Consider the following 56046-nt stretch of genomic DNA (forward strand, 5'->3'; position numbering starts at 1 on the left):
TACAATTGAGTTCATTTACGAACCAAAAGAAAAAAGCTTTTACTTTATGGAAATGAATACGCGTATTCAAGTCGAACATCCTGTAACCGAACTTGTTACAGGTATTGACCTTGTGAAGCAACAATTTTTAGTAGCATCTGGTAAAGAATTAACTATTAAACAGCAAGATGTGAAATTAAATGGTTGGGCGATGGAATGCCGAATTAATGCTGAAAATCCTGAACGCAACTTCATGCCAGCACCAGGCGAAATTAAGTTTTACTTACCACCAGGTGGGAACGGTGTTCGAATCGATTCGGCAGCTTACCCCAACTACAAAATTCCGCCGTTTTACGATTCTATGATTGCAAAATTAATTTGCTATGCTGATACACGCGAAGAAGTTATCGAAAAAATGAAACGCGCACTTTCCGAATTTGCGATTGATGGAATTCCTTCCACCATCCCATTCCACATTAAAGTGCTTGAGACAGAGGCGTTTCGTTCAGGAGATTTCAATACGAAATTTTTAGAAAAAAATGATGTAATGAAAAACACTGAGGAGGAGTAATTTATGGCCTATACAAAAGATTTACGTAAAGGGCAAGATGAGCCGCTTGGAAAAATTGAAATTGCACCTGAAGTTATCGGTGTCATTGCTGGACTTGCTGCGAATGAAGTTGAGCAAGTAGCAGCCATGCAGGGCGGTTTCGCAAACGAAATGCGTGAACGCTTTGGTGGGGCAGTGAACTATCGTAAAGGTGTCAAAGTGGATTTGCTGGAAGAAGGCATTACAGTTGAAATCTACTGCACCGTCTTGTTTGGTGCAAGCATTCCGCTGGTCGCTGAAAGCATCCAAAATACAGTTCGCGATACAATTTTCAGCATGACAGGACTTCATGTTTTAGAAGTCAATGTCCATATTGTAGGCGTTCAATTTGAAAAAACCGAATCGCTTTCTTTTGATGACCTAACATTTTAAGAGACGTTTTTAAAGGAGTATTAAAATGAAAAGAAGAGAAGCACGCGAAAGAGCGCTTCAAGCTTTATTCCAACTGGAATTAAATGAAATGCCAGTCGAGCAGGCGATTCAAAATGTGATGGATGAGGAGCAAGACGACTATGTTGAAACACTTGTAAACGGTGTGACAGAACATAAAAGTGAACTTGATCAAAAAATCGAAATACATCTCGACAATTGGCAACTAAGTCGCTTAAACAAAGTTGACCTTTCCATTTTGCGCGTTAGCACATTTGAAATGCTCTTTTTAGAAGATGTGCCAGATCGTGTAAGTTTAAATGAATCAATTGAAATCGCGAAAATTTATAGTGATGAAAAAGCAAGCAAATTTATCAATGGTGTACTCGCAAATATTGCACAAAACGATTAGTGGTTTTACTGTAGATTTGGTGGAAAAATATTTTTTCATCAAGTCTATTTAATCATAAGTTTTCAAGGGGGCAATGAAGATGGCACAAGTTATTGATGGTAAAAAATTAGCAAAAGAGATTCAGGAAAATGTAACGAAAGAAGTGAGCGCACTAAAAAGCGAAGGGAAGCAACCTGGACTGGCAGTTGTACTTGTTGGGAATAACCAAGCGTCACGTACATATGTAAGAAATAAACAAAAGCGCACAGAAGAAAGCGGCATGAAGTCCGTACTTATCGAACTTCCAGAAGATGTTTCAGAAGATAAACTGCTCCAAACCGTCAAAGATTTAAACGAAGATGACACCATTCACGGGATTTTAGTACAACTACCACTTCCAAAGCATATTTCGGAGGAAAAGGTCATTGATACGATTTCCGTACTGAAGGATGTGGACGGGTTCCATCCTCTTAACGTCGGCAACTTATTTGTTGGTAAAGATTCATTAGTTCCTTGCACACCAGCTGGAATTATTGAGCTAATTAAATCAACAGGTGAAACTATTGAAGGCAAACGTGCAGTTGTAATTGGTCGAAGTAATATCGTCGGAAAACCAGTTGCACAGCTCTTATTACAAGAAAATGCAACGGTCACAATTGCGCATAGCCGAACCAAAAATTTAGCAAAAGTCGCAAGTGAAGCAGATATTTTAGTTGTTGCAACTGGTCTAGCTAAATTTGTGAAAAAAGACTACGTCAAAAAAGGTGCGGTTGTCATAGATGTTGGCATGGACCGCGATGAAAATAACAAATTGTGCGGCGATGTGGATTATGATGATGTCTTTGAAAAAGCTGGCTTTATTACGCCTGTTCCAGGTGGTGTTGGTCCCATGACAATTACCATGCTACTAACCAACACACTAAAAGCAGCAAAGCAAATCTATAATAAGCAATAAAAATTGGACGTGATGATTTTGCAAGAAAAATATTTAACGGTTGAAGCACTTACAAAATATATTGAACGTAAATTTGAGGCAGACCCTTATTTAAAACAAGTTTTTGTTAAAGGGGAAATTTCGAATTTAAAAACACCTGCGAGCGGCCATATTTATTTTACGTTAAAAGATGAGGCGGCCATGCTTCGTTCTGTCATGTTTGCAAAATCCGTTGCCAAATTACCATTTCAACCAGAAGATGGTATGAACGTGTTTGTGACCGGCCGAGTGTCCGTTTTCAACAAGGCGGGACGCTATCAATTTTATGTGGATAACATGGAACCAGACGGTATCGGCGCATTGTACGTTCAATTTGAACAATTAAAAGCTAAATTAGACAAGGAAGGACTTTTTGATGCAACGCATAAAAAAGTGCTTCCTTCTTTCCCTTCTAAAATTGCTGTCGTGACAAGTGCGACAGGGGCGGCAATACGTGATATTTTAACGACGATTCGTCGTCGAATGCCCAGCACAGAAGTACTTGTTTATCCAACACTTGTGCAAGGAGAAACTGCTGCGCGCAAAATTGCTGAAAATATAGCTCGAATTAATGCGCGAAATGATATTGATTTGATAATTATTGGTCGGGGTGGTGGCTCACTTGAGGAACTTTGGGCATTTAATGAGGAAGTGGTCGTGCGCTCAGTTTTTGATTCCGATGTGCCAGTTATTTCGGCTGTCGGGCATGAAACGGATTTTTCGCTTGCGGATTTTGCGGCGGATGTTCGGGCTGCGACTCCTACTGCAGCTGCTGAGCTTGCCGTGCCGCATTACCAAGATTTAAACGAACGTCTTCTTGAACGGAAGTATCGGTTGACGAGTTTAATGCGGCAAAATTTAGAGCGTTCTGAAGTCAATTTGCGAGCGAAGCGGGAGCGGCTCATGCTTCGCGGGCCAAAGAAATTGCTTGATGAGCAAACTGAACGTTTGGATTATTTTTCAGGGCGGCTTGAAAACGCTTATGCGCGGGGAATTTGGCAGCAAAAAACTTATTTCACGCAATTTTCCAATCGACTGCAACTGGTCTCACCAGAACGACTAGTGGCGGATGCAAAACGCGACACAAAAGAACTTTCAAGGCGGTTACAGCTGGCTACGAATGAAACTGTCAAATTGAAGCGACATGAGTTTGAGAAGCATATTTCGGCGTTGGAACTTTTAAGTCCGCTTTCCCTCCTAAAAAGGGGTTACGGGGTGACATATAAAGCTGGAAAAGTTGTAAAGGAAGTCCGTGAACTCGCAAGTGGAGATGAAGTGAAAGTTGTTTTAAGTGATGGCGCCTTTCTGGCAAATGTGACAAGCAAAGAGGAGGAGAAATAGATGGCAACAAAAAAACAACAAAGTTTTGAAGAAGCGATGAAAGAGTTAGAAGCAATTGTAGAAGCTTTAGAAAGTGGTGACGCTTCTCTAGAGGAGTCGCTTGATATGTATCAAAAAGGAATCGAACTAACCAAACTTTGCCAAACGAAGCTACAGGCTGCTGAAGAGAAGATGGCGAAAGTTGTAACGGAAACGGACGAGGTGAAACCGTTTGAAGTGGAGGGCGAATAATAGTGTCAGGAATCGATGCTTTTATAGATACGTACAAAGCAAAACTTGAAGAGCGTCTCTTTTCTGCTGTTGAAAACGAAGCAATTGAGCCGCTTTTAAAAGAAGCGATGCATTATTCACTTCAAGCTGGTGGAAAGCGAGTTCGTCCGCTTTTACTTTTTGCGACAATCGAGGCTTTACTAGGTGATGGAAACTTGGGTATCCACGCAGCGAGTGCCATTGAAATGATTCATACATATAGTTTAATTCATGATGATTTACCAGCAATGGACGACGATGACTTTCGTCGCGGAAAATTAACTAGTCATAAAAAATTTAATGAAGGAACTGCTATTCTGGCTGGAGATGCTCTCCTCACGATGGCTTTTTCCGAAGTTGCGAACGATGAAACAATTGATAATGCTAAACGGGTAAAAATTATACAATGTTACGCTAAAAATGCTGGCGCTCTCGGAATGGTAGGCGGACAACAAGCAGATTTAACGGGCGAGGGCAAACAGTTAACACTTGCTGCGCTTAAATCCATTCATATGCGGAAAACTGGAGCACTGCTCCGTGCAGCTGTCTATGCAGGAAGTGTGCTTGGAAACGCAACGACTAGTCAACAGGAGCGTTTGAACGCTTACGCGGAAAATATTGGAATCGCTTTTCAAATTTGCGATGATATTTTAGATGTGACAGGGGATAAAGTGAAATTAGGCAAGGAAACTGGTTCTGATGAGCGAAATCAAAAGAGCACCTATCCAAAATTATTAACACTAGATGGGGCGAAACAAGCACTAGACGAGCATTATCATTTAGCGATTTCAGCAATTTGTGATAGTGATTTAAAAACGGATTTTCTAATAGGTCTAGCTGATTTAATTGTAAAACGGGATAATTGAATAGTTGTAAAAATTGTTTCGCTATTTAAAGACAAACATTTGCATTTTTGAGTTTTACATGATATGCTTAAATAGCATTATTTTTGTGGGTAAGGATACGATTGTGAACAGCATTCCATCTCGTGCCATAAGCAAGAATAGTACAATATAATGTGCTCGGGAGCACGAGGAGGAATATTTAAAATGGAACAAGGTACAGTAAAATGGTTTAACGCAGAAAAAGGTTTTGGATTTATCGAACGTGAAGGTGGAGACGATGTATTCGTACATTTCAGCGCTATCCAATCTGATGGTTTTAAAAGCTTAGACGAAGGTCAAGCAGTTACTTTTGACGTAGAAGAAGGCGCTCGTGGACCACAAGCGGCTAACGTTAACAAAGCGTAATTGACATTTTAAAATCAAAAGCAAATCTCAATTTTGAGATTTGCTTTTTTTATTGTCTAAATGTATTTTCATTTGAATTCACTTGGTGAAACAGAGCGAAAATGATATAATGATTTCAAGTAAGCTCAAATAAAATGGGTTTTTTATTAAACTATGAAGAAAGAGAGCTGTTTCTATTGGATCTTTTTAAAATTAAGGATCCTGCCTTTTTAAAAGACATGGCAATACCTGAAATGGAAGACTTAGCTGCAGAGATTAGAAAGTTTTTGATTGAATCTACTTCGGTGACAGGTGGCCACATTGGACCTAATTTAGGCGTAGTTGAACTAACAATTGCACTTCACTATACTTTCCAAAGCCCGAATGATAAATTTATTTGGGATGTTGGTCATCAGTCATATGTGCATAAAATTTTAACGGGTAGGGCAAATAAATTTGATACACTTAGGCAACAGGGCGGATTGGATGGTTTTCCAAAGCGAAAAGAGTCCCCTCATGATGTATTTGAAACTGGACATAGTTCTACCTCGCTTTCCGCAGCAGCAGGGATGGCAATTGCTCGTGATATAAAAAACGAACATTTTCATGTTGTTCCAATTATTGGTGACGGTGCTTTAACAGGTGGAATGGCGCTTGAAGCACTTAATCATATTGGGGATATGGGAAAAGAAGTAATTGTAATTTTAAATGATAACAATATGTCGATTGCACCAAATGTTGGGGCAATGCACAATATGCTCGGAAAATTACGAACTTCGGGCAGGTTTAAACGTGCCAAAAAAGATTTAGAAGCAGCGATGAAAAAAATCCCTAATGCGGGAGATAAGATCGCAGGTTTTGCTGAAAGAGTAAAAGATAGTGTAAAATATTTGCTTGTTCAAGGCACTTTCTTTGAAGAAATGGGTTTTACTTACTTAGGACCTGTCAATGGTCACGATTATCAAGACTTAATTACTAATCTGGAATTTGCTAAAAAAGTAAAGGGACCAACGCTCATTCATGTTGTAACAACGAAAGGGAAAGGGTATGCACCGGCTGAAACTGACAAACGTGGCACGTGGCATGGTACGGGGCCTTATAAAGTAGAGACGGGTACTTTTATTAAACCTGTAACAGAGGCGCCAGCATGGAGCGAAGTGATTAGTGAAGGCATTTTGGAACTTGCTAGAGAGGACGAGCGGATTGTTGCGATTACGCCAGCCATGCCAGTTGGATCGAAGCTAGAAAAATTTGCGCTCGAGTTTCCAGAACGCTTTTTTGATGTTGGTATTGCAGAACAGCATGCTGTCACACTAGCGGCTGGAATTGCTGCAGAAGGCTTAAAACCATTTTTAGCGATTTATTCCACTTTCTTACAACGTGGCTATGACCAAGTTGTCCATGATGTTTGCAGGCAAAACTTAAATGTAATAATAGGAATTGACCGCGCTGGTCTTGTTGGTGGTGACGGTGAAACCCATCAAGGTATTTTTGATATTAGTTTTTTACGAGGTATCCCGAACATCGTGATTGCTATGCCAAAAGATGAATTTGAAGCGCGTCAGTTGATTCAAACCGCTTATGAGTTTGAAGGACCATTCGCACTTCGTTACCCGCGTGGCAATGGATTAGGGGTCGATTTAAACGGAGCGATAGAAGCACTACCAATTGGTAAGTTTGAAACTTTGATTGAGCCAGTAGATGTTGCAATTTTAACATTCGGTACAACCATTTCCATCGCCTGTGAAGCGGCTCTTCGTTTACGCAAGCAAGGAATACGCGTCGGTGTTATTAATGCACGCTTTATTAAACCGCTTGATGAAGATCTTTTACACCAACTCTTTTTGAAAAAAATGCCGATTTTAACGGTTGAGGAAGCCCTTTTAGCGGGTGGGTTCGGCAGTGCGGTCTTGGAGTTTGCTGAAGAGCACGGATATAGTGACAGTGTTATTAGTCGGTTAGGCTTACCAGATGAATTTATAAGTCATGGTTCTGTAGAAGCGATTTTAGAAGAATATGGCTTATCAATTTCTGGAATTGAAATGAAAATAAAAGAAATGCTTACGCGTTTCGGGAAGCAAAAGGCGAATTTATTATGAGTGTAAAAAAAGAACGCGCGGATGTTTTGCTCGTAGAACAGGGCCTTTTTGAAACGAGAGAAAAAGCAAAACGTGCGATTATGGCGGGAATAGTTTTTCGAACGGATACGCGAATTGATAAACCTGGCGAAAAAATTCCTGCGGATAGTGTACTGCGCGTAAAAGGGAAAACTTTACCATATGTAAGTCGCGGCGGATTAAAGCTTGAAAAAGCGCTACAAGTTTTTGAATTTGACGTGAAGGATAAATTGATGCTTGATATTGGTTCATCAACTGGAGGCTTTACAGATTGCGCACTTCAAAACGGGGCGAAGCATTCGTATGCGCTTGATGTTGGCTATAACCAATTAGCTTGGAAATTACGCAACGACCCGCGAGTTACTGTTATGGAGCGTACGAATTTCCGCCATGTAACACCGGTAGATTTCACGCAAGGCTTAGCAGAATTTGCGACCATCGATGTCTCATTTATATCTTTAAAGCTCATATTGCCAGTTTTACGGACGGTACTCGTTTTGGGCGGTGACGTGATGACACTTATTAAACCGCAATTTGAAGCAGGGAAAGAAAATGTTGGTAAAAAAGGAATTGTGCGTGATCCTAAAATTCATTTAGCAGTTTTAGAAGACATTTTGACGGAAGCTAGAAAACTTGGTTTTGATGTGTTAGGTATTGATTTTTCTCCAATAACAGGCGGTGAAGGAAATATTGAATTTATTGCGCACCTCAAATGGACAGGAAATGAATCAGGCGAGATTTTATTAGAAAATGAGGCACTAGAAAAAATAGTAGAACAAGCACATATACAATTAGATTCAAAAAATGCACAAAATTAGATGAAAGTTAAGCTAAAACCAGTTTTTAAAGGCTGGTTTCAGCTTGTAGGAAAAACTCAAAATATATGCAAGACAAAACGTCCCACGCAAAATCAGACTGCTGACAAATGGTGAGATTCTAGGCAAAGCCAAGTACCGAAGTGGAGCGTACTCGAGTACGTGAACCTCGGAACGGAGGGTTTAACGACGAAGATTGCCGTTTGTCTGCAGTCTGAAACCAGTTTTTAAAGACTGGTTTTTTATTTTATACGTATTTTACAAAAAATATAAATCATCATGAATAAATAAAAATGGAGGGAGTTAAAAAATATTTGCGTTAAATCCGTGACTTTATGCGATTTTTTCGTTAATATGGAGATATAAAAAATAACGCGAGGTGAAAAATAGTGAATAAAGGTCATCGACACATTATTATCCGTGAACTTGTAACTTCAAATGAGATTGATACGCAAGAAGAATTAGTGGAACTTTTGCAAAAGCGTGACGTGAAAGTGACACAGGCAACCATTTCTCGTGACATTAAAGAACTTCATTTAGTAAAAGTCCCAACGCAAAACGGGACATATAAGTATAGCTTGCCTGCCGATAATAAATTTAACCCCCAACAAAAATTAAAACGAGCACTTGTTGATTGCTTTATCAGCATTGATACAGTTCAGTTTATTTTGCTTTTAAAAGTAATGCCGGGAAATGGAAACGCAATTGGCGCTTTACTTGATAATTTAAATTGGCCTGAAAAAGCCGGAACACTTTGTGGCGATGATACTTGTCTTATTATTTGTCGCTCGGCAGAAGAAGCCCAAAAAGTTTCAGAACGTTTAGTGGAGATGCTATAAAAAGGAGGATTCAAACAGGTGTTACAAGAATTAACGATTAAAAACTTGGCTATCATTGAATCTCTTTCTCTTTCTTTTGAAGAAGGAATGACCGTTTTAACTGGTGAAACAGGTGCCGGTAAATCGATTATTATCGATGCTCTTGGTTTACTTGTAGGTGGTCGGGGCTCTAGTCACTTTATTCGCCACGGCGAGGATAAACTTTCATTAGAAGGTTTATTTATCCTTGCCGAGGATAATCTCACAGCACAAAAAACGCTTGCAGAAAATGGTATTGATGCAACTGATAATATGGTTGTGTTAGAACGAACCGTGTTTAGAAGCGGGAAAAATGTTTGTCGCATAAACGGGAAGCTTGTGACAACAGTGCTTCTTAGAGATATAGGTTCCAAATTAATTGATATTCATAGTCAGCATGAGCACCAAGAACTTATGCATGACGAGTTTCACCTTACACTTCTCGACCGGTTTAGCGGCGAAACAAAACCCTTTGAAGAATATGAAGAGACATTTTCTTTATATAAAAAAGCGCAAAAAGAATTTCGTGATTTCACAAAAAACGAACAGGAACTCGCCCAGCGTCTAGATATGCTTCAATTTCAAAATCAGGAAATTGAAGCCGCCCACTTGCAAGAAGGTGAAGAAGAAACACTCCTTCAGGAAAAAAATATTCTGGCCAATTTCGAGAAATTAAACGAAAATTTAAATGGTGCGTATAGTGCGCTTCAAAATGATTCTGGCGGGCTTTCTGCGGTTAGTGAGGCGATGCACCAGCTTGAAACAGCGAAAGATGTATCATCTGATTTTGATGGAATATACGAAACGGTTGCATCAAGCTACTATCAATTGGAAGACGCGGCAACACAAATTAGGCAGGCGCTCGATCAAATGGAATTTCAGCCAGAGCAATTACATGAAATTGAAAACCGCCTCGCGGAAATGAACCAATTGAAACGGAAGTACGGGAAAAAAGTGGAAGATATTATTGCCTATCACCTTGAAATCCAAGATGAAATTCAAAAATTAGCGAATAGCGAGGTACATGTTGGCGAACTTTCAGAAAATGTCGAACGACTAGCAAAACAGGTTGCCGAAAAGGCTACGCATTTGACGACCCTAAGGAAAAAAGCAGCCACCCAATTGGAAGCACAAATTAAGCAAGAACTCAGCCAGCTGTATATGGAGAAAGCCATATTTGAAGTCCATTTTTCAGCTAAAGAAGCATGTTCAGAAACGGGTTTGGATGAGGTGGTCTTTTACATGTCCACTAATCCAGGTGAACCAGCGAAACCGATGACAAAAATCGCTTCTGGTGGTGAATTATCTCGTATGATGTTGGCGCTTAAAACCATTTTTTCGAAGCACCAAGGGATTACGTCTATAATATTTGATGAAGTTGATACGGGAGTAAGCGGACGTGTGGCACAAGCAATTGCTGAAAAAATTTACGCAGTTTCTGTAGGGTCACAAGTCCTATGTATTACGCATCTACCGCAAGTGGCGGCAATGGCCGATCATCATTACTATATTACGAAGAGTGTTGAAAATGAGCGAACATCTACGAATGTGGAAATTCTTAGTGGGGCTGAAAAAAGTTTGGAAATTAGTCGAATGATTGCCGGAACGGAAGTCACTGAGCTGGCGAAACAACATGCGGAAGAAATGCTTTCTCAAGCGAGGAAGGCGAAAGCCGCACGATAAAAAACAAAATTGCTTGCATGAAAAAAGGTTTTTGTTTAAAATATAAGAGTAAGTTTTATTACCTGCTTATAAAAACAACTACTAATTTTTCATGCAGCTTTTATTTTTTATGGAAAGTTTTAAATGACGCAATCATTTAGTTTGGAAGTGATCAAATGAGTGCAAGTCTTCCCTTATATTTGCACTGATTGCGAGATGTGAAAATGCACCTAATTTAGTAGAAAAATAGATGATGCCAAGCAATATACAAAATGATTTGAATTGGAATGAAGGTAGACTAAGAAGACGTCTGCACGATGTTTCTTAAGTGAAGGATTTGAAATTAAATGTAATATTGCCCTTTTTATTAACTGGCAGAATGGTCTGAATATCTTATAAAAATCGGAATAAAGCGTTTTCTTCATTTTTGATGCAAAGGGTTTTTGGATTGTGAAGCGCGCATGTTACAATAGTACTGAAATAACTGATAACGTAGAACAAATTTCACAAATTTAATTCAGTTGGCGAATGGCGCTAGAAGGGGGCAAAAATGAGCTTTATAGTACTTGCGATAAATCCAGGTTCGACTTCAACAAAACTCGCTATTTTTGATGGTGAAGCTTTGCGTTTTGAAGAAGAAATAAGACATGTGCATGAAGAATTAAAGCCGTTTCAAACAGTTCTTGATCAACTTCAATTTCGTAAGGAAATTATTGTCCGGACATTGCATAGTAAGGCATTTGAGCTTGATGAGCTTGATGCTATTGTGGGTCGCGGGGGACTTTTAAGACCGTTAAAAGGCGGTACGTATAAGGTAACGGAGAAAATGATTCATGATTTAAAAATTGGTGTTTCAGGGCAACATGCATCTAATTTAGGTGGTTTAATTGCGGCTGAACTAGGAGCGGACCTTCAAATTCCAATTTATATTGTAGATCCAGTCGTTGTCGATGAATTAGAACCTGCATCGCGAATTTCTGGGCATAAGGATTATGAGAAAGTTAGTATTTTTCATGCATTAAATCATAAGGCTACGGCGCGCAAAGTGGCTAGCCAGCTGGGGCAGACGTATGAGGCAAGTCGTTTCATTATTGCACACATGGGCGGTGGTATTTCGGTTGCAGCACACAAAAATGGTCTTGCCATTGATGTGAATAATGCGCTTGGCGGGGAGGGCCCGTTTAGTCCTGAACGCGCTGGAACTTTACCGCTTAACACCTTTTTAGACGCGTGTTTTAATCCAAAACATTCAAAAGAAGAACTTAAAAGGCAACTTATGGGTGAGGGCGGTATTTATTCATATTTAGGGACTACGGATATGCGTGAAGTTGAAAAGATGATAGCAGATGGAAACGACTATGCGACACTCATTTTTGATGCGATGGCGCTTCAAGTGAGTAAGGAAATTGCGGGTCTAGCTGTACATTTTGCTGGACAAGTCGACGCGATTATCTTAACTGGCGGCCTTGCGAGAAGTGAGGCTTTTACGAAAAAAATAACAGAGCAAACATCTTGGCTTGCGAAAGTGATCATCTCACCAGGTGAAGACGAAATGAAGGCTTTAAATGAAGGAGCGCAACGGATATTATTAGGGCAAGAGCTCGCGTTAGAATACTAGGAGGAGGATTTTTAGATGGCGAAAGAGTATGATGTAGTCGTTTTAGGCGGCGGAACTGGTGGTTATGTTGCGGCAATTGGTGCGGCAAAAAACGGCTTATCTGTAGCAGTTGTTGAAAAAGACAAATTGGGCGGAACATGTTTACATCGAGGTTGTATTCCAAGTAAAGCATTATTACGTTCTGCAGAAGTTTTCCAAACAGTTAAGAAGGCAGAAGAATTTGGGGTGACTGTTGAAGGCGGTGCATCACTTAACTTCTTAAAAGCGCAAGAACGCAAAGCAAAAATTGTTGAACAATTGACAAATGGTATCCATCAACTGTTTAAACAAGGGAAAATTGATTTATATGAAGGAAAAGGAACCATTTTAGGTCCTTCCATTTTTTCACCAACTGCGGGAACAATTTCTGTTGAGTTTAATGATGGCTCCGAAAATGAAATGCTTATTTCGAAAAATCTTATTATCGCAACGGGCTCAAGACCACGCTCCTTAAAAGGACTTGAACTTGATGAAAAAGATGTATTTTCCTCTGACGGGGCACTTCAAATGGAGGCTTTGCCGAAGTCGATTTTAATTGTCGGTGGCGGTGTAATTGGTATGGAGTGGGCTTCGATGTTGCATGATTTTGGCGTTGATGTAACGGTTCTTGAATATGCAGACCGAATTATCCCAACGGAAGATAAGGAAATTTCGAAAGAACTAATGAGGCTCTTTAAAAAGAAAAAGATTAAAATGATTACAAGTGCAGAAGTTCAGGCGGATTCTTTAATCAAAAAAGATGGTTCTGTTACAATTGATGCGCTTGTTAAGGGCGAAAAACAAACTTTTACAGCTGAAAAAATGCTAGTGTCTGTTGGTCGCGCGGCTAATGTTGAAAATATCGGTTTAGAAAATACAGATGTTATCGTTGAAAAAGGATTTATCCAAGTGAATGACGTCTATCAAACGAAGGAAAGTCATATGTTTGCGATTGGTGACTGTATTCCAACGCTTCAACTGGCGCACGTTGCGATGCACGAGGGGACGATAGCAGCCAACTTTATTGCTGGTAAAGAGGTAGAAAAACTAAATTATGACCTTGTTCCTCGGTGTATTTACACATCGCCAGAAATTGCAAGTGTTGGAATTAGTGAGGACGTGGCAAAAGAGCGTGGACACGTGATAAAAAAAGGAAAATTCTTTTTCCGTGGCATTGGAAAAGCGCTTGTTTTTGGAGAATCGGACGGTTTTGTTAAAGTGTGTTCGGATAAAGAAACGGATGATCTTCTTGGTGTGTCTATGATTGGGCCACATGTGACGGACATGATTAGTGAAGCAGCACTTTCTCAAGTACTTGATGCAACTGCTTTTGAGATTGGGGCAACGATTCATCCGCATCCAACTTTATCAGAAGCATTTGCGGAAGCGGCTCTTGCTGTTGATGGCAATCAAATTCACGGGTAATAAATACCTTGGTTTATAATTAGGAGGAAAGATAATGGCTTTAAAAGATACTGGATTATCTGATGAAAAATTACTGGAGATGTTCCGCACGACTTTACTAGCTCGCCGTTTAGACGAACGTATGTGGCTATTAAATCGTTCTGGGAAAATTCCATTTACAATTTCAGGACAAGGACAAGAAATCGCACAAATTGGTGCAGCTTATGCCTTTGATTTAGATGCAGATTACTGCTTACCTTATTACCGAGATTTAGCGGTAGTGCTCGCATTTGGAATGACTGCAAAAGAAATTATGCTCTCTGCTTTTGCAAAAGCAGAAGATCCAAATTCAGGTGGACGACAAATGCCTGCCCATTTTGGACATAAAGCACAGCGTATTGTGACGCAAAGTTCGCCTGTTACAACGCAGTTTCCTCATGCTGCGGGCATCACATTAGCTGCCCGTATGGCAGGTGAAAATATTGTTGCATATGCCTCAACGGGTGAAGGCTCTTCCAACCAAGGTGATTTCCATGAAGGTATCAACTTTGCAAGTGTGCATAAATTGCCAGTTGTCTATGTTATTCATAATAATAAATATGCAATCAGTGTTCCAGCAGAAAAACAATACGCGGCAAAACAACTTTCGGATCGTGCAATTGGTTATGGCATGCCTGGTGAACGAGTAGATGGGAATAATATTACAGAAGTATATACGGCATTTAAACGTGCTGTGGACCGTGCTCGTGCAGGTGAAGGTCCGTCGCTTATTGAAACGGTTTCGTACCGATTTACGCCACACTCTTCAGATGACGATGACCGTGCGTATCGCTCAAAAGAAGAAGTAGATAATGCGAAAGCTAAAGATCCGCTACTCATCTTCCAAAACGAGCTTTTAGAAGCAGGAGTTTTGACAGAAGAAAACTTGCAACTTCTTGAAAAAGAAATTGCAAAAGAAGTGAACGAGGCGACAGAATATGCGGAAAACGCACCATACGCAGAGCCAGAATCAGCACTTCTACATGTATACGAAGAGAATGCGGAGGAGGAGTAAAAATGCCAGTCATTTCATATATTGATGCCATTACAATGGCACTTCGCGAAGAAATGGAACGCGATGATAAAGTATTTATTTTAGGTGAGGATGTTGGTAAAAAAGGTGGCGTGTTTAAAGCAACAGCTGGTCTTTATGATAAATTTGGAGAAGAGCGTGTTATTGATACACCGCTTGCAGAATCGGCAATCGCAGGTGTTGGCATTGGAGCAGCTATGTACGGGTATCGTCCAGTTGCTGAAATGCAGTTTGCGGACTTCATTATGCCGGCAGTGAATCAGATTATTTCCGAAGCATCAAGAATTCGCTACCGTTCGAACAACGACTGGACTGTGCCGATGGTCATTCGTGCGCCTTTTGGTGGTGGCGTACACGGAGCACTTTACCACTCGCAGTCCGTCGAAAAAGTATTCTTCGGTCAGCCGGGGCTGAAAATCGTTGCACCATCAAACCCTTATGACGCAAAAGGATTGCTAAAAGCAGCGATTCGCGACAATGATCCTGTGCTTTTTTTCGAACATAAAAGAGCTTACCGCTTGCTTAAAGGGGAAGTTCCGGAAACGGACTACACGGTTCCAATTGGAAAAGCCAATGTTGTACGCACTGGGGATGATATTACAATCATTACCTACGGACTTGCCGTTGAATTCGCGCAGCAGGCGGCAGAACGACTTGCTAGTGACGGATATGAAGCGCATATTTTAGATTTAAGAACGCTTTACCCGCTTGATGAGGAAGCCATTATTGAAGCGGCTAGGAAGACGGGGAAAGTCCTTTTAGTTACCGAAGACAACAAACAAGGTAGCATCATCGGGGAAGTGGCGGCGATTATTTCGGAACATTGTTTATTCGACTTAGATGCGCCAATTGCGCGCTTAGCTGGTCCAGATACGCCCGCAATGCCATTTTCGCCGACGATGGAAAAGTATTTCATGATTAATCCGGATAAGATTTTAGATAAGATGCGGGAACTTGCGGAATTTTAAAGAAGGAGTGAAGAAGTGTGGCTGTTATGGAAATTACAATGCCGAAACTTGGTGAAAGTGTAACGGAGGGAACGATTAGTTCTTGGCTTGTGGAACCGGGACAAAAAGTTGAAAAATATGATGCTTTGGCTGAAGTATTGACAGACAAGGTGACGGCAGAAATTCCATCATCATATAGTGGTGTCATTAAAGAGATTATCGCGAAGGAAGATGAAACGCTTGAAGTTGGTGCTATCATTTGTACGATTGAAACAGATGTAGATGGTGCTGAACCTGTGGAAGCATCTGAAGAACCAACGATGCAAGACGAACCTAAAGTGGAACAAAACGGCGGTAGTCTAAAGGAAGCGAAAGCAAATGCTCCAACTGGCGCGCGCTTTTCTCCTGCTGTATTACGTTTAGCTTCAGAAAACCAAATTGACTTGGCTGACTTCACGGGAACGGGTCTAGGTGGTCGAATTACTCGGAAAGACGTCCTTCGCTTTGTTGAAAATGGCGGCGTGAAATCTGCTCCTGTAAAAGTAGCGGCTTCTGAAAAAACGGTGAAAGAAGCGCCGAAAGACTATCCGCGTGCGGCAAATGGTGACCGCGAAATTCCTGTAAATGGTGTGCGTAAAGCTATTGCGAAACACATGGTAGAAAGCAAACATGAAATTCCACACGCTTGGATGATGGTAGAAGCTGATGCAACAAGTCTTGTACGCTATCGTGATAGTATTAAAGAATCCTTTAAAAAAGAAGAAGGATTCGGCATTACGTATTTTGCGTTCTTTATTAAAGCTGTAGCACGTGCGCTTAAAGAGTTCCCAGAGCTAAATAGTACATGGGCTTCCGATAAAATTATTGAGCATAAAGATGTCAATATTTCAATTGCTATCGCAGCGAATGATTTACTATACGTGCCAGTCATTAAAAATGCTGATGAAAAATCAATCAAAGGTATTGCACGTGAAATTAGCGAACTGGCTGCAAAAGCACGTGCAAATAAGCTGACAAATGATGATATGTCAGGTGGAACATTTACAGTGAATAGCACAGGTTCATTTGGATCCGTTCAGTCTATGGGTATCATTAATCATCCGCAAGCAGCCATTTTACAAGTGGAGGCGATTGTGAAACGGCCGGTTATCGTGGACGATATGATTGCGGTGCGTGATATGGTAAATCTATGTCTATCGATCGATCATCGTATTTTAGATGGCTTGCTCGCAGGGCGTTTCTTGCAGTCCATTAAGAAGTCTGTGGAAGAGATGACACAAGATAATACGCCGCTTTATTAACGTTTATTTTGTGAATATAGGGGTATGGTACTTGTACATCTAGATCCATACCCCTAAACTCCCTAGATGTTTTCCCTCTAGCATTATGTGAAGATACATAGCGTTAGAGGGCTTTTTTTATGCGGTTTTCGACTTCAATATACACATACATACGTTCGTAAAAACTACCTAACGTTAGACCTCTCAGCCCCATTTCAGCCCCAGAAAAAAGACTAAAATAAACCCTCGAAATGCGAGGCGGCGGACTGGTCAGCTTCTCGGAAAACGTGACTATATATATCCATCGTAGTCCCGATGTTAGAATGTCCTAGGCGCTCCTGAATCACTTTCGCATGAACTCCCTTCGCAATGAGTAGCGAAGCGGACGTGTGGCGAATGTCATGAAACCGGATTGGCGGTAGGTCTGCCCGTTTTAAGAACTGAGTCCACCTCTCGTAAATGGAGTCGGGGCGTTTTGGTTTTCCGTTCACATTTGAGAAAAGAAAGAAGCGGTCTGACCAGTTCCACTCTGCACCTAAAATTTCTTTTTCCTCCTCCCGAATTTGTTTATATTCCGCTAAAAGTGTAACAAGAGAATCTGGGATGGAGACTAGTCTGTCCGCTTTCGTTTTTAGCCCCGGGCGGATCGTTACACCTTTTCCCGTTTCCACAACAATTGTATTTTCGAAAAGTATAGTTTTATGAACTAGGTCCACATTCTTAAATTCGATAGCCGCGATTTCCGCCTCTCGTGCGCCTGTCACAACGGCAATTTGAACGAGCACTTGCCAGTCGAGCGGCTCTTTTTTTAGCTTTTCGTATAAACGTTTAAGTTCGTTCTCGTCGAATACCTTTTGTGTCCTTTTCGTGAGTTTCGGAGGCTTAATAGCCTCGCAAGGATTGTGTTTTAAAAGACGCCATTCTACCGCTTTTGTAAAGATAGAACGCAAAACGTTGAGGGCGTTACGGCGCACATGCGGCCCTTTTCCTTGATCTTCGAGGTACTCCAAAAAGTTCATGATGTGCATCGCATTTATTTTCTCTATTTTTTTAGCGCCGAAGTAGGGGACGATGTACAAGTCAAGACTCGTTTTATAAGACTGACGTGTCGTGACTTGCAAATTTTTCATGACGTGCTTTTTCCGATAATCTTCTACGAAGTCGCGGAATAAAATATTTTTAGTCTCTAAATACTCGTTCGACTCAAGTTCAGCGATGAATGCGGCTAATTCTTTTTCTCTATCCTCCGCGCGTTTGGCTCGCGTTGTGCGACTTCTCTTAATCTGTTTCCCCGCCGCATCGTACCCGACTGTAACCCGCAAGCGCCACGTTTCTTTACCTCTTTTCTCGACTGTCCCGATTAATCTTGTCACTGTTAACACCTTCTTTCGAATATATGTTCTATTTTTTAATTAAACAGAAAGCCCGAATGAACGGGCTTAATTAATTGAGCTTACAAAACTTAAATTGTGGCCATCGTGCGAGTAGTCGATTGCTATTTTTGATGTTTTGGACGTTAACTCATACCATAATGTATATTTAGTATTTTTGCCATTAGAAATCCCATTCCCGTTTCCTGCACCCGTGTAATCGACCAGTTCGAGAGTACTTCCAGCGTCATCGTAAACTGTGAAATCTGTAAACAGTGAATCGAAATTTTCACCTGCTGAATAGTTCTTTAATGTATAAACAACTTCAATTAGATTATTTGAGTTGACATCAGGGTAAGCGTCGGCACGTTCATACCAATCCTTTGATAAGTCATAAGAGGTTTTATTTATAGTAATTGAAAATAAGTTTTCGCCCCCTTGTTTTACAATAGCTTCTTCATTTAATCCGTATATTTTTTCTTTCGGTTTGTGAAGAGTTACGATTTGAAGATTTTCTTTTTCACCTTTCTTTTTAGCTTCAATCGAAAGGGTTTTATCTCCATCGCCTGTGTACGTGTTATTAACTCCGAACCAACCATTCTCGTCAACGTCTATTTCCGAACCTTCGATATAAACTTTTGCCCCTTTCTCGGTCGTTCCTTGGACCTCGAAATATCCATTTTCGTCAGGCGTTATCTCATTTTTATCTAGCGTTAACGAAACTTCTTTTTTCTCTTTAGCTGCTGTTTTTTCTTCCGCTTTTGGTTCATCTCCGCATGCTGTTAGCCCCACACTTAATAGAGCCGCCATCAGCACAAATAAAATATTTTTCATTCCCATTCCTCCATTTTTAGTATGCGTTTCCAACTTTTTATTTTATCAGAAAATAGAACGCTTGTAATTCACGCATTAGACAAAAATAGAGAATATTTTGTCTATTTTACACATTATAAAAAGTTGTAACTATCAAGATGGGCCTCGAGAACGGCGGTTGAATATTGAAGTAGCCGCTTTTTTGCCACCGTCCGGTTAACGGGGAACAGTTTCATCATATAGAAAATATTTTGCTCCGATTGAATCGTGGGAAAATTCATCTTCTCTAGTATAAAAGTCGGTACTAAAAAATGTTCAGCAAAATGATTTGCTTGTCGCTCTTGATAGTCAATGAAAAGAGCAGGTAGTCGATGTTGATTCCCGCTATGCTTAATGATATGCCCTAGCTCATGCGCAAAGTCAAACCACTGTTCGCAAATGCCGAGATTTTTATTGATGCAGATATAAGGCTGATTACGGATAGTACCCGACTCACTACCAAAGCTCCATATTTTGAATTTAACATTTAACTCGTTGCAAATGTATTGCATGTCAAGGTTCTGTGGTGACTGAATATCTAACTCCCTATAAAGCTCTTTCACTTTTTCCTCTAGCAAAGTTAATCTCATTAAAAATCCCCCTATTAAATAGAACGTGTGTTCTTATTATAAAGAGGGGTAAATTAAAAATCAATAGATAACTATTTTTCTTTAAATAATTTCCAAATCTCGTAAAGCCGTTCCATACTCTCTTCATCCTCAGGCATGCTACGGTACCAACGCTCCATCTCCGGATTTTTTGCGAACGCCTCAAACTCTTCTTTCTCAGATAAAGGACGTTTTACATCTGTCCTACCTAAAAGATAGTCTAGGGAAACATCGAAGAGAGAACAGTATCCTCTAAGAACAGAAATTCTCGGTTCAACTTCATCTTTTTCCCATCTGCTAATCAACCCTTTATTTATTTTTCTATCGGTGCTTTCGGATGTTAATAATTCAGCGAGTTGCTCCAACGTGTAATTTCTGCTTTGACGAAGTTTTTTCAAGCGTTCACCTAGTGTAGTCATTTTTATTCTCTCCTATATATGTGATAGATAGATTATACCATGCTTAGTTGCATAAATTCAACCACACGGCAAAAAAGTTTCATAAATTATAATTTTTGTGTTGACACCTTAAAAATTATAGTGTATAGTTTGGTTTGTAAGTTGCAAATATGAAACTAGAGAGGGGGGATATGGATGAGTACTGTAACGAGAAAATACAAACCGTACAACCGCTTAAAAGCGTATATGGTTGAGAATAACATTAGACAACGGGAACTAGCTGAAATTTTGAATTTATCAGTATCGAACCTGAACCAAAAGCTAAACGGCACAGGGGGGGACTTCTCGGCAAGTGAAATAAAGGCTATATGTCAACATTTTAAAATTTCAGCTGATAGATATTTTTTTTACCAATAAGTTGCAAAAATGAAACTTTTGAAGGAGGAATTATAAATGGAAAGAGAAGATAAATTATTAGAAGAAGCGAAAGAGTTAATAGAAGGTTTTGAGGAAGGGGCAACGATTCATATTAAAGCTAAAGACCAAAGCAAGTTTAACGAATTTTTTGAAGGTGAAACGCTTCTTAGTAAAGGTCATATGTCTGAGGGCGAAGATGGGGCCATCTACTTCTATCAATATTTCACCAACGATAAAATACTAGCCCATACGATTAAAGACTCAAGGGCAGTAGATTCTTACTACGGCTTCTCCAAAAGTTCTGAAAAGATACTAGAAGACATTATAGACAGACTCCAAACACTCATTCAGTTCACGAAAAAGAATGATCTCAATGCGCAAAATGAACGATGAGGTACTTTCAAGGTACCCCATCAAAGACAGTATAAGATAACATATTTTGAAAGCATGCCACATCCTCCAAAATGGACGATACGGACAAGAGAGCTCGTTAAAACCATTCCCTTAATTCAGGGGACAGGTTGAGGAGATGACCACCTTTCAAAGGGTGCCACAAAATGGAGCACCCTTGGAGCCGAACGCAAAGTTCCCCCGGGGGCAAATTTAAAACAGGAAAGGAAGTAAAAAAATGAACGAATTACAACGAACAATTAATAGTAGAGAAATCGCTAAACAGGTAGGGAAAGCGCACAAGGATTTAATGCGAGATATCCGTCAATACATCGGTTATTTAGCCGAGTCCAAAGATGGATTGGGCGATTTTGGAGGAGAGCGCAAAGTTGCGCCGTCCGAATTTTTCATTGAATCTACCTACACATCAGAACAAGGGAAAAAACTACCTTGCTACGAATGCACGAAACAGGGCTGTGAAATGATAGGTAATAAGATGATTGGTAAAAAGGGCGTTCAATTCACCGCGTACTATGTTCAGCAGTTCAACCAAATGGAGCAACATATTAAAGAAGAAGTCGATTATTCCCAGCTCAGTCCAAAGCTCCAAATGATGTTGCAATTAGGGCAGGCATTAGCGAAACAAGAAATGGCGACAAAACGAATTGAAGATAAAGTAGATAACATTAGCGAGATTGTCGCGTTAAATTCCACGGATTGGCGGAAAGATGCGCGGACGCTGATTAATAAAATCGCACAGCTAAAAGGAGGATTTGGGGCTTATCAAGAGGTACAAACTGCTATCTACGAAGAGTTAGAGCGACGGGCAAGTTGCCGCTTATCGATTCGACTAACCAATATGCGAGGAAATGCCGCTCTAAACGGTGCGAGTAAATCCAAAATCGACAAAATGAACAAATTAGATGTCATCGCTGAGGACAAAAAATTACTTGAAATTTACCTAGCAGTCGTAAAAGAGTTTGCGATTCAGCATGGAGTGGGTGACTATGACCGTCCTTAATGCCAAAGAGGCTCGCCATTTGTTAAAGATAGGCGAAACGTCTCTTTACCGCTACGCGAATAATGGGACAATCCCGGGGCAGAAAATCGGGTCAGAATGGCGCTTTAGTGAAGAGGCGCTTGAGGAATGGCTCGGTACGAGAAACCCGGATACCGAATTAAACGTATTAAAACTTCGCGTCTATGAATCCGAAGAGGAGAATAAGCGACTTAAATTGCAACTAGAACAAGTAAACGGAAAATTGGCAAAATTCGAAGAGATAGGAGCGCTGTTTCGTGATAATTGAACTGTTTTTTCTACTATTAGGTTCTACAATTCTTATCTTAATCACTTTAGGAGGTGAGGCAAAAGAAAAAGCTCTTTCCAAAGAGGCGGCCACCTCGCGAAAGAGCATACAAAAAATTATTTCTGATTATAATTTAGCACGTTTGGGGGTGAAAGGCAATGCAGACGATTGATTCAGCCGTGGAGCAAATGAAACAGTTATGTGATTTTTGGGAAAGTTGCTCTGAATCTGAACTAAATCGAAACATTTCTCAACTAGAGTCAATAGTACCGAAAGGAGAAGTGGAACAGATAAAACGCGACATGTTTCTTGAGCAGGCCTATTTTTACCGAAAAGCGAAGTTTAATTATTGAGAGGAGGGAAAGGCAAATGACGCAACAAGCTGTTATCCATTTTATGAGCGATCCGAGTAAAACGTACACGTACTTAACGCAACTGGAGGGGCTCACGGGGGACGACTTAGTCCTTGTGGAAACGCGATTCGGATATTCCGTTGCCGTGTTCGACCATTACAACGGAGAAGTGACGCGGAGAAAAGGTAAGTTTATTCTATTAAAAATCGACAAAGAAGCCTTTTGGGCGGAAAAAGAAAGGGCGGAACTTGAATGATTCAAGTAGGCGACCGCGTACAGCTAACAGTGATAACGGGCGTAGAGCCGTACGCCTCACCAGGTGGAGTTTATCAGGTAATGGACATTCACGAATCAGGGATGGCCTATGTCGGGAATGAAGGTACCTCGTTTTGGGTGCCACGAGGCCAACTTAAGAAGAAGGAGGAGGAGGAAACGAAATGAAAATTAATCGAATCAAAGTTCGATTCGTCGAGAACCTTACAAGCTTTAACGAATCGAAACATTATAGTTTTTTAACCTACATGGAGGACTTACAAGAGGGAGATTTACTTGTTGTACAAACCCGGTATGGTCTTGCTCTGGCTCGGTTTGTGGAGTATACAGAAGGGTCTGATTGTGTAAAAGCTGAAAAATTCGCTATGGCTAGTGTGGACCTTTCTGGGTTCGAGGCACTCAACGAAAAACATCAGAAAATAAAGAGTTTAAAAGCGGAAATTGACGAGGAGGCAAAACGTACAGTAGAGCAGTTTAAACTGAAAGAGCTTGCGAAAAACTCTCCAAAGCTACAAGCGATGCTTGATACACTCGATGCGCTAGAGGAGGAATTGAAATGAAAATTTATTTTGAAGGAACGTTGGATGAAATTAAGCAAGAGATGACCGACTTTTTAGGGGAAGAGATGAAATTTTATAATCCGGAAGATTGGAAAGAGGCACGCGACTCTGTAGCCCAGCCGCCGCAAGAAACGAAGAAAGCGAATAAAGAGGAGCCTAAGGCGAGCATTCGTCCGGAAGTAGAAGCACTCCGCGATAAGCTTGAAAAGGACGGCAAGTCAAGAGACGTGGCGGATACACTTAAGAACCACTTCAAGAAACGCCTCGTCGATATGGAAGAAAAAGAGCTTCCGGCTGTGTTAGAGCGTTTCAAACTGATAGATGCCATCGAGCCGCGCGATGAGGATACGCCGACCATCACACTCGGTGATGTACAGCGTAAAGTGGCCCCTATCATTAGCAAGGCTAACACTGACCCGGACGCAAAGAAAAAAGCGTCGAAGATTTCCAAAATGCTTAAAGAAGACTACGGCGTTCCAAACATAAAATCCCTAGACGCGGAGCATTATGCGTCCTTCATGGCTAAACTGGAGGCGTTATAGATGCCTGACACACACGCTAAGCTATCTGCGTCAGGGGCGGCAAGATGGTTATCATGTCCCGGCAGTGTACGAATGGAAGAAGAGTTAGCTGAGTATGCGGAGCGAGGAGAAACTTCGGTGTACGCCGAGGAGGGCACAGCGGCACATACGTTGTCTGAGCTTAAGTTGATGCTTCACACAGAAAAAATTAATAGGCGAACGTTCACACGTCGTTTAAATAAATTTAAAGCCGACAATGAGTACTATTCGAAAGAGATGGACGACTACACGGGTGACTACGTGAATGAGGTCATCGAGCTATTCAACAGTTACCCCGATGCCTTTATTGACTTAGAACAGCGCGTCGACTTTAGCCGATGGGTGCCTGAAGGCTTCGGGACGTCAGATGTGGTGATTATCGCAGATGGAACGCTTCATATTGTCGACCTTAAATACGGCAAAGGGGTGCCTGTTTTCGCTACCAGCAATCCGCAAATGCGTTTGTATGCGCTAGGTGCTTACGAGCTGTATAGCCTCATGTATGATTTTGAAACAGTCAAAATGACCATCATTCAACCACGGCTGAACGAATCGTCCACCGATGAAATGCCTTTAGCGGAACTTCTCGAATGGGCGGACAATTTTGTCCGACCTCGTGCTGAACTAGCATTAAGTGGAGAAGGTCCACTCGTTCCAAGTGAGGCGGCGTGCCGCTGGTGTGTGGCCAAAGCCGTCTGTCGAGCTCGAGCTGATGCCAATCTAGAAGCGGCACGGCTAGATTTTGAGGAACCGGCCGAGAAACTAAGCAAGGAAGAAATGGCGGAGATTTTACTTCAAGCCCCGGAAATTAAAAAATGGATTGAGCAGGTCGAGTCTTATGCCCTTACGCAAGCCCGTGACCACGACGAAACGTTCCCCGGCTTAAAACTCGTAGAAGGGAGAAGTAATCGCATGATTACCGATAAAGAAAGAGCCGCCTCACTTCTTCAAGAAGCTGGCTTCGAGGGTATTTTTAAGCCGCAAGAACTACTTAACTTAACTGCGTTAGAAAAAGCAATAGGAAAAGAAGCGTTTAGCGAAGTCTTAGCGGATTTAATCGCTAAGCCGCCGGGCAAACCCGCGCTCGTGAAAGAGTCAGATAAACGCCCCGCGATGAATAAAGCGCAGAGTGCGCAAGAAGATTTTAAAGAACTTTAATTAAAAAGGAGACGATGTCAAAATGGCAAAATCAAACGAAACGAAAGCAATTTTAAAAAAGGTAAGACTGAGTTATGTGAGTTTATTAGAACCGAAAGCGTTTGAAGGCCAAGAGCCGAAATATTCGACCATGATTTTAATCCCGAAAGAGGATAAGGCATCCCTAAAAGCGATTAAAGCCGCGCAAGAGGCCGCCCTAAATCAAGGCCTCGCTTCCAAATTCGGCGGTAAAAAGCCGACAAACTTGAGAAAGACCCTACGTGATGCGGATGAGGAGCTTGATACGGACGAAAACCCAGACTTTAAAGACCACTATTTCATGAACGTATCGAGCAAACAGAAACCCGGCATCTTGAATAAAGCGAAAGAGAAAACAACAGATCCAGACGAAGTATACAGCGGCGTGTTTGCGAATGTCTCACTTAATTTCTACGCCTACAACACAGCAGGTAATAAAGGCATTACCGCAGGACTGAATAACGTCATGGTACTCGGCTATGGGGATTATCTCGGCGGACGTGCAAGCGCTGAATCCGACTTTGAGGAATTCGAGGCAGAGGAAGAAGACTTCACCGATTTGATGTAAAAACGGAGGGCTTCGGCCCTCTTCTCTAAAAGGAGTGAACTTTTATGAAAGTAGATGTATACGCCAGTCTAGGTGGTGCCTTTGTGCTCGTAAATAAATGTGAGAGTGAAACAAGAGCACGGATGTTTAGCAAACATTTGATTTATTCCAATCAAGCGAAGACGTGTTTACTCATTTTTCCGAGAGCTAGGCGACATGAATATGTACACCGGGGATGTGTGCGATGAAGACTTTGAACATCGACATTGAGACCTTTTCCGACTTCAATATTAAAGACGGGGTCTATAAATATGCGTCCTCGCCGAATTTTGACATTTTACTTTTTGCATATTCAATTGATGGCGGAGCTGTCCAAATTGTAGATTTAACGAAAGAAGCGTTACCGACTGATATTGAACAAGCCTTAACCGACCCGGACGTGTTAAAAATCGCTTATAATGCGCAGTTTGAACGTGTTTGTTTAAGTTATTATCTGAAAAACTTTTGGCTAGACCCCGCGCAATGGCGTTGTACGATGGTGAAGGCTTCCATATTAGGACTGCCGGCTTCACTCGGACAGTGCGCGAAGTTTTTAAACATACGGGAGCAGAAGGACACCTCGGGGACCGCGTTAATCAATTACTTTTCCAAACCTTGTAGACCGACCAAAGCTAACGGTAGCCGGACTCGAAATTTGCCCGAACATGATGAAGAGAAGTGGGCGAAGTTCAAAGCTTACTGTGTGCAGGACGTAGTTACCGAGATGGCCATCGCTGATGTCGTAGACCGTTATCCGTACAGGGAATGGGCCCTATATGCACTTGATCAGCGAATTAATGACAGAGGCGTTCAGATTGATAGCGTACTAGTCCAAGCGGCAACGGAAATGATAGAGAGTGCGAGCGAGGCTGCAACAGCTAAGCTTAGACTTTTGACGGGTTTAGATAACCCAAACAGCTTAAAGCAAATGCAAGAATGGCTACAAGCTCGAGGCGTCTTCTCTAAAAGTTTAAATAAAGAATCCGTTGACGCCTTACTTGCTGACGATTCTGTTTCTAGCGAAGCCAAAGAAGTATTAACGATTCGCAAGAGCTTAAGCAACAGTAGCACTAAAAAATATTACGCGATGAAAAAAGCAGTTTGCCCGGACGGAAGAATCCGGGGCGTGTCACAATTCTACGGCGCGAACCGGACGGGGAGGTGGGCTGGGCGTTTAATTCAGACGCAGAATCTCCCGCAGAATCATTTAGAGACGCTCGACATTGCGCGCGAACTCGCTAAAGCGAAAGATGTGGAGAGTATCGAACTGCTGTACGAGAGTTTAGAAGACATCTTGAAACAGTTGATTCGCACGGCGCTCGTTGCGAAACCTGGCTTTACTTTTTTGGTGAGTGACTTTAGCGCGATTGAGGCGCGGGTCCTTGCTTGGCTCGCTGATGAAACGTGGCGGTTGGACGTGTTTCAAACACACGGAAAAATTTATGAGGCGTCTGCTTCAAGCATGTTTCACGTCCCGATTGAAAAAATTGATAAATCCACCGCAGAAGGCGCGGAGCTACGGCAACGCGGCAAAGTGGCAGAACTCGCGGCTGGTTTTCAGGGCTCCGTTGGGGCGATGAAAGCGATGGATCGTGCGGGGAAAATCCGCCCGGATTTATCAGGCGTGACAGATGAAGCGGAACGAGAAAGGCGCATTGACGCGAACTATAAAAGCATCGTAGACGCTTGGCGGAAAGCGAGTCCGAACATTGTAAGATTTTGGTACGACGTGGAAAGTGCAGCCATCGAAGCTTTAGAAAACCAATGTACGGTAAAAGTCAAACACGGCATCCGGATGGTTGGTAAATCGAATTTCCTTTTCATTATGTTGCCTTCTGGGCGATATCTCTCTTACGCGAAGCCATCTTTAGAAGAAAATAAATTCGGACGGACGGCGATTCACTACTACGGAAAAGATGAAGGGCGCGTTATGCCCGGCAAACTATCCACGTACGGCGGGAAACTCGTCGAGAACATCACGCAAGCCGTCGCTAGGGATTTGTTAGCTGAGAAGATGAAGCGGCTAGACGAAGAAGGATATGACATCGTGTTTCATGTACATGATGAGGTCGTGCTGGAAGTAGAAGAAGGCGGGCGTGACATTGAGGAAGTGAACGCGATTATGGCGGAGCCCGTTGCGTGGGCAGAAGGCTTGCCGCTTAGCGCGGACGGCTACGAAACGAACTATTATAAAAAGGACTGATATAAATGAATGATATTACTTTATATCTACGATCAAACGGGCCGACGAAAAAAGCCCAAATCGAAGAGGAGCTAGAACGAGATTGTACGTCTGAACTTCAAAAACTACTTGATAATTGCAAAATCGAACGACCGCGACGCGGTGTATATGCGTATAAAAAACTTGGAGGCGGTGAGTGAATGAAAACTAAGTTACATTTTAGTAGTAAAAATCACATTTGGGAAACGCCTCAAGCGCTGTTTGACGTTTTAAATAGTGAGTTTCAATTTACGTTAGATGCCGCTGCTGATGCGAACAATCATAAGTGCGATGTGTGGTTTTCAGAAGAAAATAATGCTTTAAATCAAAAATGGCGCGGTTCGGTATTCTGTAACCCGCCATACGGAAAACAGCTCTCAAAATTCATTGAAAAAGCTTATTTTGAGAGCAGACAGGACTATAACAATCAAGTTGTGATGCTTATTCCCGCTCGAACGGATACAAAAGCATGGCACAAATACGTGTTTCCTTATGCGGAAATTCGATTTTTAAAAGGTCGTGTGAAATTTGAGTTAAAAGGAGAAGTGTTAAATTCTGCACTTTTCCCGAGCGCGGTCGTTATTTTTAAAAAAGGAGGAAACCGAATGAAAATACTAGACGCATGTTGCGGCTCTAAGATGTTCTGGTTTGATAAACAAAATCCAGATGTGACGTTTATGGATATTCGAGAATTAGAAACAAATTTATGTGACGGAAGAAAACTAGAAATTAAACCCGATGTGCTTGGGGACTTTCGAGATATGCCGTTTGGAAATGAAACGTTTGATTTAGTCGTGTTTGACCCGCCACATGTTGTATACGATAGCGGTAATTTTGGGATTAATGACGCTCCGTTTTTCTACCACCCTAACAGTTGTGAACTTGTCGAGTCACTTGAAAAACCGACAGTGCCGCAGTGTTTTGATGATTGGTACAAGAAGACCAAAGGGGATACAACGGATAAGATATTCATACTAGTACTTGATTATTTTAACTATGTTGTTGCTCCAGATTTCAGAAATTGGATTGAGGAGAATAAAAAAGTAGCAATTGATGCTATCTTAAACGGCTACGAGGTCGAGGTAGAACAACTTTATTATGTGAAATTACCCGCTGTGATAAGTTCTATTTTGCATCAGCAGACTGATAACGGTAAATTGTTACTTCTAAGCGAATACAAGTTTGACGCAGGCTATAAATACAAATTCACCAAATCAGAAATAAAAGCGATTGATGAATGGTACTGGAAATTTGCGGTGCCAGTAGAGGAGGACGAGTGAATGGAAAAATTTGAAACGATGAAAGAAATTTCTAAAACTTTACAAACAGGTTTAGACCAGTATGAGAACATAGAAGGCGTAAATATAAAAGAAGACAATCTTGTTATTGTCCAACCATATTCCGATGATCAAATGATCACTATTATAGTGAAAGACGATGAAAACGGCGAAAGAGGAACAAATGTTGAGGTTCTTTCAGCAGGTATTATCTTGCCCAAAAAAGATGGTGTTCTAGATATTTACGAGGAGGACGCGGAATGAAAATAGGTGATCGAGTGCGTGTTTTAGAAGATGATTGGGAAGGTGTCGTTATTGGGAAGTCTCCAAACAAATTAGACGGCTCAATTACTGTTAAATGTGATTGCGGAGCGGAATATATCATGATTGATACTCGCGTGGAGGTTATAGACAATGAAAATAATAGGCGGTAAGCGAGCATGCGGAAAAACAACATGGTTAATTGAACAGTCCGCGAAAGAGTGGCTCTATATTGTATGTGCAAGCGAAGAACGAGCACACAATATTTTTCAAATGGCAAAGGATGATGAGTTAGATATCCCTTTTCCCAACACTGTTCGCGAATTACCTCTAAAGAATATGCGCATTGAAAAAGTATTAGTGGACGATATTGAGGACGTACTCAAAGAGCTGATAGGCAAGGAAATAGGTACGATGACCACGAGTTACGTAATGGAGGAATTGCATGGAGTAAATGTGATGAAAATAGGCGATAGAGTGCGTATGATTCAAACTGGAATTCTTGGCACTATAACAGATACGAGCGTTCATGGAGTTTTTGTTGATTGGGACGGTTGCAATTCAACATGTATTGCGCATCGATTAATAGAAGTAATTGAGGGCTGTGAAATGGAGGATTTAGAAAATGAGAGAGATTGAGTTTAGGGTTTGGGATTACACTTGGGAAGTATTAGGACAAGTGACAGATGTAGAATTTATAGACGGAAAACCATTTTGGCATTTTGATTTCGAAATTAAGGGTACGTCGTGTAAAGCGCGTTCGTCAAGTTTATGTGTAGAAATCAGCCAATACACAGGATTGCGCGACAAAAATGGAAAGAAAATTTTTGAAGGGGATATTGGCTGGGACGAATTCCGTGGCGAATATAATGAAATTATATTTCACGAAGGGAAGTTCATTGCTGAATGTGAAAATATTGCATATGACTTATGGGAAGTGACAGACGATATTGAAGTCATCGGCAACAAATGGGAAAATCCTGACTTGTTGGAGGCGGGATAAATGGTGGCACTTATTGCGGCAATCATCTTTCTAATAGCAATGGTCATCGTTTGGAAGTTGTTTGACGATGCTAATAAAGTCGATGTAAAAAAGATAGAAGTGCGAGAAAAGTACATTCAAGTTCTTAAAGAAGCAAACAAAGAAAACTGGGAAGCGCATAAACTGCTCATAGAACAAAATACGTTGCTGTATAAAATTTTAAAAGGTGAAAAGGAGGAGGAAAACGAATGAAACACGGCAAAAAGCCCACAGTGGCACAACGAAACCGGATTAAAAAGGCAAAACTAGACCCGGAAAATTGGCTAGTGAGTAAAGATAAAACGAACGTGATGGTTCTACGACATCGCTATTTCAATCAAACAAGAACCGTATTTAAATAAGGAGAGGACGTCATGAGTTTAATAGATCAAGAACAAAAGGAGGTGATGTTGATGCAAGAGGAAAAGGAGGCTATTCAAGTAGCGCACAACAGTTCTTTAAACATCGCAACAGGGGCCAATAAACTAACAAAGAAGTGGAAAAATAAAAGTACGGACTGGGGCGCGTTTTTGAGTCGTCTGGCGCGCCCTACGCGCACACAAGAAACTGTTGCAGAATACACAAAACTGTCAAAGTCAGAACGTGATCAAATTAAAGATGTAGGTGGCTTTGTCGGTGGGTATCTCAAACAGGGACGGCGAAAAGCAGACGCGGTGGCGAACCGGAGTCTCATTACCTTAGACGCGGATAGCGTCGAATCTGACATCTGGTTGAACGTTCAACTTGTATTCGGTTTTGCGGCGACCATGTACAGCACGCACAGCCATACGCCCGAAAAACCTCGTCTTCGTTTAATCATTCCTCTTAGTCGAGCTGTAACCGCAGAAGAGTACCAGCCTGTAGCGCGGAAAGTCGCGGAGAAGTTTGGCATGGATAACTTCGATGATACAACCTATCAGCCCGAAAGGCTCATGTTTTGGCCGTCTGTCTCCAGTGACGGCGGGTATGTATTCGAATACCAAGACGGGGACTTCTTAAATCCTGATGAGATTTTAAACGAATATCTCGATTGGACGGACTCGACTTCGTGGCCAGAGAGCTCAAGAAGCCGCGGCGTTCGCGAGCGACAAGCGAAAAAACAAGGTGACCCGCTTACAAAAAAGGGAGTTATAGGAGCCTTTTGCCGGACGTATGACATTCGAAGTGCGATAGAAACCTTTTTAGACGGTATATACAGCGCTACGGATAAAGACGACCGTTTTACGTATATCGACGGGAGTACAAGTGGCGGCTTAGTGCTCTATGATGATAAATTCGCCTACAGCCATCACGGGACAGACCCGGTAGGCGATAAATTGAGTAATGCCTTCGACCTCGTCCGGATTCACAAATTCGGAGACCTAGACGAGGACGCGAAAGACGGCACGCCAGTAAATCGACTCCCTAGTTTTAAGGCAATGCGTGAGTTAGTGCTTCACGATGAAAAAGCGAAAGGCTTACTTGTCAAAGAGCGCATGCAAGAAGCCGTGGAAGATTTTGAGGGCATCGACGTGAAAGTCAGCAATGAAGATTGGCTTAATACTCTCACACTAGATGACAACGGGCAGATTGAAAGTAGCGCGATGAATCTTGAAACAATCTTTAAAAATGACGTGAACTTATCTAAAAAAGTAGCATTTGACACGTTCGCCCAGCGCCTCGTTTTGCGTGAGAACCTTCCGTGGCGCGCCATCGGCGAACAGAAATTCTGGAAGGATAGCGATGAGGCGGGACTTCGGGTCTACATCGAAAAGGTCTACGGCATTAGTCACCGCGGAAAAATTGAAGACGCGTTTATGCAAGAGGTAGAGCGGCATCAGTTCCACCCAGTGCGAGCGTATCTAGACGAACTAGAATGGGACGGTGTCGAGCGACTAGAGACGCTTCTTATTGATTATTTAGGCGCAGAAGATACGGCTTATACACGCATGGTGACACGTAAGACCTTAAGTGCGGCAGTGGCACGTGTGTATGTGCCGGGTATTAAGTTCGATAACATGCTGACGTTAACAGGCGCACAAGGCATCGGGAAAAGCTCTCTCGCAGACATTTTGGCCGGGCAGTGGTTCAGTGACACGCTAGACAACATCGGCGGAAAAGATGCTTATGAAGCCTTACAGGGCGTATGGATACTAGAACTAGGCGAGTTAAAAGCAACGAAAAAAGCGGATATTGAGGCTACTAAGCATTTCATATCAAAACGCGAAGATGCGTTTAGAGTCGCATATGGACGCCATAAAAGCTATTTCCCTAGACAGTGTATTTTTTGGGGCACGAGCAATGACTATGAATTTCTACATGATCGTACGGGAAACCGCCGATTTTGGCCCGTGGCCGTGGGTAAGCAAAAACGTCAATACCGAGTGTGGGACATCAACGAAGCCGTGCGCGGGCAGATTTGGGTGGAGGCAAAAGTCTTTTTTGAAAAAGGCGAGAAACTCTATTTAACTGATGCCGAAGAAGCTTCCGCTAAAGAACAACAAGCCCTTCACACTGTAGAAAATGCATTAGAGGGCATGATAGAAAGGTATCTTGACATCCTAATACCCGATGACTGGTATAAACGGAGTATTTCAGAAAGGCGAATGTTCATCAAAGGGCAGGACGATGACATAAGCGAAGAAGGGACTCAAGAAAGGTCAAAAGTGTGCACAATGGAAATTTGGTGCGAGCTTTTGGACGGCGACCCTAAAAATTTACTGCCCATAAAAGCAAAGGAAATTAGGTCGATTTTAGAGAATTTAGAGGGTTGGGAAAAGCATTCAGACAAACTAAGATTTGGGACTGGATACGGAGCTCAACGTGCGTATTTTAGAGTAGATTAGTGTACCCAGTACCGTACCCAGAACCCTTTTTTCTGGGTACACCCCTAAATTTCTGGGTACGGCTAGGTGTACCCGTGGGTACGGCACTGGGTACGCCTCTGGGTACGGGTAAACGTCTAGGGCCCCAACCTTTCAAACCTTGCCGTACCCAGTGTACCCAGCAAAATAGCCTACTTTATGAGAATAGCATATAGGTAGTATTAGGCAGGTACATACCCGCCTATGCCCGCCTATACGTGTGTATATAGTTTGAGCGGTTTTTTCTGGGTACACTGGGTACACCTAAAAAATGAGGTGAAAAAAAATGCAGGAAAAAGAGATAGAACTTTATCTAAAAAAACAAGTCGAAAATCAAGGCGGGCTTTGCTGGAAATTGACATCACCCGGAACAAAAGGCGTGCCTGACAGATTAGTGATAACACCGAGACGTGTTTTCTTCATCGAATTGAAGGCGCCGGGAGGCCGAACAAGGCCACTTCAAAACGTCCGGATAAAACAACTTCAACAATTGAATCAAAAAGCCTTCGTGCTAGATTCGAAAGAAGCTATTGACGCGTTTATGAAAGGTGATTTTAGAAAATGAAAGCGGCGCTACATGATTATCAAACATATAGCAAGAATTGGATTATTGAAAAGCCTTTTTGCGGTTTACTGTTAGATATGGGACTCGGTAAGACTTTAACCACCTTAACCGCTTTGACCGAGCTGAAATACGATTACATCGAGCTAAATAAAGTGCTAATCATTGCCCCTTTACGCGTAGCTGAAAAAACGTGGTCCGATGAGATTCAGAAATGGGACCACTTACAGCATTTAACTTTTGAAAAAGTATTAGGTTCGACTAAAAGGCGCATCGAGGCTTTAGAAAAACAGGCGGACATTTATCTGATTAACCGAGAGAATGTGGTCTGGCTTGTGGAATATTACGGCAAGCAATGGCCATTTCAGACCGTTGTAATTGATGAGCTTTCGAGTTTTAAAGACCCGGCTTCTAAACGATTTAAAGCCTTACGAAAGGTCCGACCTCTAATGAAACGGGTGATAGGCTTAACTGGCACCCCGGCGCCAAACAATTTAATTAACTTGTGGAGCCAACTCTATTTACTAGACCGCGGCGAACGATTAGAGCCTCGCGTTACGCACTACCGCGCGAAGTATTTTCAACCGGGCCAGCGAGATGGGCACGTGGTATATAACTGGAGCTTGTTACCGGGAGCCGAGGAAAAAATTTATGGCTTGATTAGTGACATTTGCATCAGCATGAAATCGAAGGATTATTTACAGCTACCAGAACGCTTGGATAATACCATCGAGGTAGAGCTAACCGCAAAGGAGCGTACGGACTACACTAGATTAGAACGAGAGTATATTTTATCGCTTGAAACGGACGTCATCGCATCGAATGCCGCCGTACTCGCCAATAAACTTTTACAATTCGCCTCTGGCGCAATTTACGACGAGAATAAAAATATTCTTGCGATCCATTCGCAGAAAATAGAAGCCTTAAAAGAGATTGTGGAAGAGGCGCAAGGCGAGCCAATTTTACTATTTTACAATTTTAAGCACGACTTAGAACGGATTAAAAAAACTTTCCCGTTTGCCCGAGAACTTCAAAACGCTAAGGACATGGACGATTGGAACGACGGTCACATTCCACTGCTGTTAGCGCACCCGCAAAGCGCGGGGCACGGCTTAAACTTACAGAACGGCGGGCACACAATTGTGTGGTTCTCCCTCACGTGGAGCTTAGAGTACTATCAGCAGGCGAACGCAAGACTGATGCGACAAGGGCAGCAGCATAATGTGATCGTGCATCATCTAATCACGAAGGGCACTATCGACGAACGTGTTTTAAAAGTTTTACAAGGCAAAGAGAAAGGGCAAGACGCTTTGCTGGAAGCCGTCAAAGCGAGATTGGAGGAGGTACAAAATGGGACTATTTAGCAAAACATACGTAGCGCCGCCTTTAAAAGCGGAGATAAAATGGAACGAAATGCGAATTGATATGGGTAAATGTAGCGTAGTAATCGCACAAGATTCTAACTCGAGGGCACTTGCTATTTGGGTAGACGGCGAGCTAATAGAAAATGTTGAGTCCGTGGAATATAAATGGGTGACGGCAGATGATAGTACTGAAAGTAAGATGCATTTAATTATTGTTTATTTTGACTCTCCAAAAATATGGGCGAGCAATCAACCTCTCAAGACAAAGCCAGAGAGAATGGAAAGAGTAGTAAAAACAAAAGGTAGCGCTAAAGAATACGAATCACAAATAGACAAAGTGATGCGATATAATGACGAGGCGAGAGGTGAATGAATTGGGATTAAGTAACCAGGATATTAATCGTATAGCGGATGCTGTTGCGAATCGAGGTAAACGCACGGAGAAAGAGGAGCGTGATTGGCGTTTACGAAACACTAAGCTGCTACTTGAGAAGTATAGATTTTTAAAAGCACATTGCGAGGGAATTCCCGCCGAAGTCGAAGACTTAGAAGAAACTACAACTATATTTGATGTAAAAGCTTTAACATTAGAAAGCCTCATCGAGCATAAAGCGAAAAGCTTAAAACTACTAAGATATTTTGAGGGTGTCATAGAAGCATATAGAAAAATTAGTTCGGCGGGACAAGAGTCAAGTAAACGACGCTTCCGTGCAATAGATAAACTGTATTTATCAGAATTTCCTCTAACAAAAAATAAATTATCGAAAGAGGAGCACGTGGACATTCGGACGGTCGAAAGAGATGCAAAACGAGCTATAGCAGAGCTTTCCGTGCTTTTGTTTGGAATCAAGGCGGCGCTTGATGATTGGTAAAGTTGTCGCAAAGCTGTCGCAAAAGTCCAATATTTCCATGTTAATATGATAGTGTAAGATAAATGTAATAACAGCCAGCCACTCCAAAATACTACTCATGGCTGGCTGTATACAAATAGAACCTCCAACACCTCTCGAAGAAGTGTCCCACGGAAGGGCAATATAAATTAAGAAAGTCCTGTGCTAGCGCGGGGCTTTTTATCATGAGTTAGGAGATGAGACAGTTGCTTTCTAAAAAGTACAGAGACGATGAGTATTATACAACACAAGAGGCAGCAGAAAAGTTTTTTCCAAAAAGTAGTCGCGCCGAGCGGCATTTTAAAACATAAAACAATTATTATGCCATTTACCAAAGCGGGCACACCACTGCATGAAGCGCCCGAACAGTATCACGGCAATGTTATCGCTTTTAACGGCGACACTGAAATGTGGCAACAGGTAAACAGCTATGATGATGCGGCTGTAATTGATAATCCTCCTTTTAGCCTGTCAACTAAAATAGAACAGTTCTACATCAACGAGAAAACCCCTTTTATTCTGTTTAGAAGCGCGGTATCCTATCCGCTTTTTATTTATCGTGAGGAGCAAGCTGGGGTTATTTATGAGAATAGTAGAAGAGGAGTTCAATTCGATTGGGGTTTCGCGGAACATATAGCGAATGATAAATACATCCATTCTCACTATCCAAACCTTATAGATAACCTAAAAGGAAAGGGAGTACTTAGCAAGTCGGTGCCGGTGGGCTTTTCGTTTTATTTAGTTGATTATCAATTTAAAGTAAAAACAGTTACATTCGATGAATTGATCTACCCGAGGAAAAAAGAGATGTCCGTATTTTTAAACAACGGAGTTTTTGACGAAAATACAAAGGTATTCATTGGTGCGCAAGACAAACGAGTCCACGCCATATCGGATTAAGGAGGGGCACCATGGAGGCTAAAGAACTAATAGAAGTACTCAGGAAACTAACTGAAACCATATGCGATTTAACGCCAACCTTCAACGCGTGCGTTGGTGCGCAAGACGATGACAAGTCATGACTAAACTATCTCAAGAAGAACGATTGTCTTTTTATAAATCGAAAGAATGGCGGCGGACGAGAGAAGTTATTTTAAAACGAGATAACTTCGAGTGTCAAGAGTGTAAAAGGAACGGGAAGGTTACAACTGGTGAACGATTAGACGTTGACCATCTGCTGGAACTAGAAGACTACCCAGAGCTAGCATTAGAGCCGTCTAACTTAGAAACAAAATGCGTAACGTGTCATAACAAAAAACATAATCGATTCGTAAAAAAAGAAAATAAATGGAACGATGAAAAATGGTAGTACGCCCCCGGGCCAAAAGTTCAGCAAAATAATTTGGCTCTGGGAACGGTGTGGGGTCTTTTGCGCAGAAATATTTAAAATTCTCATGAAGGGGGGAGGAGCAAGAATGAGGTACAACTTGAAAAAATTGGAAAAAGAACTGTTGTCGAAAATCGACACAACAAGTCAACAAGAATTAGAAAAAGTAAAACGGTACGTCAATTTGATTCGTATTTATTATGAGCTAGACAAAAGCATAGAAGAATTAGGGGCCGTTATTATCACAAAGAACGGGCCACAGGAATTCGCTAAAACCAACCCAGCTATTCAAGAAAAGAACAGGATTAACACCTCCCTTCTTTCGATTGAGAAATCGTTTGACTTTAAAAATGTGGATTCGCCTAACGACGGTAGTGACCTCCTATGATTTCAAATTCATATGTGGAAAACTATATTAGGCTGTACGAAGAAGGCAGGATCTTATTAAATAAAGAACGTATTGAGCTAATCAATTATATAAAAACCTACGTTCTGACTCGGGACGATATTTATTTCGATGAACAGAAGATAAACAATTACATTAGCTTTAGCGAAAAGTGGTATTTCCCTCTGGACAGTTGGGAAAAATTCATCGCACCTTTTATCTTCTTATACTACAAAAAAGATGGTGAACTTTTTTACGAAGAATTTCACATTACGCTAGGCCGAGGCGGGGGAAAGAACGGTTTCATAAGTACGTTGTCAAATTTCTTTATAAGCCCCTTACACGGGATAAAGAATTATGACGTCTCTATTGTAGCGAACTCGGAAGAGCAAGCGAAAGTTAGCTTTAATGAGGTTTTTAACGTTATAGACGGAAACGTAAAACTCGAAGGCAATTTTGAAGCTTGGAAAGCAAAAATTGTTGGAAAAGTTACTAATAGTGTATTTAAATTCCAGACCTCAAATGCTAAAACCAAAGACGGGGGGCGCGAGGGCTGTGTCATTTATGATGAAATACATGAGTACGAAGACAGACAAGTAATTGACGTTTTCTCAGGGGGGCTGGGGAAAGTGCCTAACCCCCGAGAATTTTTCATAGGAACAAACGGTTTTGTACGGGGTGGGTTTTACGACAAATTAGAAGAACGATGCAAGGCAGTACTAAGCGGAGAAAATCTAGACGATCACATCTTCCCTTTCATCTGTAAGTTGGATAGCGCCGAAGAAGTGAATGACGTAAAAAATTGGGAGAAGGCTAACCCAGCTTTTGAAAAACCGCTAAGCCCTCGTTCTAAACGTTTATTTAATAAGGTCAAAAAGCAATTTGACGCTTTAAAGAATAATCCATCCGGACGCTCGGCGTTTATGACGAAGCGAATGAATTTACCAGAGGTAGATTTGGAAAAAGTCGTAGCGCCGTGGGAAGAAATACTAGCGACGAATAGAAAAATGCCATATCTAAAACACAAGTCGTGCGTCGGAGGATTCGACTATGCATCCATTAAAGATTTCGCGGCGGTAGGGTTGCTTTTTCGGGTAGGCGAAGATTATATTTGGAAAACGCACTCTTTTGCAAGAAAAGCATATTTGGACATCGCAAACCTTAAACCCCCAATAAAAGAGTGGGAGAAACAAGGATTATTAACGGTCGTAGACGAACCCAGCATTGACCCAAGGCATGTCGTCAAATGGTTTGTCGAAATGAGAAAAGAGTACGGCATTCAAAAAGTGATTGGGGATAACTTCCGCATGGATTTAATGCGCCCGTTATTTGAGGAGGAAGGTTTCGAACTTGAGATTATAAAGAACCCCCGAGCTGCTCATAGCCTGCTAGCACCTCGCATCGAAAGTGCTTTCGCGAATCACCACGTCGTTTTTGACGATAACCCTTTGATGAGATGGTACACCAATAACGTAGCGGTCAAAATAAAACCGGACGGCAACAAAGAGTATTTAAAAAAAGACGAGCATAGACGTAAAACGGACGGATTCCAAGCTTTTGTACACGCTCTATGGAGAGCAGATGAAATTGAAAACGTGGATTACGGGGAAGCGCTTGAGTTCTTAAACGGACTTAAATTTTAGGAGGTGAAAATATTTGGGAATATTTGATAGCATTTTTAAGCGAAACCAAGAGCTGGAATGGATGTATGACTATGAATACTTAGTTGACACTTCCCAAAAGGCATATTTAAAAAGAATTGCCTTGGACACCTGCATCCAGTTTTTAGCCCGTTCTATCGCGCAATCTGATTTTCAGATTCGGGACGGAACCAAAATTTTAAAGAACGACTGGCATTATAAATTAAACGTAAGACCAAACTCAGATGAATCAGCAAGCACATTTTGGGAAAAAGCAATTTATAAATTAGTTCACGACGGGGAATGTTTGATCGTCTTATCGGATACGGACAATTTGCTCATCGCGGATTCTTTCGAGCGTAAAGAGTACGCCTTGTTTGAAGACATATTCACACACGTCACCGTAAAAGACTACGAATTTAAAAGGTCCTTTCTGATGAGTAAAGTTTTTTACTTGGAGTATGCGAATTCGAAAATATCAACGTTTATCGAAGGCCTTTTTGACGACTACGGCGAAATTTTTGGGCGCATGATTAGCGCACAACTTCGGAACTATCAACTACGCGGGATTGTCAAAATTGGGAAAAACGGAGGGGCTTTTGATCCAAAAAAACAAGCAGCTTTACAAGCCTATCTTGACAAGATGTACGCGTCTTTTCAAAATAACTCGGTGGCCCTCGTCCCTGAAACCCAAGACTTTGAATATATCGAACTAGGCGCCACGCGAGCCACGAACGCACAGTCGATAGACGAGCTAACGAAACTCAAAAAATCCATGATTGATGATGTTGCTAAAATGCTAGGGATTCCGCCTTCTTTAATCCATGGGGAAATGGCGGATTTAGACAACAGTATGAAAGCGTTCGACCAATACTGCAAGCGGCATTTTATGCGTAAAATTCAGGACGAGTTAAACGCGAAACTCTTTACCCCTTCTGAGTATTTAGCAGGGCATCATGTGAAAATTATCAATCAAAAATCACCACTCGAAAGTGCGGAAGCGGCAGACAAGCTTATTGCGTCAGGGGCATTTAATAGAAACGAGGTGCGAGATATGTACGGCTGGGAAAGAGCAGATGACCCAGAACTTGACCGCTATATCTTAACTAAAAATTACCAATCCGATGAAGGAGGTGAGAACGAATGACGAAAATTGAAGTGCTAGGTCCAATCGTAGCAAACGGAGATAAATGGATATACGACTGGCTCGAAATGCCAGCAACATGCGGCAGAGACGTCACCGAAGCGCTTAAAAACGCAAATGAAGGCGTGGAGGTCCATATCAATTCAAATGGCGGTGACCTTTTTGCGGGGAGTGAAATCTACACAGCCCTAAAGGACTACAACGGACCTGTAACTGTGAAGGTTGTCGGTATGGCAGCAAGCGCCGCTTCTATTATCGCTATGGCGGGCGATAAAATTTTAATTTCGCCTACCGCGCAAATGATGATTCATAATGTACAACTGTATGCGGGAGGCGACCATCGCGATTTGCAAGACGCCTCAAACGTCGCTAAAAACGCAAATATATCCGTGGCAAACGCTTATCAATTAAAAACGGGTAAGAGCTTAGACGAGCTTCTGGCGTTGATGGGCGAAGAAACATACGTAAACGCCCAGCAAGCTGTAGAAATGGGGCTGGCTGATGAAATCATGTTCCAAGAAAACTCAGAGGCTCCACGCTTAGTGGCTGACCTAGGCGGCATGTTACCTCAATCTGCCCTTGAAAAAATGCGAAATTTACGCGTATCTAACAACGAAACATTAACACAAACCGTAACAATTCAAGCCGAAGACGTGAAAAAAATAGTCGCCGAGGCAGTCGATGAGCTCAAAGCGAGTCTCATACTTGACAACTCGGAATCTGACGAAGAGGAGCCAAACAATCCGCAAAACTCAGGGTTTGAGAGGTTTCTTTTTTAATATACAAAAATAGGAGGAATACTAATGACTGTAAAATTAAACAAGGAAAAACAAGAACAATTTAACCAATCAAAACAAGATTTTATCAACTCCATTCAAAACGGAGAAAGTCAAGAAGCACAGGGAGAAGCTTACTCTAAAATGCTAGACAGCTTACAGGAAGGGCTTATGGCGGACGCTCGCGAGGCGGCACGCCAAGAGGCAGAGCTCTATTCCGCGTCTACAAGCGCGGACGCGATGCTGACAGCGGAGCAACGAAAATTTTATAACGAAATTAACACAAATGTGGGAACGAAAGACGAGACCCTTTTACCACAGGAGACAGTAGACCGGATTTTCGAAGATATGACAACAGAGCACCCGCTATTATCTAAAATAGGGTTGAAAAATGCAGGTTTACGTCTAAAATTTCTAGCGTCCGAAACAACAGGCGTAGCGGTGTGGGGTAAAATTTTTGACGACATAAAAGGGCAGTTAGACGCAACCTTTAACGAAGAAGAAAGTATCTCAAGCAAGCTAACGGCTTTCGTAGTTATCCCTAAAGATTTGAAAGACTTTGGACCTGCTTGGATTGAACGCTTTGTCCGTCTTCAAATTGAAGAGGCATTTGCGGTAGCGCTAGAGTTAGCTTTCTTGACAGGGGACGGGCAAGATAAGCCAATCGGGCTAGACCGTGATATTAACAATGGGACAGTTGCAGGAGGCGTGACGACTTACCCTAAAAAAACGGCGCAAGGGACTCTAACTTTCGCCGACTCAACGACAACCGTAAAAGAATTGACTAGGGTATTTAAATATCACTCTAAAACAGAAGAAAAGAAAGACGCAGAAGGAAACGTAATTAAAGAGTCACGAGCACTTGCGGTAGCGGGTAAAGTCGTTCTTGTCGTAAACCCTTACGACGCTTGGGACGTGAAAACGCAATATACGTTCTTGAATGCTAACGGAACGTATGTAACAGCGTTGCCTTACAATCTGGACATTGTCGAGTCGGAGGCGCAAGAGCAAGGAGAAGTTCTGACGTTCGTAACAGGGCGATATAATGCGTATTTAGGCGGAGGAATTAACGTGAAACAGTTTGACCAAACTTTAGCGCTCGAGGACTTAGATTTATACACAGCAAAACAATTTGCATATGGACGCGCTAGAGATATTAAAGCATCAGCCGTTTGGACACTAAATATCACGGATACGGTACCCGCGGCATAATTAAAAACTAAGGAGGAATAGAAATATGGCTAAATTTAAAGTACTAAAAAGATTCAGAGATAAAGAAGAAAACTGTTTACGCGAACCGGGTTCAGAAATTGACTTAACAGAAGTTCGCGCTAAAGAAATCATAGGAGCGCTAGGCGCTGGGTTCTTGAAGCCTGTGAAAGAAGAGCCTGTGAAAGAGCCAACAAAACCAAAAACAAGCGCTAAAAAGTAGGTGAATGCGTTGAACACTGAAATAACGGAAGAGCTGCTAAGCGAATTTAAGGCGAGAAACCGAATATCGCACAGCTCGGAAGATGACGCTATTCGAAAAGCTTTAGGTAAATCTTACCTTGCTATCTGCTCCAAATGTGGAGAGTTCGACCTCTCCGCAAAAGAACGTGGCGCCGAGCTTGTTTTCGAAAGGACTCGATATGTACTGAATGACGCGCTGGAGTACTTCGACCGTAATTTCAGCCACGAGATGTTAGATTTTTCGCTAGAGCTCGAAGTGGAGCGCATAGAGAGCGAGGAGGAAGCCACAGATGAAACCATTTAAGTACAACCCTCCGCGCGTTAGTGCGTCAAACCTAACCGTACCTGTGACTTTCTATGAATACGGGAGCACAGGGCCCGAACCGAACGAAACACCAAAATCTATATTATATCAGTGCTTTGCAGATGTATATGAGTCTTCCGAAAAAGATTCTAAACAGCTAGAAAGCATTGAGGTTCAAGGGGCTATCACGCTTTTAATCCGTGACCCAAGCGCTGATTACATCGTCAAAACAAAACACCGCATCGAACTTGACGACTTCCGCTACAAGAATAAACACTATGAAATTAAATCGGTTTCCGTGGATTTAGAAAAACATAATTTCATAAAAATTATAGCGGTGGTGGTGTCATGAGCGTAGAAATCAAAGGGCTTAACGCCGTACTAGCGCAAATGACGGAGGAGTTAGGACCGGCAAAAATGAATCAACTTTCCAACCGGGCTTTAAAAGTCGGGGCACAAGTTGTGCAAGAGCGAATGGCAAAAGCTTTCGAGAGTTTCGCAGACACAGGCGCATCTAAAAATGAAATTGTGATTACAGCACCGCGGAACAGCTACGGTGTGAAGCAAATTAAATTAGGCTGGAACGGACCAAGAGGGCGCTGGCGTATTATTCATTTAAACGAAAACGGCTATACCAAAAATGGCGAGAGAATCACGCCGCGCGGGTTCGGGGCTATTAAAAAAACCATTGAGAGCTCTACGTCAGAATTTAACAGCGCCGTGGAGCAAGAATTGAGGCGAGGCCTGTGGTAGATATTTTGGACGTTTTATACCAACGTTTTGTTCAAAATTCGACTATTCAATCTCACTGTGAAGATCGAATTTATTACTATACGTATCCAGAAACGGCAGATAAATCCAAACCTTTTCTTATTATTTCACCGCTTGAACCTCCGCTTGAGGATATATTTGGGAGCGACTCGGCTACGGTTGAAAGAGTTAGTATTCAAATAGACGCCGAGTCACAGAGTCGACTCACGGTAAAAGAAATTCAGCTGGCAGTAAAAAAAGAATTAAAACGATTAAATATTACACAAGAGACTGGCGGGCTAGATGAGTATTTCCCTGAAACAACGAGGTTTGTTGATTCTCGGAGATATTCGGGTCTGCCTTTTTCTTTATACGAGGAGGAATTTAAATGATTACAGTAGGATTTAAAAGAGCCACCGTGGCTACGTTCGGTCCGGACTGGGCTGTTGTAAACACGCATGTTGTTGAAGGAAGGGCAACTAAAGGGGCAACGACGGAAGCCCAAATTACAGGGCTGTCGCCAGAATCCGCTACCGCATGGGGGTCTGACGTTGGTTATTACATCTCGCAAAAAGGCGTTGGAGAACTCAAGCTTGAACTTTCTGTTTTAGATTTAACTTTAGAAATGCAAAACGATGTTCTAGGCTGGGTGCAAGATACCACGCTAGGATTCACCGCAGTGGGTGACCAGACGGAACCACCATATGCCGCGACAGTGCTAGAAAGCGTTAATGCTCAAGGCGAGCCTGTCGCGTTCGCTTTCTTCCGTGGGCGGTACATGAAAGATGAATTCGGGCTAAAAACCAGAACAAAAGAAGCGTCCGAACCGGAAGCAGAAAAACTTGTTATGAACTGTGTAGCAAACGACAGTGGGCTTTCCTACGGAATGGCAGTCGGAACGGAAAATGTCGCTAAGCTAAAAGCTTACGCAATCCCGCCAGCAGCATAACTTGAGGCCTCGTGAAAACGGGGCTTTTTATTTTTTAAATCGAAGGAGAGAAAAACATGATTAAAATTCAATTGACAAACCCGAAAACAGGTAAGAAAGAAACTTTCACGCAGGATTACATTAAAGCACGATACGTTAGAGACGGGCTGAAATTAAATGCAGAAATGACAAAAGAAAAGGCAAATGACCTTCTTATTTTAGAAAAAGGAATCGGTTTTATTGTCACTGTTATGGATAACCCGAAGGTGACAGAAGATACTGTCTTAGACGGACTAAGCCACGAAGAAATATGGCCTCTAATCGGTACAGTGCTCCGCGAGGTCGTATATGGTCAAGATGAAGAAGATAGCCAAGAAGAGGGAAAGCAGTAGGATTTGACGAGGCTATAGAAAATATAGACAGTCTTTACCGAGCCTTAATCGAGAACGGGTGGAGTTATCGTGATATAGACGAAGCAGATTTTTATCACTTATCTTCTTTATTCGCGAAGAAGCAAACCAAGCAGAAAGTGATTCCTTTGGAAGATTTAGTTCAGCAGATGCGGGGAGGAGGGAATTAGATGGCCGGAACAGGTAAACCGCTTGGCAAAATGATAATAGAAATGGATTTAAACTCGGCTAAATTGACGAGTTCCTTAACAGCAGTTAAGCGAAGTTTAAAAGCAAGTGAGTCGCAAATGAAAGCACAGATGGCTATTTTCGACCGCGCAGACAACCGCCTAGGCAAATTAGGTGCGCAATACGCGGGCTTAGACAGGTCTTTACAGCTGAATAAGAAACATACGGAGAATTTAACACGCGCTTATAAAGACGAAATTGCGGTGCACGGTGAAACATCCGTAAAAGCGCAGAATCTAGCACGTGATATTAATAACTCTGTCGCGAAACAAGCTGTTCTTGAGAAACAGCTGAAAGCAACGGGACGCGCGATGGACATTGAAAAGCTAAATATTAATGAGCTAAACGGCAAGATGCAAGCGCAAGGACGGCTATCGGCGGCATTAGCAGAGTCTCAAGCGCTTGCAGGAAATAAGATAGGAGCAGCGAGAGCACAATACGCTGGGCTAAGCCAAAAAGTAGCCACGCTGACACAGCTCCGAGGCTTGGAGCAACAGAAACTTGAACTGTTAGCTGGCGCGCAAGGCAAAGCCTCGCAGGCCTATTTAAATCAAAAAGCGCGCATTCAAGAACTAGACAACGAAATGTTATCGAGTCAAAACAGCATGCGTGCATACGCGAAGCAAATCGGGAACATTCCACCGCAATTTGACAGGTTCCGGAACTCCATGGACCTCACCTCGCAAAAGCTAAAAACACTAGGCTCGCAAACGTTTGATATTGGGAAAAAGATGTCCTTCATCTCCGTTCCGCTTGGGATTGGACTTTACGCCGCAACGAAAAGCGCGGTAACATTTTCTTCTGAAATACAGAAGATGTCGGCTTTATTAGACGACGGAACAGTCTCGGGCAACGAGTTGAAACAACAATTATCAGGGCTCGGGGACGCTTCTAAAAAATGGTCGAAACAGTACGGCATTTCTACAACTGCCATAAATGATGGCATGGAAGAAATCATTAAAAAGGGTTATACGTATAATCAAACGCTAGGGGCAATGCCGTCCATCATGGATGCCTCTGTAGCCTCAGGCGAAGACTTTAACGTTGTGATGAATAACTCCACTTCGATTCTTGAGCAATTCGGATTAAAAGTAGCAGATACACAAGGCACGTTGAAGAACACGCAACGGGTTACAGACAGCTTAACCTTTGTCGCGAATAAAACAGCGGCAGGTTTTGCGGACATGGGTCTTGCGATGGAATACGTGGGACCAGTCGCGCATAGCGCAGAAATCTCACTAGAACAGACCTCTGCCGCGATCGGTTTAATGTCAAATAACGGCATCGAAGGCGAAAAAGCAGGTACCGCACTCCGCGGGGCTTTAACCCGTTTATTAAAACCTTCCAAACAAAACATAGAAGGCTTTCATAAGCTTGGTATTTCTTCAAAAGCATTCCGAGATGGCACGTTAGACTTGCCGACACTTCTCGACAAAATTAAGAACAATACAAAAGGCTGGACGGGTGCACAACGTGCTTCTGCTATTGCGCTAGCTTTCGGTACAGAAGCTCAAACAGGCATGAACGTGCTAGTTAACCAAGGAGGAGACGCGCTCCGTGGACTCACGGAGGATACCAAAAACGCTACAGGCTATACAAAAGAATTAGCGAAAAGCATGGGAGACACACCCGCACGAAAAATCGCAAAATTTAAGGAATCTTTACATGTTTTAGCGATTGAGTTTGGGGACAAAGTACTCCCCGCAATCACTCCGTTGGTCGAAGAAGGAACTGAACTTATACAGAAATTTTCCGAATTAGACGACCAAACGCAAAAAAACATCGTGAAATGGACACTGCTCGCAGCAGCGGCGGGGCCCGTAACTATGGGGCTAGGCGCAGTAACGAAAGGCGCGGGCGCATTGATTGGTGTAGGTTCCAAACTCACAACAGGTTTAGGAAATATCATGTTGCAGTCTAGAAACGCCAAAACAGGCATGACAGCAGTTTCATCTGGAGCAAAGCTGGCGACAGCCGGAATGGGCGCCGCGACGGAAGGCGCTTCGCTATTTGGTTTAGCTTTATCACCGCTTGGCGTTGGAATTCTCGGTGTAGGTGCTGTTTTAGCGGGAGGCTATGCCGCTTGGAAAATCTGGGGTGAGAAAGCTTATGAGTCCGCCGAACGCACGAAGCGTTGGGGAACTGACGTGGGTGCGGAAGCTGATAAATCCTTAACGAAATTCCAAAACTTCCAAACCGAAGCTACAACTTCGCTAGATTTGTTTGCAAAAGGCGCAACGGACGACTCTACAAAAGTTGTTACTGCTTTTAAAAATATGGCGAAGGAAATAAAGTCAAACACAGATGAGTCTTTTAACGATTTTTCAGAGTCATTTAATAATTATTCAGCATCAGTTCAAGGCATCCTAAAAGGCGAGTATGACAACCAGAAAAAAGAGGCTGGAAAACGAAAGGCTGACGTAGCTGCCCAAGTCAAAGAAGTTGAAAGTATTTATAAAAATGCGGCTTCTAACCACAGAAACTTGACCTCGGAAGAAAGCAAGACGGTGAATAGCATTTATAAGGCTATGCAAGAAGAGGAAATCGAAAGTCTGAACATTAGTGGTAAAAAGAAAAAACAACTGCTCAACGCTCTAAACGGAGACGTGAAGTCATTAAGCCAAAAAACATTAACCGAACAAAACGACTATTTTGCGAAGTCAACTTTAGAATTTCAAAAGAAATATGACAAACAAGAAAAAGACCTGAAAGCTTCTTACAAGGCCGGGAGATATACTAAGAGTAAATATAACGAAGCCTTACGCCAGATGGACCGCGAGCGTAATACGGAATCGTTCGCAAGCGCGTCCGCATGGGTTGAAACTCAAAGACAGATATACAAAAATCTAGGGACAAACACTAAAGACGCCGAAGCTAACATAAAAAAAGGTCTAGAGGACATGGGGCTGGACTACGAGGAGTTTACCCGTCAGGTTCAAGAGTCAGCAGGGAAAGTAAGCGATGCTAGTACGTTAATAGGTGACGGAGCGAGTAAAGCAGATATTGCGTGGTCTAACATTGTACTTGATGAAAAAACAGGAAGGGTAAGAACAAATCTACCGGAAGTCATCAACGAAGCGAGTCAATCCGAGGCAGGCTGGAAAAATCTTAAATTCATCATGAAAGAAGCGAAGTTGACTACAGACGCTAAAGCAACTATCGCAACCGCGCTTATCCAGAACGGAAAATGGGAAAGTATGACGTATTCCGAAAAGAAAATGGTCGTTAGTTATCCCGGCGCCCTAAGTGCCGAAACAGCCCTTAGAGACATGGGACAATGGGATAAGTTGACTCCACAACAGAAATCACTTATTGCAAACGCTAAAACAGGGATAGGTCTTAAAACCGCACTTATGGAGATGGGGCAATGGAATCAGCTCCCCGTAGCAATTAAAGATCTACTGGCTGACAACTCGGACATAACGAAGAAGCTGAATGAGGGAAAATCATTCATTGTTGACTATAACGGTAAAAAGGTAGAACTTAAAAAGTTACTATCTAACAATAGCGATTTAGTTAATAAAATAAAAAATGGTAAAGACGTCATACTGAATTACAACGGCGAACGCATAAATTTAAAATATCTATTTGGGAATAACTTAGATTTATTGAAAAAAATGTCTAGTGGTAAAAAGACAATTTCAGACTACAACCGTAATTTCACCCCGTACAAGAAGAGTCTACTACTTGAAACCTCATCACTAAATGGGGTGAAAGGGAAAATTAACGAAATCGATAACGCGTGGACTGGTTTTCGTCCACACGGCAAAAAGCTAACGATTAGTAGTGTCATGAACACGCCGGGTTTAGCGCCCTTCAAAGCGCGAGGTACCGACTTCCACCGAGGCGGTCCTGTGGTGGTCAATGATGCACCGGGCGCGCATTACCGCGAACTCATCACGATGCCGAACGGACGCAGTTTTATCCCGGAAGGGCGGAACGTGTACTTGCCGAATCTACCGCGCGGGTCGTCTGTACTCCGTGGCGATTTAACAAGTAAAATGCTAAAAGGCGTCCCGCGTTTCGCAGAAGGGACAAGGAAACAGCTCGTCTCTCCTATTTTCTCTAATTCGGCGGTGATGCGAACCATACAAACTGTTTTAGCCGCGCTTAGACAAGCGCCAAACACGCAAGGAGACACTCAAAGTAATCAAGAGTTGATAGAACAACTCATGCAATCTAATCAGCAACAAAGCGTTATGATCGAACTTCTACAAAAATTAGTTAGCAAAGAATTAAAAATCGATGAACGAGCGTTAGCAAATAGCGTAAGTCGTCAACAAGCACGAGAATATCGACTGAGAGGAGGAAGCCAAACGTGAGTAAAAAAAACTGGGTTCGAATCATTCAAGGTGACACCCAAACCGATTTAACCGAACGTTTTCCGATTCGAGTTTTAGGCGTACGATCAACCATGCCAGCCGCCTCAATTCCTCGCATAACGCATACGGGTTCCGATGGCGCAGTCACGTACACGCCGAGCTACGAGCCGTTTAATTTGGAAGTAGATTGTCTATTAGAAGCTTATGACAACTACGACTACCATTTACTAATAGCGGAGTTAAAATCCCTATTGTGCGGACAATCAACGTATTATGTGCAGCATGAAAAGTTACCTGCAAGGCGATATTGCGTAGACGAATGTAGAATTGAGGAGCCTGACAGATTTCGAAAAGATGCAGCGCGTTTCACTTTGAATTTTTATGTGTTTAAAGGCTTTTCTGAATCTCTAGCAACTTCAACCGTACCGTTCGAATACAACGAAGAGGCATGGGGCGTGGGACTAAATCTGCCAGAGGGCGAGGACTTGCAATACACCTTTGAAAACGAGCCAATTTTTAACATCTATAATCCGTCTGATATGCGAATTAATCCGCGATTTCACCCGCTTTCTATCGCTTTGACGTGCGACAGTGTACCAGGTCAATATGTCCGCATTTACAACAGAACCAACGGGACGTTATTCGAGCTTAAAAAGCCTGTTGCAAAATCAGATGTTTTATTAATCGATGGAGTCTATCCGTATTTGAATGATGCTAGATGCGGCATTGATACAAACCACGGGCTTATCACGCTAGAACGTGGTTGGAATCGGGTACAAGTCATTAATGCAACAAACACAAAAATTTCATTTGACTTCCCGTTTTATTACCGGGGGTGACGAGAGTGGAAAAAGGAGATATTTTATATAGAAATTATTCGGGTACGATTGAAGAACATCTTATCGATTTTGACCCTGACTCATTTCGATACGAATATGAAAAAAACGTCAAACGAAATATTCATCTTACGGTTTATTTAACGAATCGCAACAGCGGCGTTTACAAAGGGCTTTCAGAAGAAGCCTTTTTGATTTGGAAAGGGGAGACTTACACAATCAAAGAGTGTAATCCTCAGCAGCAGGGTGACGTTCAATTTAAAGAAATTGCTGCGCAGCATATCTCATTTGGCTGTGCAGACCACGTCAATTATGACAAAGTGGAGCCCGAACGAGTCTATACGATTTCACAATATTTGGCATTTGGCAATACAGGGCAAGAGCTGGGCTATACGATTGAGACGAGGGGGGATTTTCCAACTGTCTCTTTTTCGGGAGTCGGGCAACAATCATTATTAGAATTTGTGCAAACTGCCGCCGAAAAATTCGGAGGTATTTTTTTCGCAAATAACAAGCATCTAGTGATTTATTCAAAAGAGGAGTGGGACGAATATAAGGGTAAAGATTTGCGTTATCAGTTTAATACCGACAACGTGAAATTGTACTCAAATACGTACAATCTAAAGACGTATATTAAAGGTTTTGGCGCAACGAAAGAAAATGGAACGGTTGTAGAAGCGGTTTATTTATCGCCAAATGCAAATAAATATGGACGGCGTAAAGCCGAACCTGTAACGGACGACCGTTTTTATTATGCGCAGCCGCTTATGGAATATCTCAAGACTAAAATACTTGACGTACCCGAGACTTCTTTAGAAATAACGTATACAGGTGATGAGGAGATTAGCGAAAATGAACAGCTTTTTTTTATCCACGAAACGATGGGCTACGAAAGTATGCTGAGTTTAGAACGGTATACGGGGTACCACCCGTATACGAACAAGCCACCAGATGTCGGCTTTGACAATAAATTAGCGGATATGGTTGATATTCAGCGTCAAGCACATAAACGCTATAACAACATGAATACGCGTCTTGAAAGCACCCGTTACGAAGTTAAACAAGTGACAGGGATTGCAAATACCGCTTTAAGCGGCGATGTGGTAGGTGAAGTAACGTGACAAAAATTATTTTTTTGAAAAATAAAGCCGGAGAGCAATTTTATGCAAAAACACATAAACAGGCAATTGACGGACTGAACGAGGCGACAGCAGACGCTAACGGATTGATGAGTGCAGTAGATAAACAGAAATTGGACTCTTTAGCTGTAAATCCAGAACTGTCCTATATATTAACTTCGCCATCAGGCTTATTATTTAAACTCATCGTAGACGATGAAGGTTTGCTCTCAACTGAAAAAGTAGAGGAAGGAGGAACAGTATAATGGAAAAATTAAACAGACAAGATAATGCTATACAAGGCGCATCATGGCGCATGAAAATAAATGAAAACTGGGACAGACTAGAAAAGGCTATCGGCGTAGACGATATTTTAAGCCCTGCTGAGGTTGTGAGTAAAAATCTCCCGATAAGACCGGAAGACTTGGAAGGCGCCATCGTTTCCAACTATTTCAATCCTGCTACGATAACTCAAGATGTCTCAATCACTAATCTCACGGGGGAGGTCGTCACGGCCGTTGGGGCAAATATCAGTGAATATATACGTGTAAAAGGCGCTAGCGTATTAGGCTGTAACTATGCCTTTAATACAGCTGGTTGTTTCTACGATGCTAATTTTAAATATGTGGGTTATGCACGTTTTATCACCTCAGCATCGCCAAATTGGTATACCTGCCCTGTTCCAGAAAAAGCGGAATATTTCAGAGCGGTTGTTACCACAACCACACTCAATAAATACATGTTGACTTTGTCGGCAGATAAACAAATCTATACGGAGTATAAGGTTTCGATCCCGTGGCTTAAAAAACCAAGTTCGCTGAACGGACTAAAACTAATTACGTTTGGCGATAGCATAACTTGGCAGGACGGGCAGACGATTAACGGTGTATTGTTCCGAGGATACCAGACCTATCTTCGTGAAGCGGGCGCAGAGGTCGTTAATGAAGGTATTGGGAATATGACGCTCGCGAAAAACACGAAAGTAGGCGCAGAAGAGCTTTACTTGTATAAAAAAATCGTCATGGAAGAATATGATTTGACGGGCGTTGACGCCGTAATCATCGCTTGCGGCACAAACGATGTAGGCTTTAATGTTCAACTAGGAGACGCGGGAGGGATTTCTGATGAAACGTGGGATACGACAACGTCTCTGGGAGCTTTACGCGCTATATTGGAATATATTCGCTCAAACTTCCCAAGTGTGAATATTTACTTGATGACACCTCTTCAAAACAAAACAAGGGATATGGAAAAACACGAATTTATTTCCGATGGTATTATCACACTGGGAGGCTATTACGGCGCTCCCGCGTTAGATTTATTCCGTGAATCGGGATTAGGTAAGTATACCTTCGATTTGTACACGCGCGACGGGTTACACCCAAATAATGACGGTTATGCTAAATACAGCGCGCTCATTGTCCGCTTCTTGGAAACGGAAATGTCTGTCCGTGATGACGTAACACCTGTTAAATTGCAGCTCGATACGCATGTAGCGGATACTACGCGGCATATTTTAGCGAGCGAGCGGACAGCTTGGAATGCGAAGGAGACCCCTCAAGGGTCGCAAAATAAAGCGAATCTAGCGGAGTCCAATGCGAAAGGCTATACAGACTCTTTTTATCAAAGGAAAAATATTCTCACGTCAACAGGGATTTACTTATTTGATGGTCAGAGCTACTCGTGGGACCATTCCAAAATGATGGACGGGCTATGGATTGAAGTAGTTCGCTATACGCCCGGAACGGGTGCCCTGACGTACGGGCATCATGAATTTTTTGTTTCTAAATCGCTCATAGAGCGGAACTTAGGTGAAATTTGCTGGTCCCCAATGCCGTCTTCACCTGACGGCGAGAAAAAAGAAATTATTTTTTCGATAAGCGGCACAACAGGAACCTTAACGGGTACAGCCGCAAATTCGCAAGCGCCTAGCAGCGGTTGGGTGATAACCAAAATTGACTACGTATAAAAAGGAGGAGGATGAAATGGTACAAGCTTATGTAAAAGTCACGGACAGTGGCTATGTAACAGAATGGAGCCTTTCAGAACAAGAGGGCTTTCAACAAATTGAAACGGAGAAATCGCTAATTACTAATGTTGATTGCGTTCAGGTGGTCGATGGTGTTGCAGTTTTGGATGAAGAAAAGCAAGCAAAAATCATTCAGGATACTCAGAAGCCTACGGATTTTGACTTGATGAAGCAACAAAACGCGGCTCTCATGATGCAGTTAGCCGAACAAAATCATGTTACAGAGCAACTGAAACAGATGAACGCCCAGTCTGCTTTTTCACAAGCGGATCTAGACGAGCGTTTGAAAAAGTTGGAGGGAGTGGAGACGGAATGAATTATCCAAAAGCGCGAGATATTAAAATATTCTACGACTGGGGCATGTACACCAAGGAGGATGTCGCAAAATTTGTGGGATTTGGCACCATAACCGAAAGGGAATACCAGGAAATCACAGGAGAAGCTTACACGAAGTGAGCTTCTTTTTTATTTTGCAACTTAGACAAGTCTAAAAGTGAGGAGGAGGGTTTGAGTTGCAAGCGAGTTTCAAAGATGGTGATTTAGTAATTATAGTCACCGTAAAAGGCGTGAACGAGAAGAATAGCTCCAGTGCGCGGCGCTTAATTGCTACGGTGCACGAGACTTTGACGAAAAATATAAAATGATAGATGGAGGTGATGAGATGATTCAGCTGTTGCAAAAACGCAAAGCCCTTTTTCCGGTGATGCTGTCTATTCAGACTTTTCTTTACGGGATGTATATCCTTATTCACCCGCATTTTTTGAATGTAGAAGGTCCATTCGGGTTCGTTATCAATGTCTTAGACGATATGTGGATGGGTGGTATATTTGTAACATTAGGAGTTCTATACGCTTATTCTAGTGTTGAACAAAAATTCAAACTCAAACAAATTTCAGCCGTTGCTACCTTCACGCTATGGTCTTTCTACTTCTTTTCTTTTTTTACAAGAGAGCTTTTAGGGAGTCAAAACTCTGCATGGTTGCTCATTCTCACTATTCTAATGTTTATGTACTACGAATTACGAACGGGGGACTACAGATGAGCGGAGCAGCTATTCTAGGATTAATCGGAACTTTATTCTCGTCAGCGCTTGCAGCAGTTTTTGGCTATTTAGGCATTCGTAAAAAGTCTAAACTTGATGTTGAAGCGATATTTACAGCAGAAATGAAAACCATTTTAGCCGAGTACAAAGACCAAATCAACGAGTTGAAAGCGGAAGTGGGAAAGTTGAAAGATGAAATTAACCTTTTACGAGCCGAAAATAAAAATCTAAGGAGTGGTCAAAAATGAAAAAAATCAACTGGAAAGTACGTTTTAAAAACAAGACTTGGGTAGTTGCAATGATTGCAGCTATCCTTTTTGTTATTCAGTCTACATTATACGTATTTGGTATCATGTGGGACTATAACGAATTGCTACAACGTCTTATTACAGTCGTGACGGGATTATTTGCGCTTTGGGGGCTAGTCATCGACCCAACCACAAAAGGAAGCTCAGACAGCTCACAAGTGCTTGATTATGAAAAAACACGAGGTGAAGAGTAATGAGTTATAAAGTTGAAAAGAAATTTATAAATGGTCTACCAAAAACAAAATTAAAAGCCAAAAACTTTATCGTCGCACATGAGACATCAAACCCTAACTCAACAATTGATAACGAAGTGGCTTATATGTCCCGAAATTGGCAAAATGCATTTGTGACGCATTTTGTAGGAGGTGGCGGACGCGTGGTTCAGATTGCACCTACTGGCTATGCGAGCTGGGGATGTGGTTCGAAAGGAAACGCCTACGCCTATGCTCAAGTGGAACTCTGTCGTGCAAAAGATAAGGCGACTTTCCAAAAAGACTATACAGCTTATTGCCAATTACTGGTTAATTTGGCTAAAGAGGCGGGTATTCCCATCACGTTGGATAGCGGAAGTGGTGTAGGAAATCGCGGGATTAAATCGCATGACTGGATACGCGCAAAGCTCGGAGGAACTACGCATACAGATCCCTATGGCTATTTGAGACAGTGGGGGATTTCAAAAGATCAATTTGAAAAGGATTTGAAGAATGTGGCAAATGGAAAAGTCAAGAACCCAAACGCCATTGCCGCAAAAGTGCAGGACGTTGCGCCTCTCTTACCGAATGCGAAATTCAAGGGACAAACTCCAATTAGATTGTGGAAGTCGGGTA

The 56046-nt window shown here is 42.1% G+C and carries 73 protein-coding genes and 2 pseudogenes (2 of these 75 running past the window's edge); 71 read left to right on the top strand and 4 right to left on the bottom strand.

Going from position 1 to position 56046, the window contains the following annotated elements:
• The 17 genes from accC to R8923_RS00755 all read left to right on the top strand — a co-directional run.
• Positions 1–550: the 3' end of an acetyl-CoA carboxylase biotin carboxylase subunit gene (gene accC, locus R8923_RS00675; RefSeq protein WP_485870833.1), read on the top strand. It extends 815 nt beyond the left edge of the window; 550 of the gene's 1365 nt are visible here — the last part of the coding sequence; the start codon falls outside the window, past its left edge; the stop codon is at positions 548–550.
• 3 nt (positions 551–553) lie between these two features.
• Positions 554–961, top strand: a complete 408-nt coding sequence (locus R8923_RS00680; RefSeq protein WP_485870834.1) for an Asp23/Gls24 family envelope stress response protein — start codon at positions 554–556, stop codon at positions 959–961.
• 25 nt (positions 962–986) lie between these two features.
• Positions 987–1370, top strand: coding sequence for a transcription antitermination factor NusB (gene nusB / locus R8923_RS00685; RefSeq protein ID WP_485870835.1), 384 nt, complete (start codon positions 987–989; stop codon positions 1368–1370).
• A 79-nt stretch (positions 1371–1449) separates the two neighbouring features.
• On the top strand, positions 1450–2304 hold the full coding sequence (gene folD, locus R8923_RS00690; RefSeq protein ID WP_485870836.1) for a bifunctional methylenetetrahydrofolate dehydrogenase/methenyltetrahydrofolate cyclohydrolase FolD: 855 nt from the start codon (positions 1450–1452) through the stop codon (positions 2302–2304).
• A gap of 15 nt (positions 2305–2319) precedes the next feature.
• Positions 2320–3663 carry an exodeoxyribonuclease VII large subunit gene (gene xseA / locus R8923_RS00695; protein WP_485871206.1) on the top strand — a complete coding sequence of 448 codons (1344 nt, stop codon included), beginning with the start codon at positions 2320–2322 and terminating at the stop codon, positions 3661–3663.
• A complete protein-coding gene (xseB, locus tag R8923_RS00700) occupies positions 3664–3894 on the top strand; it encodes an exodeoxyribonuclease VII small subunit (protein WP_485870837.1) in 231 nt (76 codons plus the stop codon).
• 2 nt (positions 3895–3896) lie between these two features.
• A complete protein-coding gene (locus R8923_RS00705; RefSeq protein WP_485870838.1) occupies positions 3897–4778 on the top strand; it encodes a polyprenyl synthetase family protein in 882 nt (293 codons plus the stop codon).
• Between the two features lie 183 nt (positions 4779–4961).
• Positions 4962–5162, top strand: a complete 201-nt coding sequence (locus R8923_RS00710) for a cold-shock protein (protein ID WP_007474297.1) — start codon at positions 4962–4964, stop codon at positions 5160–5162.
• Between the two features lie 176 nt (positions 5163–5338).
• The gene (gene dxs, locus R8923_RS00715; protein WP_485870839.1) at positions 5339–7240 is read left to right on the top strand and encodes a 1-deoxy-D-xylulose-5-phosphate synthase; all 1902 of its coding nucleotides are present in this window, start codon (positions 5339–5341) and stop codon (positions 7238–7240) included.
• On the top strand, positions 7237–8076 hold the full coding sequence (locus R8923_RS00720; protein ID WP_485870840.1) for a TlyA family RNA methyltransferase: 840 nt from the start codon (positions 7237–7239) through the stop codon (positions 8074–8076). The genes dxs and R8923_RS00720 overlap by 4 nt, the downstream gene beginning before the upstream one ends.
• Before the next feature lie 386 nt (positions 8077–8462).
• Positions 8463–8912: a transcriptional regulator AhrC/ArgR gene (gene ahrC, locus R8923_RS00725; RefSeq protein ID WP_485870841.1), complete on the top strand. Its 450-nt coding sequence runs from the start codon at positions 8463–8465 to the stop codon at positions 8910–8912.
• Positions 8913–8930: 18 nt separating this feature from the next.
• Positions 8931–10613 (top strand): DNA repair protein RecN, encoded by a 1683-nt coding sequence (gene recN / locus R8923_RS00730; protein WP_485870842.1) that lies wholly within the window; start codon positions 8931–8933, stop codon positions 10611–10613.
• A gap of 529 nt (positions 10614–11142) precedes the next feature.
• Positions 11143–12210: a butyrate kinase gene (gene buk, locus R8923_RS00735; RefSeq protein WP_485870843.1), complete on the top strand. Its 1068-nt coding sequence runs from the start codon at positions 11143–11145 to the stop codon at positions 12208–12210.
• Positions 12211–12225: 15 nt separating this feature from the next.
• Positions 12226–13653 carry a dihydrolipoyl dehydrogenase gene (lpdA, locus tag R8923_RS00740; RefSeq protein ID WP_485870844.1) on the top strand — a complete coding sequence of 476 codons (1428 nt, stop codon included), beginning with the start codon at positions 12226–12228 and terminating at the stop codon, positions 13651–13653.
• A 34-nt stretch (positions 13654–13687) separates the two neighbouring features.
• Positions 13688–14686: a thiamine pyrophosphate-dependent dehydrogenase E1 component subunit alpha gene (locus tag R8923_RS00745; RefSeq protein WP_485870845.1), complete on the top strand. Its 999-nt coding sequence runs from the start codon at positions 13688–13690 to the stop codon at positions 14684–14686.
• A gap of 2 nt (positions 14687–14688) precedes the next feature.
• The gene (locus tag R8923_RS00750; RefSeq protein ID WP_485870846.1) at positions 14689–15672 is read left to right on the top strand and encodes an alpha-ketoacid dehydrogenase subunit beta; all 984 of its coding nucleotides are present in this window, start codon (positions 14689–14691) and stop codon (positions 15670–15672) included.
• 17 nt (positions 15673–15689) lie between these two features.
• Positions 15690–16952, top strand: a complete 1263-nt coding sequence (locus tag R8923_RS00755; protein WP_485870847.1) for a dihydrolipoamide acetyltransferase family protein — start codon at positions 15690–15692, stop codon at positions 16950–16952.
• Between the two features lie 212 nt (positions 16953–17164).
• Here the strand turns inward: R8923_RS00755 and R8923_RS00760 are convergent, their stop codons facing one another.
• The 4 genes from R8923_RS00760 to R8923_RS00775 form a co-directional block, all read right to left on the bottom strand.
• Positions 17165–18304: a site-specific integrase gene (locus R8923_RS00760; protein ID WP_485870848.1), complete on the bottom strand. Its 1140-nt coding sequence runs from the start codon at positions 18302–18304 to the stop codon at positions 17165–17167.
• A 66-nt stretch (positions 18305–18370) separates the two neighbouring features.
• Positions 18371–19135: an LptM family lipoprotein gene (locus tag R8923_RS00765; RefSeq protein WP_485870849.1), complete on the bottom strand. Its 765-nt coding sequence runs from the start codon at positions 19133–19135 to the stop codon at positions 18371–18373.
• Between the two features lie 113 nt (positions 19136–19248).
• Entirely contained in the window at positions 19249–19743 is a 495-nt protein-coding gene (locus tag R8923_RS00770) for an ImmA/IrrE family metallo-endopeptidase (RefSeq protein ID WP_485870850.1), read from the bottom strand.
• Positions 19744–19814: 71 nt separating this feature from the next.
• Positions 19815–20180 (bottom strand): helix-turn-helix domain-containing protein, encoded by a 366-nt coding sequence (locus R8923_RS00775; protein WP_485870851.1) that lies wholly within the window; start codon positions 20178–20180, stop codon positions 19815–19817.
• A gap of 174 nt (positions 20181–20354) precedes the next feature.
• Here R8923_RS00775 and R8923_RS00780 point away from each other — a divergent pair, with 174 nt between their 5' ends.
• From R8923_RS00780 to R8923_RS01045, 54 genes and pseudogenes are all read left to right on the top strand, one after another.
• Positions 20355–20576 (top strand): helix-turn-helix domain-containing protein, encoded by a 222-nt coding sequence (locus R8923_RS00780; RefSeq protein WP_485870852.1) that lies wholly within the window; start codon positions 20355–20357, stop codon positions 20574–20576.
• A 36-nt stretch (positions 20577–20612) separates the two neighbouring features.
• Positions 20613–20969 carry a hypothetical protein gene (locus R8923_RS00785; RefSeq protein ID WP_485870853.1) on the top strand — a complete coding sequence of 119 codons (357 nt, stop codon included), beginning with the start codon at positions 20613–20615 and terminating at the stop codon, positions 20967–20969.
• Between the two features lie 235 nt (positions 20970–21204).
• Positions 21205–21987, top strand: coding sequence for a Rha family transcriptional regulator (locus R8923_RS00790; RefSeq protein WP_485870854.1), 783 nt, complete (start codon positions 21205–21207; stop codon positions 21985–21987).
• Positions 21974–22273 (top strand): helix-turn-helix domain-containing protein, encoded by a 300-nt coding sequence (locus R8923_RS00795; RefSeq protein ID WP_485870855.1) that lies wholly within the window; start codon positions 21974–21976, stop codon positions 22271–22273. The genes R8923_RS00790 and R8923_RS00795 overlap by 14 nt, the downstream gene beginning before the upstream one ends.
• Complete coding sequence (locus R8923_RS00800) at positions 22263–22445, top strand: hypothetical protein (protein WP_485870856.1); 183 nt, start codon at positions 22263–22265, stop codon at positions 22443–22445. The genes R8923_RS00795 and R8923_RS00800 overlap by 11 nt, the downstream gene beginning before the upstream one ends.
• The gene (locus tag R8923_RS00805; protein WP_485870857.1) at positions 22432–22626 is read left to right on the top strand and encodes a hypothetical protein; all 195 of its coding nucleotides are present in this window, start codon (positions 22432–22434) and stop codon (positions 22624–22626) included. The genes R8923_RS00800 and R8923_RS00805 overlap by 14 nt, the downstream gene beginning before the upstream one ends.
• Before the next feature lie 16 nt (positions 22627–22642).
• Positions 22643–22882 (top strand): hypothetical protein, encoded by a 240-nt coding sequence (locus R8923_RS00810; RefSeq protein WP_485870858.1) that lies wholly within the window; start codon positions 22643–22645, stop codon positions 22880–22882.
• Entirely contained in the window at positions 22879–23067 is a 189-nt protein-coding gene (locus tag R8923_RS00815) for a hypothetical protein (protein WP_485870859.1), read from the top strand. The genes R8923_RS00810 and R8923_RS00815 overlap by 4 nt, the downstream gene beginning before the upstream one ends.
• Complete coding sequence (locus tag R8923_RS00820) at positions 23064–23459, top strand: hypothetical protein (protein ID WP_485870860.1); 396 nt, start codon at positions 23064–23066, stop codon at positions 23457–23459. Before R8923_RS00815 ends, R8923_RS00820 begins: the two co-directional genes overlap by 4 nt.
• Complete coding sequence (locus R8923_RS00825) at positions 23456–24001, top strand: hypothetical protein (protein WP_485870861.1); 546 nt, start codon at positions 23456–23458, stop codon at positions 23999–24001. Before R8923_RS00820 ends, R8923_RS00825 begins: the two co-directional genes overlap by 4 nt.
• Entirely contained in the window at positions 24002–25177 is a 1176-nt protein-coding gene (locus tag R8923_RS00830; protein WP_485870862.1) for a DUF2800 domain-containing protein, read from the top strand.
• Between the two features lie 22 nt (positions 25178–25199).
• A complete protein-coding gene (locus R8923_RS00835) occupies positions 25200–25763 on the top strand; it encodes a DUF2815 family protein (RefSeq protein WP_485870863.1) in 564 nt (187 codons plus the stop codon).
• Between the two features lie 223 nt (positions 25764–25986).
• The gene (locus R8923_RS00840) at positions 25987–27984 is read left to right on the top strand and encodes a DNA polymerase (protein ID WP_485870864.1); all 1998 of its coding nucleotides are present in this window, start codon (positions 25987–25989) and stop codon (positions 27982–27984) included.
• Positions 27985–27989: 5 nt separating this feature from the next.
• Positions 27990–28163: a hypothetical protein gene (locus R8923_RS00845; RefSeq protein WP_485870865.1), complete on the top strand. Its 174-nt coding sequence runs from the start codon at positions 27990–27992 to the stop codon at positions 28161–28163.
• Positions 28164–28580, top strand: a pseudogene (locus R8923_RS00850) (DNA N-6-adenine-methyltransferase); the annotation flags it as partial.
• A 27-nt stretch (positions 28581–28607) separates the two neighbouring features.
• Positions 28608–28820, top strand: a pseudogene (locus R8923_RS00855) (class I SAM-dependent methyltransferase); the annotation flags it as partial.
• A 90-nt stretch (positions 28821–28910) separates the two neighbouring features.
• Positions 28911–29282 (top strand): DUF1642 domain-containing protein, encoded by a 372-nt coding sequence (locus R8923_RS00860; RefSeq protein WP_485871207.1) that lies wholly within the window; start codon positions 28911–28913, stop codon positions 29280–29282.
• A complete protein-coding gene (locus R8923_RS00865) occupies positions 29283–29543 on the top strand; it encodes a hypothetical protein (RefSeq protein ID WP_485870866.1) in 261 nt (86 codons plus the stop codon).
• The gene (locus R8923_RS00870) at positions 29540–29713 is read left to right on the top strand and encodes a hypothetical protein (RefSeq protein WP_485870867.1); all 174 of its coding nucleotides are present in this window, start codon (positions 29540–29542) and stop codon (positions 29711–29713) included. The genes R8923_RS00865 and R8923_RS00870 overlap by 4 nt, the downstream gene beginning before the upstream one ends.
• A complete protein-coding gene (locus tag R8923_RS00875; protein WP_485870868.1) occupies positions 29694–30179 on the top strand; it encodes a hypothetical protein in 486 nt (161 codons plus the stop codon). The genes R8923_RS00870 and R8923_RS00875 overlap by 20 nt, the downstream gene beginning before the upstream one ends.
• A complete protein-coding gene (locus tag R8923_RS00880; RefSeq protein ID WP_485870869.1) occupies positions 30166–30543 on the top strand; it encodes a YopX family protein in 378 nt (125 codons plus the stop codon). Before R8923_RS00875 ends, R8923_RS00880 begins: the two co-directional genes overlap by 14 nt.
• Positions 30544–30774, top strand: coding sequence for a hypothetical protein (locus R8923_RS00885; RefSeq protein ID WP_485870870.1), 231 nt, complete (start codon positions 30544–30546; stop codon positions 30772–30774).
• Complete coding sequence (locus tag R8923_RS00890) at positions 30771–30923, top strand: DUF6906 family protein (RefSeq protein WP_485870871.1); 153 nt, start codon at positions 30771–30773, stop codon at positions 30921–30923. Before R8923_RS00885 ends, R8923_RS00890 begins: the two co-directional genes overlap by 4 nt.
• Before the next feature lie 12 nt (positions 30924–30935).
• The gene (locus R8923_RS00895; RefSeq protein WP_485870872.1) at positions 30936–33386 is read left to right on the top strand and encodes a virulence-associated E family protein; all 2451 of its coding nucleotides are present in this window, start codon (positions 30936–30938) and stop codon (positions 33384–33386) included.
• Positions 33387–33690: 304 nt separating this feature from the next.
• Positions 33691–33969 (top strand): PDDEXK family nuclease, encoded by a 279-nt coding sequence (locus tag R8923_RS00900; RefSeq protein ID WP_485870873.1) that lies wholly within the window; start codon positions 33691–33693, stop codon positions 33967–33969.
• Positions 33966–35330: an SNF2-related protein gene (locus R8923_RS00905; protein WP_485870874.1), complete on the top strand. Its 1365-nt coding sequence runs from the start codon at positions 33966–33968 to the stop codon at positions 35328–35330. Before R8923_RS00900 ends, R8923_RS00905 begins: the two co-directional genes overlap by 4 nt.
• Positions 35317–35703 (top strand): hypothetical protein, encoded by a 387-nt coding sequence (locus R8923_RS00910; RefSeq protein ID WP_485870875.1) that lies wholly within the window; start codon positions 35317–35319, stop codon positions 35701–35703. The genes R8923_RS00905 and R8923_RS00910 overlap by 14 nt, the downstream gene beginning before the upstream one ends.
• Before the next feature lies 1 nt (position 35704).
• Positions 35705–36202, top strand: a complete 498-nt coding sequence (locus R8923_RS00915) for a hypothetical protein (protein WP_485870876.1) — start codon at positions 35705–35707, stop codon at positions 36200–36202.
• A 249-nt stretch (positions 36203–36451) separates the two neighbouring features.
• Positions 36452–37120 carry a hypothetical protein gene (locus R8923_RS00920; protein ID WP_485870877.1) on the top strand — a complete coding sequence of 223 codons (669 nt, stop codon included), beginning with the start codon at positions 36452–36454 and terminating at the stop codon, positions 37118–37120.
• A 118-nt stretch (positions 37121–37238) separates the two neighbouring features.
• Complete coding sequence (locus R8923_RS00925) at positions 37239–37529, top strand: HNH endonuclease (protein WP_485870878.1); 291 nt, start codon at positions 37239–37241, stop codon at positions 37527–37529.
• A 106-nt stretch (positions 37530–37635) separates the two neighbouring features.
• Positions 37636–37935, top strand: a complete 300-nt coding sequence (locus R8923_RS00930) for a P27 family phage terminase small subunit (protein WP_088838983.1) — start codon at positions 37636–37638, stop codon at positions 37933–37935.
• Complete coding sequence (locus R8923_RS00935; RefSeq protein ID WP_485870879.1) at positions 37932–39575, top strand: terminase TerL endonuclease subunit; 1644 nt, start codon at positions 37932–37934, stop codon at positions 39573–39575. Before R8923_RS00930 ends, R8923_RS00935 begins: the two co-directional genes overlap by 4 nt.
• Positions 39576–39588: 13 nt before the next feature.
• Entirely contained in the window at positions 39589–40719 is a 1131-nt protein-coding gene (locus R8923_RS00940; protein WP_485870880.1) for a phage portal protein, read from the top strand.
• Positions 40716–41495, top strand: coding sequence for a head maturation protease, ClpP-related (locus R8923_RS00945; protein WP_485870881.1), 780 nt, complete (start codon positions 40716–40718; stop codon positions 41493–41495). The genes R8923_RS00940 and R8923_RS00945 overlap by 4 nt, the downstream gene beginning before the upstream one ends.
• A 24-nt stretch (positions 41496–41519) precedes the next feature.
• Complete coding sequence (locus tag R8923_RS00950) at positions 41520–42704, top strand: phage major capsid protein (protein WP_485870882.1); 1185 nt, start codon at positions 41520–41522, stop codon at positions 42702–42704.
• Between the two features lie 25 nt (positions 42705–42729).
• Positions 42730–42924 (top strand): hypothetical protein, encoded by a 195-nt coding sequence (locus tag R8923_RS00955; protein WP_485870883.1) that lies wholly within the window; start codon positions 42730–42732, stop codon positions 42922–42924.
• Positions 42925–42933: 9 nt separating this feature from the next.
• Positions 42934–43248: a phage gp6-like head-tail connector protein gene (locus R8923_RS00960; protein WP_485870884.1), complete on the top strand. Its 315-nt coding sequence runs from the start codon at positions 42934–42936 to the stop codon at positions 43246–43248.
• Positions 43235–43600: a hypothetical protein gene (locus R8923_RS00965; protein WP_485870885.1), complete on the top strand. Its 366-nt coding sequence runs from the start codon at positions 43235–43237 to the stop codon at positions 43598–43600. The genes R8923_RS00960 and R8923_RS00965 overlap by 14 nt, the downstream gene beginning before the upstream one ends.
• Positions 43597–44001: an HK97-gp10 family putative phage morphogenesis protein gene (locus R8923_RS00970; RefSeq protein WP_485870886.1), complete on the top strand. Its 405-nt coding sequence runs from the start codon at positions 43597–43599 to the stop codon at positions 43999–44001. The genes R8923_RS00965 and R8923_RS00970 overlap by 4 nt, the downstream gene beginning before the upstream one ends.
• Positions 43995–44390 (top strand): DUF3168 domain-containing protein, encoded by a 396-nt coding sequence (locus R8923_RS00975; protein ID WP_485870887.1) that lies wholly within the window; start codon positions 43995–43997, stop codon positions 44388–44390. Before R8923_RS00970 ends, R8923_RS00975 begins: the two co-directional genes overlap by 7 nt.
• Positions 44387–44947 (top strand): major tail protein, encoded by a 561-nt coding sequence (locus R8923_RS00980; RefSeq protein WP_485870888.1) that lies wholly within the window; start codon positions 44387–44389, stop codon positions 44945–44947. The genes R8923_RS00975 and R8923_RS00980 overlap by 4 nt, the downstream gene beginning before the upstream one ends.
• 56 nt (positions 44948–45003) lie before the next feature.
• Complete coding sequence (gene gpG / locus R8923_RS00985; RefSeq protein ID WP_485870889.1) at positions 45004–45318, top strand: phage tail assembly chaperone G; 315 nt, start codon at positions 45004–45006, stop codon at positions 45316–45318.
• A 188-nt stretch (positions 45319–45506) separates the two neighbouring features.
• A complete protein-coding gene (locus R8923_RS00990) occupies positions 45507–49886 on the top strand; it encodes a phage tail tape measure protein (RefSeq protein ID WP_485870890.1) in 4380 nt (1459 codons plus the stop codon).
• A complete protein-coding gene (locus tag R8923_RS00995) occupies positions 49883–50725 on the top strand; it encodes a phage tail domain-containing protein (RefSeq protein ID WP_088838931.1) in 843 nt (280 codons plus the stop codon). The genes R8923_RS00990 and R8923_RS00995 overlap by 4 nt, the downstream gene beginning before the upstream one ends.
• Before the next feature lie 5 nt (positions 50726–50730).
• On the top strand, positions 50731–51843 hold the full coding sequence (locus R8923_RS01000) for a phage tail protein (protein WP_485870891.1): 1113 nt from the start codon (positions 50731–50733) through the stop codon (positions 51841–51843).
• Positions 51840–52106 carry a CCA-adding enzyme gene (locus R8923_RS01005; RefSeq protein ID WP_088838929.1) on the top strand — a complete coding sequence of 89 codons (267 nt, stop codon included), beginning with the start codon at positions 51840–51842 and terminating at the stop codon, positions 52104–52106. Before R8923_RS01000 ends, R8923_RS01005 begins: the two co-directional genes overlap by 4 nt.
• A complete protein-coding gene (locus tag R8923_RS01010; RefSeq protein ID WP_485870892.1) occupies positions 52106–53809 on the top strand; it encodes an SGNH/GDSL hydrolase family protein in 1704 nt (567 codons plus the stop codon). The genes R8923_RS01005 and R8923_RS01010 overlap by 1 nt, the downstream gene beginning before the upstream one ends.
• Positions 53810–53825: 16 nt before the next feature.
• Positions 53826–54185 (top strand): hypothetical protein, encoded by a 360-nt coding sequence (locus R8923_RS01015; RefSeq protein ID WP_485870893.1) that lies wholly within the window; start codon positions 53826–53828, stop codon positions 54183–54185.
• Positions 54182–54325, top strand: coding sequence for an XkdX family protein (locus tag R8923_RS01020; RefSeq protein ID WP_485870894.1), 144 nt, complete (start codon positions 54182–54184; stop codon positions 54323–54325). The genes R8923_RS01015 and R8923_RS01020 overlap by 4 nt, the downstream gene beginning before the upstream one ends.
• Before the next feature lie 56 nt (positions 54326–54381).
• On the top strand, positions 54382–54513 hold the full coding sequence (locus R8923_RS01025) for a hypothetical protein (protein WP_485870895.1): 132 nt from the start codon (positions 54382–54384) through the stop codon (positions 54511–54513).
• Positions 54514–54530: 17 nt separating this feature from the next.
• Entirely contained in the window at positions 54531–54911 is a 381-nt protein-coding gene (locus R8923_RS01030; RefSeq protein ID WP_485870896.1) for a hypothetical protein, read from the top strand.
• Entirely contained in the window at positions 54908–55159 is a 252-nt protein-coding gene (locus tag R8923_RS01035; protein ID WP_485870897.1) for a hypothetical protein, read from the top strand. Before R8923_RS01030 ends, R8923_RS01035 begins: the two co-directional genes overlap by 4 nt.
• Positions 55156–55413 carry a phage holin gene (locus tag R8923_RS01040; RefSeq protein ID WP_485870898.1) on the top strand — a complete coding sequence of 86 codons (258 nt, stop codon included), beginning with the start codon at positions 55156–55158 and terminating at the stop codon, positions 55411–55413. The genes R8923_RS01035 and R8923_RS01040 overlap by 4 nt, the downstream gene beginning before the upstream one ends.
• On the top strand, positions 55413–56046 hold the 5' portion of the coding sequence (locus R8923_RS01045) for an N-acetylmuramoyl-L-alanine amidase (protein ID WP_485870899.1). It continues 314 nt past the right edge of the window; only the first 634 of its 948 coding nucleotides appear in the window; its start codon is at positions 55413–55415; the stop codon falls past the right edge of the window. Before R8923_RS01040 ends, R8923_RS01045 begins: the two co-directional genes overlap by 1 nt.

Source organism: Listeria tempestatis, assembly GCF_963575625.1.
Classification (GTDB): Bacteria; Bacillota; Bacilli; order Lactobacillales; family Listeriaceae; genus Listeria; species Listeria tempestatis.

Coding starts and splice junctions, on each gene's coding strand:
- R8923_RS01035 (WP_485870897.1), top strand. CDS start 54,908: ATGAGCGGAGCAGCTATTCTAGGATTAATCGGAACTTTATTCTCGTCA.
- R8923_RS00780 (WP_485870852.1), top strand. CDS start 20,355: ATGAGTACTGTAACGAGAAAATACAAACCGTACAACCGCTTAAAAGCG.
- R8923_RS00770 (WP_485870850.1), bottom strand. CDS start 19,743: ATGAGATTAACTTTGCTAGAGGAAAAAGTGAAAGAGCTTTATAGGGAG.
- R8923_RS00945 (WP_485870881.1), top strand. CDS start 40,716: ATGACGAAAATTGAAGTGCTAGGTCCAATCGTAGCAAACGGAGATAAA.
- R8923_RS00775 (WP_485870851.1), bottom strand. CDS start 20,180: ATGACTACACTAGGTGAACGCTTGAAAAAACTTCGTCAAAGCAGAAAT.
- R8923_RS00840 (WP_485870864.1), top strand. CDS start 25,987: ATGAAGACTTTGAACATCGACATTGAGACCTTTTCCGACTTCAATATT.
- R8923_RS00805 (WP_485870857.1), top strand. CDS start 22,432: ATGCAGACGATTGATTCAGCCGTGGAGCAAATGAAACAGTTATGTGAT.
- R8923_RS00710 (WP_007474297.1), top strand. CDS start 4,962: ATGGAACAAGGTACAGTAAAATGGTTTAACGCAGAAAAAGGTTTTGGA.
- nusB (WP_485870835.1), top strand. CDS start 987: ATGAAAAGAAGAGAAGCACGCGAAAGAGCGCTTCAAGCTTTATTCCAA.
- lpdA (WP_485870844.1), top strand. CDS start 12,226: ATGGCGAAAGAGTATGATGTAGTCGTTTTAGGCGGCGGAACTGGTGGT.
- R8923_RS01010 (WP_485870892.1), top strand. CDS start 52,106: ATGGAAAAATTAAACAGACAAGATAATGCTATACAAGGCGCATCATGG.
- R8923_RS00890 (WP_485870871.1), top strand. CDS start 30,771: ATGAAACACGGCAAAAAGCCCACAGTGGCACAACGAAACCGGATTAAA.
- R8923_RS00810 (WP_485870858.1), top strand. CDS start 22,643: ATGACGCAACAAGCTGTTATCCATTTTATGAGCGATCCGAGTAAAACG.
- R8923_RS00865 (WP_485870866.1), top strand. CDS start 29,283: ATGGAAAAATTTGAAACGATGAAAGAAATTTCTAAAACTTTACAAACA.
- R8923_RS00900 (WP_485870873.1), top strand. CDS start 33,691: ATGCAGGAAAAAGAGATAGAACTTTATCTAAAAAAACAAGTCGAAAAT.
- buk (WP_485870843.1), top strand. CDS start 11,143: ATGAGCTTTATAGTACTTGCGATAAATCCAGGTTCGACTTCAACAAAA.
- R8923_RS00925 (WP_485870878.1), top strand. CDS start 37,239: ATGACTAAACTATCTCAAGAAGAACGATTGTCTTTTTATAAATCGAAA.
- R8923_RS00965 (WP_485870885.1), top strand. CDS start 43,235: ATGAAACCATTTAAGTACAACCCTCCGCGCGTTAGTGCGTCAAACCTA.
- xseB (WP_485870837.1), top strand. CDS start 3,664: ATGGCAACAAAAAAACAACAAAGTTTTGAAGAAGCGATGAAAGAGTTA.
- R8923_RS00920 (WP_485870877.1), top strand. CDS start 36,452: ATGAGTATTATACAACACAAGAGGCAGCAGAAAAGTTTTTTCCAAAAA.
- R8923_RS00835 (WP_485870863.1), top strand. CDS start 25,200: ATGGCAAAATCAAACGAAACGAAAGCAATTTTAAAAAAGGTAAGACTG.
- R8923_RS00745 (WP_485870845.1), top strand. CDS start 13,688: ATGGCTTTAAAAGATACTGGATTATCTGATGAAAAATTACTGGAGATG.
- R8923_RS00790 (WP_485870854.1), top strand. CDS start 21,205: ATGAACGAATTACAACGAACAATTAATAGTAGAGAAATCGCTAAACAG.
- R8923_RS00905 (WP_485870874.1), top strand. CDS start 33,966: ATGAAAGCGGCGCTACATGATTATCAAACATATAGCAAGAATTGGATT.
- R8923_RS00750 (WP_485870846.1), top strand. CDS start 14,689: ATGCCAGTCATTTCATATATTGATGCCATTACAATGGCACTTCGCGAA.
- R8923_RS00875 (WP_485870868.1), top strand. CDS start 29,694: ATGAAAATAATAGGCGGTAAGCGAGCATGCGGAAAAACAACATGGTTA.
- R8923_RS00765 (WP_485870849.1), bottom strand. CDS start 19,135: ATGAAAAATATTTTATTTGTGCTGATGGCGGCTCTATTAAGTGTGGGG.
- R8923_RS00845 (WP_485870865.1), top strand. CDS start 27,990: ATGAATGATATTACTTTATATCTACGATCAAACGGGCCGACGAAAAAA.
- R8923_RS01015 (WP_485870893.1), top strand. CDS start 53,826: ATGGTACAAGCTTATGTAAAAGTCACGGACAGTGGCTATGTAACAGAA.
- R8923_RS00680 (WP_485870834.1), top strand. CDS start 554: ATGGCCTATACAAAAGATTTACGTAAAGGGCAAGATGAGCCGCTTGGA.
- R8923_RS00830 (WP_485870862.1), top strand. CDS start 24,002: ATGCCTGACACACACGCTAAGCTATCTGCGTCAGGGGCGGCAAGATGG.
- R8923_RS01040 (WP_485870898.1), top strand. CDS start 55,156: ATGAAAAAAATCAACTGGAAAGTACGTTTTAAAAACAAGACTTGGGTA.
- R8923_RS00820 (WP_485870860.1), top strand. CDS start 23,064: ATGAAAATTAATCGAATCAAAGTTCGATTCGTCGAGAACCTTACAAGC.
- R8923_RS00885 (WP_485870870.1), top strand. CDS start 30,544: ATGGTGGCACTTATTGCGGCAATCATCTTTCTAATAGCAATGGTCATC.
- R8923_RS00980 (WP_485870888.1), top strand. CDS start 44,387: ATGATTACAGTAGGATTTAAAAGAGCCACCGTGGCTACGTTCGGTCCG.
- R8923_RS00935 (WP_485870879.1), top strand. CDS start 37,932: ATGATTTCAAATTCATATGTGGAAAACTATATTAGGCTGTACGAAGAA.
- R8923_RS00880 (WP_485870869.1), top strand. CDS start 30,166: ATGAGAGAGATTGAGTTTAGGGTTTGGGATTACACTTGGGAAGTATTA.
- R8923_RS00785 (WP_485870853.1), top strand. CDS start 20,613: ATGGAAAGAGAAGATAAATTATTAGAAGAAGCGAAAGAGTTAATAGAA.
- R8923_RS00895 (WP_485870872.1), top strand. CDS start 30,936: ATGAGTTTAATAGATCAAGAACAAAAGGAGGTGATGTTGATGCAAGAG.
- R8923_RS00720 (WP_485870840.1), top strand. CDS start 7,237: ATGAGTGTAAAAAAAGAACGCGCGGATGTTTTGCTCGTAGAACAGGGC.
- R8923_RS00870 (WP_485870867.1), top strand. CDS start 29,540: ATGAAAATAGGTGATCGAGTGCGTGTTTTAGAAGATGATTGGGAAGGT.
- R8923_RS00970 (WP_485870886.1), top strand. CDS start 43,597: ATGAGCGTAGAAATCAAAGGGCTTAACGCCGTACTAGCGCAAATGACG.
- R8923_RS00825 (WP_485870861.1), top strand. CDS start 23,456: ATGAAAATTTATTTTGAAGGAACGTTGGATGAAATTAAGCAAGAGATG.
- R8923_RS00950 (WP_485870882.1), top strand. CDS start 41,520: ATGACTGTAAAATTAAACAAGGAAAAACAAGAACAATTTAACCAATCA.
- R8923_RS01030 (WP_485870896.1), top strand. CDS start 54,531: ATGATTCAGCTGTTGCAAAAACGCAAAGCCCTTTTTCCGGTGATGCTG.
- R8923_RS01020 (WP_485870894.1), top strand. CDS start 54,182: ATGAATTATCCAAAAGCGCGAGATATTAAAATATTCTACGACTGGGGC.
- gpG (WP_485870889.1), top strand. CDS start 45,004: ATGATTAAAATTCAATTGACAAACCCGAAAACAGGTAAGAAAGAAACT.
- folD (WP_485870836.1), top strand. CDS start 1,450: ATGGCACAAGTTATTGATGGTAAAAAATTAGCAAAAGAGATTCAGGAA.
- R8923_RS00815 (WP_485870859.1), top strand. CDS start 22,879: ATGATTCAAGTAGGCGACCGCGTACAGCTAACAGTGATAACGGGCGTA.
- R8923_RS00910 (WP_485870875.1), top strand. CDS start 35,317: ATGGGACTATTTAGCAAAACATACGTAGCGCCGCCTTTAAAAGCGGAG.
- R8923_RS00795 (WP_485870855.1), top strand. CDS start 21,974: ATGACCGTCCTTAATGCCAAAGAGGCTCGCCATTTGTTAAAGATAGGC.
- R8923_RS00955 (WP_485870883.1), top strand. CDS start 42,730: ATGGCTAAATTTAAAGTACTAAAAAGATTCAGAGATAAAGAAGAAAAC.
- R8923_RS00990 (WP_485870890.1), top strand. CDS start 45,507: ATGGCCGGAACAGGTAAACCGCTTGGCAAAATGATAATAGAAATGGAT.
- R8923_RS00930 (WP_088838983.1), top strand. CDS start 37,636: ATGAGGTACAACTTGAAAAAATTGGAAAAAGAACTGTTGTCGAAAATC.